The 57671-nt window shown below is 62.6% G+C and carries 53 protein-coding genes (1 of these 53 only partly in view); 30 read left to right on the top strand and 23 right to left on the bottom strand.

The window, feature by feature from the left end; all coding sequences use genetic code 11:
- Positions 1–237 precede the first annotated feature (237 nt).
- The 5 genes from argE to HK439_RS19880 all read left to right on the top strand — a co-directional run bounded on the left by argE (position 238) and on the right by HK439_RS19880 (position 4908).
- Positions 238–1389 (top strand): acetylornithine deacetylase, encoded by a 1152-nt coding sequence (argE, locus tag HK439_RS19900; RefSeq protein WP_190293224.1) that lies wholly within the window; start codon positions 238–240, stop codon positions 1387–1389.
- A gap of 110 nt (positions 1390–1499) precedes the next feature.
- A complete protein-coding gene (locus tag HK439_RS19895; RefSeq protein WP_190293223.1) occupies positions 1500–2771 on the top strand; it encodes a flavin-containing monooxygenase in 1272 nt (423 codons plus the stop codon).
- A 14-nt stretch (positions 2772–2785) separates the two neighbouring features.
- Positions 2786–3202, top strand: a complete 417-nt coding sequence (locus HK439_RS19890; protein WP_190293236.1) for a RidA family protein — start codon at positions 2786–2788, stop codon at positions 3200–3202.
- Between the two features lie 15 nt (positions 3203–3217).
- A complete protein-coding gene (locus HK439_RS19885) occupies positions 3218–3892 on the top strand; it encodes a DUF1028 domain-containing protein (RefSeq protein WP_190293222.1) in 675 nt (224 codons plus the stop codon).
- Between the two features lie 77 nt (positions 3893–3969).
- On the top strand, positions 3970–4908 hold the full coding sequence (locus tag HK439_RS19880) for a LysR family transcriptional regulator (protein ID WP_190293221.1): 939 nt from the start codon (positions 3970–3972) through the stop codon (positions 4906–4908).
- Positions 4909–5691: 783 nt separating this feature from the next.
- Here HK439_RS19880 and HK439_RS19875 read toward each other — a convergent pair.
- Positions 5692–5928, bottom strand: a complete 237-nt coding sequence (locus tag HK439_RS19875; protein WP_190293238.1) for a hypothetical protein — start codon at positions 5926–5928, stop codon at positions 5692–5694.
- Between the two features lie 320 nt (positions 5929–6248).
- Between HK439_RS19875 and HK439_RS19870 the strand changes: the two genes are divergently transcribed.
- On the top strand, positions 6249–6416 hold the full coding sequence (locus HK439_RS19870) for a hypothetical protein (RefSeq protein WP_190293220.1): 168 nt from the start codon (positions 6249–6251) through the stop codon (positions 6414–6416).
- 11 nt (positions 6417–6427) lie between these two features.
- Here the strand turns inward: HK439_RS19870 and HK439_RS19865 are convergent, their stop codons facing one another.
- The 4 genes from HK439_RS19865 to HK439_RS19850 all read right to left on the bottom strand — a co-directional run bounded on the left by HK439_RS19865 (position 6428) and on the right by HK439_RS19850 (position 8941).
- Entirely contained in the window at positions 6428–7267 is an 840-nt protein-coding gene (locus HK439_RS19865; RefSeq protein ID WP_190293219.1) for a hypothetical protein, read from the bottom strand.
- Between the two features lie 9 nt (positions 7268–7276).
- Positions 7277–7597 (bottom strand): DNA-binding protein, encoded by a 321-nt coding sequence (locus HK439_RS19860; RefSeq protein WP_190293218.1) that lies wholly within the window; start codon positions 7595–7597, stop codon positions 7277–7279.
- 2 nt (positions 7598–7599) lie between these two features.
- Positions 7600–7923 carry a type II toxin-antitoxin system RelE/ParE family toxin gene (locus HK439_RS19855; protein WP_190293217.1) on the bottom strand — a complete coding sequence of 108 codons (324 nt, stop codon included), beginning with the start codon at positions 7921–7923 and terminating at the stop codon, positions 7600–7602.
- A gap of 124 nt (positions 7924–8047) precedes the next feature.
- Complete coding sequence (locus tag HK439_RS19850; protein WP_190293216.1) at positions 8048–8941, bottom strand: LysR family transcriptional regulator; 894 nt, start codon at positions 8939–8941, stop codon at positions 8048–8050.
- 212 nt (positions 8942–9153) lie between these two features.
- Between HK439_RS19850 and HK439_RS19845 the strand changes: the two genes are divergently transcribed.
- From HK439_RS19845 to HK439_RS19820, 6 genes are all read left to right on the top strand, one after another.
- A complete protein-coding gene (locus HK439_RS19845) occupies positions 9154–9942 on the top strand; it encodes an HAD-IIA family hydrolase (RefSeq protein ID WP_190293215.1) in 789 nt (262 codons plus the stop codon).
- Positions 9936–10862, top strand: a complete 927-nt coding sequence (locus HK439_RS19840; RefSeq protein ID WP_190293214.1) for an ABC transporter permease — start codon at positions 9936–9938, stop codon at positions 10860–10862. Before HK439_RS19845 ends, HK439_RS19840 begins: the two co-directional genes overlap by 7 nt.
- 3 nt (positions 10863–10865) lie before the next feature.
- On the top strand, positions 10866–11780 hold the full coding sequence (locus HK439_RS19835; RefSeq protein ID WP_190293213.1) for an ABC transporter permease: 915 nt from the start codon (positions 10866–10868) through the stop codon (positions 11778–11780).
- Positions 11781–11845: 65 nt separating this feature from the next.
- Positions 11846–13405: an ABC transporter substrate-binding protein gene (locus tag HK439_RS19830; RefSeq protein WP_190293212.1), complete on the top strand. Its 1560-nt coding sequence runs from the start codon at positions 11846–11848 to the stop codon at positions 13403–13405.
- 87 nt (positions 13406–13492) lie between these two features.
- A complete protein-coding gene (locus tag HK439_RS19825; RefSeq protein ID WP_190293211.1) occupies positions 13493–14365 on the top strand; it encodes a metallophosphoesterase family protein in 873 nt (290 codons plus the stop codon).
- Positions 14362–15993 carry an ABC transporter ATP-binding protein gene (locus tag HK439_RS19820; RefSeq protein WP_190293210.1) on the top strand — a complete coding sequence of 544 codons (1632 nt, stop codon included), beginning with the start codon at positions 14362–14364 and terminating at the stop codon, positions 15991–15993. The genes HK439_RS19825 and HK439_RS19820 overlap by 4 nt, the downstream gene beginning before the upstream one ends.
- On the opposite strand, the gene HK439_RS19815 is transcribed toward HK439_RS19820, so the two are convergent.
- Genes HK439_RS19815 through HK439_RS19785 form a run of 7 tightly spaced genes read right to left on the bottom strand, consistent with a single transcriptional unit; the run spans position 15977 to position 21935 of the window.
- A complete protein-coding gene (locus HK439_RS19815; RefSeq protein ID WP_190293209.1) occupies positions 15977–16501 on the bottom strand; it encodes an NADPH-dependent FMN reductase in 525 nt (174 codons plus the stop codon). The genes HK439_RS19820 and HK439_RS19815 overlap by 17 nt on opposite strands.
- A gap of 21 nt (positions 16502–16522) precedes the next feature.
- Positions 16523–17836 carry a TRAP transporter large permease gene (locus tag HK439_RS19810; protein ID WP_190293208.1) on the bottom strand — a complete coding sequence of 438 codons (1314 nt, stop codon included), beginning with the start codon at positions 17834–17836 and terminating at the stop codon, positions 16523–16525.
- The gene (locus HK439_RS19805; protein WP_328804203.1) at positions 17833–18396 is read right to left on the bottom strand and encodes a TRAP transporter small permease subunit; all 564 of its coding nucleotides are present in this window, start codon (positions 18394–18396) and stop codon (positions 17833–17835) included. The genes HK439_RS19810 and HK439_RS19805 overlap by 4 nt, the downstream gene beginning before the upstream one ends.
- A gap of 15 nt (positions 18397–18411) precedes the next feature.
- Positions 18412–19491, bottom strand: coding sequence for a C4-dicarboxylate TRAP transporter substrate-binding protein (locus tag HK439_RS19800; RefSeq protein ID WP_190293207.1), 1080 nt, complete (start codon positions 19489–19491; stop codon positions 18412–18414).
- Between the two features lie 20 nt (positions 19492–19511).
- Complete coding sequence (locus HK439_RS19795; RefSeq protein WP_190293206.1) at positions 19512–19916, bottom strand: YciI family protein; 405 nt, start codon at positions 19914–19916, stop codon at positions 19512–19514.
- A gap of 48 nt (positions 19917–19964) precedes the next feature.
- Positions 19965–21110 carry a CaiB/BaiF CoA transferase family protein gene (locus tag HK439_RS19790; RefSeq protein WP_190293205.1) on the bottom strand — a complete coding sequence of 382 codons (1146 nt, stop codon included), beginning with the start codon at positions 21108–21110 and terminating at the stop codon, positions 19965–19967.
- A 3-nt stretch (positions 21111–21113) separates the two neighbouring features.
- A complete protein-coding gene (locus tag HK439_RS19785) occupies positions 21114–21935 on the bottom strand; it encodes a citryl-CoA lyase (RefSeq protein WP_190293204.1) in 822 nt (273 codons plus the stop codon).
- A 147-nt stretch (positions 21936–22082) separates the two neighbouring features.
- Between HK439_RS19785 and HK439_RS19780 the strand changes: the two genes are divergently transcribed.
- From HK439_RS19780 to HK439_RS19770, 3 genes are all read left to right on the top strand, one after another.
- Positions 22083–22940 carry a dioxygenase gene (locus HK439_RS19780; RefSeq protein WP_190293203.1) on the top strand — a complete coding sequence of 286 codons (858 nt, stop codon included), beginning with the start codon at positions 22083–22085 and terminating at the stop codon, positions 22938–22940.
- A gap of 23 nt (positions 22941–22963) precedes the next feature.
- Positions 22964–23764 (top strand): IclR family transcriptional regulator domain-containing protein, encoded by an 801-nt coding sequence (locus HK439_RS19775; RefSeq protein ID WP_235988026.1) that lies wholly within the window; start codon positions 22964–22966, stop codon positions 23762–23764.
- Between the two features lie 87 nt (positions 23765–23851).
- The gene (locus HK439_RS19770; RefSeq protein ID WP_190293202.1) at positions 23852–25363 is read left to right on the top strand and encodes an amidohydrolase family protein; all 1512 of its coding nucleotides are present in this window, start codon (positions 23852–23854) and stop codon (positions 25361–25363) included.
- Between the two features lie 83 nt (positions 25364–25446).
- On the opposite strand, the gene HK439_RS19765 is transcribed toward HK439_RS19770, so the two are convergent.
- Entirely contained in the window at positions 25447–25950 is a 504-nt protein-coding gene (locus tag HK439_RS19765) for a FadR/GntR family transcriptional regulator (protein ID WP_190293201.1), read from the bottom strand.
- A gap of 24 nt (positions 25951–25974) precedes the next feature.
- Positions 25975–26625 carry a FadR/GntR family transcriptional regulator gene (locus HK439_RS19760; protein ID WP_190293200.1) on the bottom strand — a complete coding sequence of 217 codons (651 nt, stop codon included), beginning with the start codon at positions 26623–26625 and terminating at the stop codon, positions 25975–25977.
- 217 nt (positions 26626–26842) lie between these two features.
- Between HK439_RS19760 and HK439_RS19755 the strand changes: the two genes are divergently transcribed.
- The 15 genes from HK439_RS19755 to HK439_RS19685 all read left to right on the top strand — a co-directional run bounded on the left by HK439_RS19755 (position 26843) and on the right by HK439_RS19685 (position 46926).
- Complete coding sequence (locus HK439_RS19755; protein ID WP_235988024.1) at positions 26843–27703, top strand: fumarylacetoacetate hydrolase family protein; 861 nt, start codon at positions 26843–26845, stop codon at positions 27701–27703.
- The gene (locus tag HK439_RS19750) at positions 27700–28473 is read left to right on the top strand and encodes an alpha/beta fold hydrolase (protein ID WP_190293198.1); all 774 of its coding nucleotides are present in this window, start codon (positions 27700–27702) and stop codon (positions 28471–28473) included. Before HK439_RS19755 ends, HK439_RS19750 begins: the two co-directional genes overlap by 4 nt.
- 60 nt (positions 28474–28533) lie before the next feature.
- A complete protein-coding gene (locus HK439_RS19745) occupies positions 28534–29856 on the top strand; it encodes a metal-dependent hydrolase family protein (protein WP_190293197.1) in 1323 nt (440 codons plus the stop codon).
- Between the two features lie 6 nt (positions 29857–29862).
- The gene (locus tag HK439_RS19740; RefSeq protein ID WP_419247598.1) at positions 29863–30915 is read left to right on the top strand and encodes a branched-chain amino acid ABC transporter permease; all 1053 of its coding nucleotides are present in this window, start codon (positions 29863–29865) and stop codon (positions 30913–30915) included.
- On the top strand, positions 30912–31985 hold the full coding sequence (locus tag HK439_RS19735) for a branched-chain amino acid ABC transporter permease (RefSeq protein WP_328804202.1): 1074 nt from the start codon (positions 30912–30914) through the stop codon (positions 31983–31985). Before HK439_RS19740 ends, HK439_RS19735 begins: the two co-directional genes overlap by 4 nt.
- Positions 31982–33229, top strand: coding sequence for an ABC transporter substrate-binding protein (locus tag HK439_RS19730; RefSeq protein ID WP_190293196.1), 1248 nt, complete (start codon positions 31982–31984; stop codon positions 33227–33229). The genes HK439_RS19735 and HK439_RS19730 overlap by 4 nt, the downstream gene beginning before the upstream one ends.
- A gap of 27 nt (positions 33230–33256) precedes the next feature.
- Positions 33257–34042 (top strand): ABC transporter ATP-binding protein, encoded by a 786-nt coding sequence (locus tag HK439_RS19725; protein ID WP_190293195.1) that lies wholly within the window; start codon positions 33257–33259, stop codon positions 34040–34042.
- The gene (locus tag HK439_RS19720) at positions 34035–36263 is read left to right on the top strand and encodes an ABC transporter permease (protein WP_190293194.1); all 2229 of its coding nucleotides are present in this window, start codon (positions 34035–34037) and stop codon (positions 36261–36263) included. Before HK439_RS19725 ends, HK439_RS19720 begins: the two co-directional genes overlap by 8 nt.
- A complete protein-coding gene (locus tag HK439_RS19715; RefSeq protein WP_190293193.1) occupies positions 36263–37093 on the top strand; it encodes a phosphoenolpyruvate hydrolase family protein in 831 nt (276 codons plus the stop codon). Before HK439_RS19720 ends, HK439_RS19715 begins: the two co-directional genes overlap by 1 nt.
- A 40-nt stretch (positions 37094–37133) precedes the next feature.
- The gene (locus tag HK439_RS19710) at positions 37134–39347 is read left to right on the top strand and encodes a flotillin family protein (RefSeq protein WP_190293192.1); all 2214 of its coding nucleotides are present in this window, start codon (positions 37134–37136) and stop codon (positions 39345–39347) included.
- 36 nt (positions 39348–39383) lie between these two features.
- Positions 39384–39824, top strand: a complete 441-nt coding sequence (locus HK439_RS19705; RefSeq protein WP_190293191.1) for an SRPBCC family protein — start codon at positions 39384–39386, stop codon at positions 39822–39824.
- A 45-nt stretch (positions 39825–39869) separates the two neighbouring features.
- Positions 39870–41423 carry a zinc-binding dehydrogenase gene (locus HK439_RS19700; RefSeq protein WP_190293190.1) on the top strand — a complete coding sequence of 518 codons (1554 nt, stop codon included), beginning with the start codon at positions 39870–39872 and terminating at the stop codon, positions 41421–41423.
- 402 nt (positions 41424–41825) lie between these two features.
- Positions 41826–42785, top strand: coding sequence for a helix-turn-helix domain-containing protein (locus tag HK439_RS19695; protein WP_190293189.1), 960 nt, complete (start codon positions 41826–41828; stop codon positions 42783–42785).
- A 148-nt stretch (positions 42786–42933) separates the two neighbouring features.
- Positions 42934–44961, top strand: coding sequence for a hydantoinase/oxoprolinase family protein (locus tag HK439_RS19690; RefSeq protein WP_190293188.1), 2028 nt, complete (start codon positions 42934–42936; stop codon positions 44959–44961).
- A gap of 3 nt (positions 44962–44964) precedes the next feature.
- Positions 44965–46926: a hydantoinase B/oxoprolinase family protein gene (locus tag HK439_RS19685; protein ID WP_190293187.1), complete on the top strand. Its 1962-nt coding sequence runs from the start codon at positions 44965–44967 to the stop codon at positions 46924–46926.
- Between the two features lie 96 nt (positions 46927–47022).
- Here HK439_RS19685 and HK439_RS19680 read toward each other — a convergent pair whose 3' ends face one another.
- From HK439_RS19680 to HK439_RS19640, 9 genes are all read right to left on the bottom strand, one after another.
- Positions 47023–48795: a hydantoinase B/oxoprolinase family protein gene (locus tag HK439_RS19680; RefSeq protein WP_190293186.1), complete on the bottom strand. Its 1773-nt coding sequence runs from the start codon at positions 48793–48795 to the stop codon at positions 47023–47025.
- Between the two features lie 18 nt (positions 48796–48813).
- Complete coding sequence (locus HK439_RS19675; RefSeq protein ID WP_190293185.1) at positions 48814–50904, bottom strand: hydantoinase/oxoprolinase family protein; 2091 nt, start codon at positions 50902–50904, stop codon at positions 48814–48816.
- A 39-nt stretch (positions 50905–50943) separates the two neighbouring features.
- Complete coding sequence (locus tag HK439_RS19670) at positions 50944–52314, bottom strand: amidase (protein WP_190293184.1); 1371 nt, start codon at positions 52312–52314, stop codon at positions 50944–50946.
- A 6-nt stretch (positions 52315–52320) separates the two neighbouring features.
- A complete protein-coding gene (locus HK439_RS19665; RefSeq protein WP_190293183.1) occupies positions 52321–53430 on the bottom strand; it encodes an ABC transporter ATP-binding protein in 1110 nt (369 codons plus the stop codon).
- An 84-nt stretch (positions 53431–53514) separates the two neighbouring features.
- On the bottom strand, positions 53515–54726 hold the full coding sequence (locus tag HK439_RS19660; protein WP_190293182.1) for an ABC transporter substrate-binding protein: 1212 nt from the start codon (positions 54724–54726) through the stop codon (positions 53515–53517).
- Between the two features lie 51 nt (positions 54727–54777).
- On the bottom strand, positions 54778–55530 hold the full coding sequence (locus HK439_RS19655) for an SDR family NAD(P)-dependent oxidoreductase (RefSeq protein WP_190293181.1): 753 nt from the start codon (positions 55528–55530) through the stop codon (positions 54778–54780).
- A gap of 14 nt (positions 55531–55544) precedes the next feature.
- Entirely contained in the window at positions 55545–56291 is a 747-nt protein-coding gene (locus tag HK439_RS19650; RefSeq protein ID WP_190293180.1) for an SDR family NAD(P)-dependent oxidoreductase, read from the bottom strand.
- The gene (locus tag HK439_RS19645) at positions 56288–57145 is read right to left on the bottom strand and encodes an ABC transporter permease (RefSeq protein WP_190293179.1); all 858 of its coding nucleotides are present in this window, start codon (positions 57143–57145) and stop codon (positions 56288–56290) included. Before HK439_RS19645 ends, HK439_RS19650 begins: the two co-directional genes overlap by 4 nt.
- Before the next feature lie 16 nt (positions 57146–57161).
- Positions 57162–57671, bottom strand: partial view of an ABC transporter permease gene (locus HK439_RS19640; RefSeq protein WP_190293178.1) — the 3' portion only. It continues 402 nt past the right edge of the window; only the last 510 of its 912 coding nucleotides appear in the window; its start codon lies off the right edge, out of view; its stop codon occupies positions 57162–57164.

Genomic DNA, 57671 nt, shown 5'->3' with positions numbered 1-57671 from the left:
CCTCTCCCCCCTTGAGGGGGAGATGTCTCCGTCAGGAGACAGAGGGGGGTATAAGCCTCTCGGAAAATACGGATTTTCAGAAAACGCGGTGCCGTTTCACCCCCCTCTGTCGGCTCGCGCCGACATCTCCCCCTCAAGGGGGGAGACGGGTGTAGGCAGGACTGTTTTTCGTATCCACTCTATCGTGGAGCCCGGAGAAAACTGGCCAAATCGCCGGAAATGTCGACAATTGGGTCCATGAGCACCGCATTCGACATCCTCGACCGCCTGATTGCCTTTCCCTCGGTAAGCCGGGACGGCAACATCGACCTGATCCGCTACGTTGCGGACTTCCTTGAGAAGAACGGCATTCAAAGCCGGATTTACCCGTCGGAGACGGGCGACCGGGCCAACCTGTTCGCCACCGTTGGTCCTGAGGGACCCGGCGGGATCGTGCTGTCCGGGCATACGGATGTGGTTCCGGTGGACGGCCAGGACTGGACCCGCGATCCGTTCCGCATGAGCGAGGCGGACGGCCGCCTCTACGGCCGGGGCACGACCGACATGAAGGGTTTCGTCGCCTGCGCCATGGAGGCGATGGTGGCGGCAAAGAACCGGACCCTGTCGCGGCCCCTGCATATCGCGCTTTCCTATGATGAGGAGATCGGCTGTGTCGGTGTGCGCCCGATGCTGGCAGAACTCTCCAAGGCGGGCCTGAAACCGGACTGGGTGCTTATCGGCGAGCCGACCTCCATGCAGGTGGCCGCCGGGCACAAGGGCAAGACCGGCGCCCATGCGACGTGTTGCGGGGTTGCCGCCCATTCGGCGCTGGCGCCGACCGGGCTCAACGCCATCCACCTTGCCGCGGACTTTTTAAAGTACATCCGCGCCCTGCAGGGGGAACTCGAGGAAACCGGCACCCGGGACGATGACTACGACATCCCCTACACCACCGTTCATGCGGGCATCATCCATGGCGGCACGGCGCTGAACATCGTGCCGGATCATTGCACGCTATCCTTCGAGATCCGCAATATCGCCTCCGACGATCCGAAGGTCCTGATGGACCGGCTTTTTGCGTCCGCCGGCCGGATTTCCGCCAAGGCCAGGGAACGGTTCCCCAAGGCCGGCATCGATATCGAGATCTTCAACGAATACCCGGGCCTCGACACCTCCTCCGGCGGCACCGCCGTTTCAAACGCGCTTTCGCTGTCCCGGACCAACCGGGCGATCAAGGTCGCCTTCGGGACGGAGGGCGGGCTGTTCACCTCGACGCTCGGTGTACCGGCGGTGGTCTGCGGACCGGGCAGCATGGAACAGGGCCACAAACCGGACGAATTCGTGACCCGCGACCAGATCGAAGCCTGCCGCGCCATGCTCGGCCGGGTCAGCGATCAACTCGCTGCTTAGGCTTATCGCTTAGATTTTATTGAAGCAAAATATAGAAAAGAAAGAATTTATCTAATCAGCCGATCCGGTCATCATCCAAGGCAATCAGAATGCCAGGACGGGGCTCGGACATGACGGTTGAAAAGACAGAAGCGCTTGTTGTCGGTGGCGGTCAGGCGGGCCTTGCCATGAGCGAGCACCTGAGCCGATGCGGTATCTCCCATCTCGTCCTGGAACGGAACCGGATCGCCGAGCGCTGGCGCTCGGAGCGGTGGGATTCGCTGGTCGCCAACGGCCCGGCCTGGCACGACCGGTTCCCGAACATGGAATTTCCCGATTGCGACCCGGATGCCTTCGTTGCGAAGGAAGCGGTCGCCGACTATTTCGTCGCCTATGCGGACAAGATCGCAGCCCCCATCCGCTGCGGCGTGGAGGTGACCGAGGTCAGGCGGAACACCGGCCGGCGCGGGTTCCACATCGAAACCTCGGACGGCCCGATCGAGGCCAATTACGTGATTGCGGCGACCGGCGCGTTCCAGCACCCGGTCATGCCGGATCTCGTTCCCGCGGACGCGGGGATTGCCCAGATGCATTCCGCCGCCTACCGCAATCCCGGCCAGTTGCCGGAAGGTGCGGTTCTGGTCGTCGGTGCCGGGTCTTCGGGCGCGCAGATCGCGGCCGAACTTCTTGAGGCGGGCAAGCAGGTTTATCTTTCCGTCGGCCCGCACGACCGTCCGCCGCGCAGCTATCGCGGCCGCGACTTCGTCTGGTGGCTGGGCGTCCTGAACAAGTGGGATGCGGAAGCAACGCCGGGCGTGGAACACACGACGATCGCGGTCAGCGGCGTCGACGGCGGCCATACGGTCGATTTCCGCCGACTGGCGGCGAAAGGCATGACGCTCCTGGGCCGGACCGAGGCCTACGAGGACGGCACGCTGCGCTTCGCGCCGGATCTCAAGGCCAATATCGAAGGCGGGGATACCAATTACCTGTCGCTGTTGGACGAGGCCGACGCCTTTATCGAGCGCAACGGTCTCGACCTGCCGCAAGAACCCGAGGCGCGCCGGATCGATCCGGACCCGGAGTGTGTCGCAAACCCGATTCTTGAGCTGAACCTGACGGATGCGGGGATCACCACGATCATCTGGGCGACGGGCTTTTCCGTCGACTACGACTGGCTGAAGGTCGACACGTTCGACGACCAGGGCCGGCCGATCCACAAGCGCGGCGTCTCGAAGGAGCCGGGTGTCTATTTCCTCGGCCTGCCCTGGCAGACCCGGCGCGGCTCCTCCTTTATCTGGGGTGTCTGGTACGACGCCGGATATGTGGCCGATCATATCGCCAAGCAGCGCGGCTACATGACCTACACCCGGTCCCCGCAGCGGGAGACGGAAGACGCATGACTGACGGAAAGCCCATGGCCCATAAACGCATCCGCTGCTTCAACACCAGGGACACCTATCCGGAGCAGAAGCTCGACAACGACCTGTGCCAGGTCGTGGTCGCCAGAGGCACAATGGTGTTCGTGCGCGGCCAGATCGGCCAGAACCTCGACACCTCGGAAAATGTCGGCATCGGCGATGTGACCGCCCAGGCGGAACAGGCCATGACCAACATCGACATGCTGTTGAAGGAAGCCGGTTCCGAACTGGCGCATATCACCAAGATCGTCATCTACATCGTCGATCCGCGCTACCGGGAAGCCGTCTACCGGGTGGTCGGCAAATGGCTGAAGGGCGTCTATCCGGTCTCGACCGGGATCGTCGTTTCCGCTTTGGCGCGTCCGGAATGGCTGGTCGAGATCGACGTGACCGCCGTCATTCCAGATGAATAATCCAGGGGCTCCTTCATGACATTTTCGATTTCCGCCTGCTGCCCCAGAACCGGAATGATGGGGATCGCCATTTCATCGTCCTCGCCCGCCGTGGCGGCCCGCTGCGCCCATGCCCGTGCCGGGGCCGGCGTCGTCGCCTCGCAGAACATCACCGATCCGTCCCTCGGACCGAAGGCGCTCGACCTCCTGCAAAGCGGCATAGCGGCGGCAAAGGCACTGGAAATCCTGCTCTCCGATTATCCGACCAAGGACTGGCGGCAGGTGGTGGTTCTGGACCGGACCGGGCAGACGGCAACTTTTTCCGGCGAGCACACCCTTGGCATCAACGCGACCGCGCAGGGCCCCTATTGTGCCGCTGCCGGCAATCTCCTTGCCAATGACACGGTTCCGTCGGCCATGGTCGCGGCGTATTCAGAGGCAGAGGGCGACCTCGGCGACCGGCTGATCAAGGCCATGAAGGCCGGCCTTGCCGCCGGCGGCGAAGCCGGGCCGGTTCATTCCGCCGGCCTCTACATGGTCCGCAACGTGAGTTGGCCGGTGGCGGATCTGAGGGTCGACTGGGCGGAGGAAGACCCGATCGGGGCCTTGTCGAACCTCTGGGATCTCTACAAGCCGCAGCTTGAAGACTATGTCACCCGCGCCATCGATCCGACCGCGGCTCCGAGCTACGGCGTGCCCGGAGACGAATAAGCTGCTGAAGTGATTCACTCCGAACCCGGCTTGCTCTAGGGTCTGCTGAGAAAAATATCCGTTCAGGCCATGACCTAATGCGCTTCACGCTCAGACAGCTTGAGTATTTCATCGCCGCCGGCGAGACCGGCAGCATCACCCAGGCGGCGGAGCGGGTCAGCATTTCCCAGCCGTCAGTGTCGACGGCGATTTCCCAGCTGGAAAAAGAGCTCAACGTCCAGCTGTTCATCCGCCACCACGCCCAGGGACTGTCGCTGACCCCGGTCGGGCGGACGCTGCTGGCGGAAGCCAAGCAACTGCTGGAACAGGCGGAAACCCTTTACAGCGTCGCGACGGAAGCAAGCGACGACATAAGGGGCCAGCTCAATGTCGGCTGCCTGACCACCCTGGCGCCGATGGTGCTGCCGGAACTTGCCCTTGCCTTCACCTCCGCCTTTCCCGGCACCACCATCCGCCCGCATGTGGACCATCAGGAGACCATCCTGAACGGTCTCAGAAGCGCGGCCATCGACGTGGCCGTGACCTATGACCTGTCGATCCCGGAGGATATCAAGTTCCAGCCGCTGGTCGAGCTTCCCGCCCATGCGCTCTTCGGCGAAAACCATCCGCTGGCGCGGCGCTCCTCGGTCGGCCTGGAGGAGCTTTCAGAGCTGCCGCTGGTGTTCCTCGACCTGCCGCTCTCAAGCGAATATTTCCAGGCGCTGTTCATGGCGGAAGGCCTGACGCCCAACATCGGCTACCGCTTCGCCCATCCGGACGTGATCCGCACCATGGTCGCCAACGGCTTCGGCTACACGCTTGCCAATGTGACACCCCGCTCGGACGCCGCCCTCGACGGGCGCAAGGTGGTCCGCGTGCGCCTGTCCGGCAACCACCGGCCGATGACGCTCGGGGTGGCAAGCCTGAAATCCCTGCGCCAATCCCGGCTGGCGGAAGCCTTCAAGGCCCACGCCCGCTCCTTCATTTCCAGCGCCTATGTCCCCGGCATGGTCGCCCCGGCCACGGCACCGAAATAGGGTCGGTCCAGAACCTTAGCCGTTGCGCCTCTCCGGCTTATTTCGACCGGGAAAGCGATGCCGTCTGTATAAGACTTGGTTGGCCGGTCCCATTCGGCACATGCTAACTTGCATCCATCGGCCTTTGGGGCAGTATGCTACCGGTCCAAGTTTTGCTGCTTGGTTCTGACGCAAGCATATCCAATTTTCTGCAACGGACTTTTGCATGCCCTAAGCGTTTGGTTTCAAAAGAGGTGAGGGGTGATTCAAAAATTATAACTTATGCAGCACAGAGCTATATTTAGTATTTATATTATACGTTCGAAGTTTATAACTAACTCTATCTCGCGGTCACCATATGAAAAGGCTGGTCTTTGAAATCTGATTTCAATTCCTTCATTTAATAACTTTTTAATTGCTTCTCTCACTATCTTTTCTTTCTGATGACGATGGGCTAAACAAAAAATATATACTGCCGTTCTCTCATGCTCGTCATCGTCGAATAGGTCATCAAAACCCAAATACTTGTGTATTAAAGTGTCTATTTTAATCCATATATCTTTATCAAGATCTTCTGATTTACTTACATAGTTGTAAATCAACTTTTTTAACAAACCCACATTTAGTAAATTGTCTATTTGGCTTAACTCGTCTTTTTTCGTTGCTTTTCTGCCGATAATTTTTCCATTTTTGCTCGATTTGAAGCCTTTTTCTTTGTCTTAAAAATATCGCCTATTTCTTTGTCCTTCATCAGCACCTCCTTTATACTTCAACCCGGCAATTAGCGTGACTTTTGAAGAAACCTCAACGCCACAGCTTTTTCGCTTCAGCGACCTGTTCCTCGACATGTCCAAGAAATCCATCGTGGCTAACCTTCTGATAGCAGTACCAAAGAATTTCTTTTTCAAAGTCTTCGAACGAAGCCCCTGCGGTCTTTGCCGCTTTGATGGCTTCCTTAGCGCGTTTCTCGTCTGTTGCATGAAGTGCAAATCGGGCGTCGGCTGCACCGAAGCACCCGGGAACTAAATTTTCCCAACCCATATTTTTTCCTCAAAGCTCGAACTCTAAGCCCAACTTAATGGCAACTAACAGTTAATTGATTTTAACCAGTATGGCGCAAGATACCTTTCGGACGCGATGAAAAATCGGGGGCATTATCCCACGGGCGCACTTAACCCCCTGAAGCGTTGTTCCGGCATTTTGTGAAATGGCGAGAATCCGCCAATCTTGGCGAAATTTCCGCCTTTCGCACTTAACGCCTCTCAAATGGGGGCAGATTCACCCGCGCGGATACGCGGGTGATGGTGCAAACCATCATTTGTTATCGGATTCCTCGATGCAGATGATCTGGAGATATGGAGATGTGGGCAACGATTGTAGAGCAAGTAAGGGCGCTCTTGGCCGCTTGTCGGCTGGTGCCCACAGCTTCGTTCAAAACCAAGAACCTTGAAATCAAGGGAGCCACGGCGGCCGAGGTTAATAAGATGATGAAGGAGCATTACCGGCTTTCGGAAAAACAAAAGCCGTAACAGTGGCATCGTTATTCACCCTTATTGACGGCTTGGTTCAGCCGCCACATGACGTGGTTGGTTTCACCGCACTCTTGGCAAATGAATCGCGCTTGCCGGTTTAGTCCAAGGTCAAGCATCGCCTTTTCGGGAAAAGCCGTTTCTACCGAGCATGAGCGACACGGCACATTAATTTTCTTTCGAACGAATTCTATATCTTCCCCATCGAACTCAACCACCCAACGCTCTATGCAATCCGGGCTGATGCAGTTGATGGTCTGACCTTCTTTTAAAAGTGAAGAGCGTCGCTTGTTCTCGGTGCCGCATATGCAATCGAAGCGTACGGTTTTACCGAATCCGCTCCCGATCAGCGTGCCTTGTGACAGACGCTCTAGCTCGACCAAAACCTCATCAATCTTCTTTTCCAGCGCGGCCGGATCACCATATTCGGTGACCTTATCGCTTTTCAATTTCGGGACTTTCACATGCAGGAATGAGGAAATCGCATTCCAGAGCTTGCCCATTTTCTTCGGGTCAAAACCGACCTGGGAACCTACCGGCACAAATTCCATTGCCTCGTAGTCTTCCTGGGTAAGGTCACCCTCTGTTTTGATAGGTTCCTTGCCCACCGAAAACGTATAGGAGGCGGCAATTTTGCTATCCACCTCCTGTATCAGCGTGTTTACAACGTCTTTCGGCTGCCACTTCCTAATGTCGTCTTGGGATATGTAGTCGTGCGCGATGCGGAGCCGGTCATAACAGACGCGCTCTATCGCTAACCGGCATTCTAGGGCTGCATAGGTGAGGCTTTCCGGAGAGCCTTGCGCTTTCAGGTTGGAAATCTTCTCAATGTTTGATTTCAACCATCTCATTTGTCTTTGCTATCCACCTGTGCCAACCGCCAGATGCACCCCGGTTGTCTTCTGCAGCTGACTGATAACCGCAAACAGTTTTGAAGCAGTCGGATTGCCCTTTTCGCTCAGCATCCGCATGAGACTTTTTGAGGGAGTACCTACTTTTTCGGCCAGTTCCTCAAAGCCCACTGTCGCGTTAATGTAGTCGCGCAACACGGCCTTGCCGGTTTCAACGTCTCCGGAAATCAGCAGGTCTACAGCTTCGGAAAACAGGGCAGCACGAAACGCCTGGTCGCGCTCGGCGCGTGCCTTTACGGTCTCCTTGAATTCGCGTGTCAGTCCAGCCATCGCTAGCCCTTCTTCTTTCGCTTCTTGTAATCCTGCCAACGGGCCTGGGCTGCCTCGATGTCTTTCTGCTGGCGCTTCTTGGTGCCGCCGGCAAGCAGGATAACGAGACGGTCGCCGTCCTTACCGAAATACACCCGGTAGCCCGGTCCGAAGTCGATGCGGAACTCCTGGACCCCGCTTCCGACTCCCTTGGCATTGGAAAAGTTGCCTTGCTCCATACGCACCATGGCAACCGTCACTTTGGCCGCCGCTCTTGCGTCGAGGTTGTTGTACCATTCCGCGAATGGGCTTTTGCCGTCACTGGTTTGGTACTCGACTAATTGCATTGGTGAATTAGTAACATATAGGTTACTTTCCAAGCAAGAATAGAATCATTTCTGACAGGGTACCGGAATCAGCCCGTCAATGAAAAACCAGGCGGTGAAATTGCCTTAGAGCCAGTGGCCACATCTATTGCTGCAGGATGGTATCCGCATCCTTGCGGAAGGCCTCGACGGCGGTGAAGAAGGCGTTCAGCAGGACGCTGCTTTCGTCGGCCAGGGAAAAGACCACCTCGTCATATTCGCGCTGCATATCGCTGACCGGGACCCGGTGGACCACGTCGGTCCGCCCGGTGCCGAAGCGCCACAGGAAGCCGACGCCGAGGCCGTTGACCACGGCCTCGTAGACCGCATCGCGGGTGTCGAGGGTCAGGAACGGGACCGGCTCGAACCCGGCGGCGCGAAAGGCGCGGTCCACCACCCGCTGGGTCGACGAGCCGCGGGTGCGGAAGATGAGCGGCTCGGCCATCAGACGCTCGCAGGTGACAGAGGCCTCCCGCGACAGGGCGCTGTCCGGATGGACGATGGCGACCACGTTCTGGCGGGTCAGCAGGGCCTGACGGAAGCGGCCGTCGGCGGGCACGTCGGGTAACACGGCAACATCGACCTCGCGCCGCAGCACCGCCTTGGTGATCTGCTCGTGGGACCCGGTTTCCACCGCGATCTCGATGCTCGGATGGCGTTTCAGGAACCGGGCGACAAGCGCCATGCCGGGCATGGAATTGCCCAGCCCTATGGTCAGCCGCCCGTTCAGCAGCGTGTTATGGCGGGAGAGAATCCGCCGGGCCTCGCGCTCGGCCTCCGCCATGCGTTCGGCGATGTCACATAGCTCGTTGCAGAGCGGCGTGGGATAGAGAATACCGTTCTTGCGGTCGAACAGGCGAACGCCGAATTCGGCCTCCAGTTCCTTGACGTGACGGGCCACGGCCGGTTGGGAAACCTTGAGTGCCCGGGCGCCTTCCGCATAGGAGCCGCCGGCCGCGACCGCATTGATCGCGCGGATACGAGACAGTGTCACCGACATGAAAAGCCAGCCGTTCCTTTTGGAAGCAACGCAAATGTTTTGCTGGCCCATACCATAGGTTTTCTTTGTTACGGCGCCGTCACACTTAGACGACAGTTTCGTATCCATCCCGAGACCGGGACCACGTTCCGGTTTTCTTGAAACAAAACGAACCGCATTCCGCAGCCGGCAGCCATGCCGGAGCGATCAATTGCGGCCGATCGGATGGTTTTATGCTGGAATTGAGAAACAGGCAGGTTGCGGAACTGACCCCGGAGATGGTCGCCGGCTACGATGCCGTCCTGTGCGACCTCGATGGCTGCCTGGTTGCCGGAGGACAGCCTCTTTCCGGTGCGCTGGAGTTCGCACACTCCGTTGCGAACCGGCTCTGGATCGTTTCCAACAATTCCGCCGATACCGGGGAAACGCTTTCCGACCGTCTGGCCGTGATCGGCTTCAACATTCCGGCAGAGCGGATCTGTCTGGCCGGTGAGGTCGCTGTCAACCGGATCGCCCGGGAGTATCCGGGCGCCACGGTCCAGGTGTTTGCGGAAGATCCGATCTGCGACCTTGCCCAAAGCCTCGGTCTCCGGCCGGTCGAGCATGGGCCCGAAGTCGTGCTTCTCGCCCGCGATCCGAAATTCGCCATCGCCGACCTGCAACGGCTCCTGAAGGCGCTGCATCAGGGTGCCGACCTCATCGTCGCCAATCTGGACGCCACCCATCCGGATCCGGACGGATTGCCGGTTCCAGAGACCGGGGCGCTCGCCGCCGCCGTGCGCCTGTGCAAGCCGGATGTGGTTCTGCGCTCCTTCGGCAAGCCGGAACCGGCCCTGATCGACCTTGCCCTCGACCGGTCCGGCGCCACGGCGGAAACCTCCGTCTTCGTCGGTGACAATCCGGCAACCGACGGCGAGGCCGCCGCACGCGCTGGTCTGGCCTTCATTCACGTGGCCCGGCCGCCGGCCGCAGCCCTTCACAAAGACCCCGTTTCGCCTCGTCAGGGAGCGCTGTCATGCTGACTTATGTGCTGCGGACGCTGCTGAAGATGGCCGTCACGCTGTTCATCATCATCACGCTGGTCTTCTTCGCCACCCGGCTCTCCGGCAATCCGATCGATTTCGTCATCGGCGAGGGCATCACCCAGGAAGACCGCCAGCTGCTGATCGCCTATTACGGGCTCGACGGGTCCGTCGCGACCCAGTACTGGAAATTCATCGCCTCGATCTTTACCGGCGAGTTCGGCCTGTCGTTCCTGGAGCGGCGCCCGGTCGCGGAGATCGCCGCCGAGCGGATCTGGCCGTCGCTGAAGCTCCTGTTCAGCACCGCGATTTTCACCTTCGCCCTTTCCATCCCGCTCGGCATTGCGGCGGCGGTCTACCGGACCCGGTTCGTCGGCAGCGCCATCATGGTGATCGCCTTCATGGGCTATGCGGTGCCGCCCTTCGTCATCGCCACCCTTTTGGTGCTGATCTTCGCCTATACGCTCAACTGGCTGCCCGTGGTCGGTGACGGCACTGCGCTGCATTTCATCATGCCGACCCTTGCCATGTCCGGCATGTTCGTCGCCGCCCTGACCCGCTTTACCCGCAACGCCATGCTGGACGTGCTTGGCCAGGATTACATGCGCACGGCCCGGGCAAAGGGCCTGCCGGAACGCACCGTGATCCTGAAGCACGGCCTGCGGAACGCCTCGATCACGATCCTGTCCGTCGTCGGCCTGCAGATCGCCGGCTGGATCGCCGCCGGCAGCGTGGTCATCGAATCCATCTTCTCCTGGCCGGGCATCGGCGACCTTTTGGTGCGCTCCGCGATCATGCGCGACTACCCGGTCCTCCAGTTCGGCGTGCTGATGGTCGCCGTCGCCGTCATCTGCATCAACGCCGCGGTCGACATTGCCTACGCCTACGCCGATCCGCGCATCCGTCTTGCAAAGGGATAAGCCATGAGCGACCTCACCTCTTCCCTGCCCCAGACCGTCCGGCGGCCGATCCTGTCGCCGCACCGGATCCCGGGCTACGCCCTTTGGTGCAAGGCGGACTGGGTTCTCAGGATCGCGCTGATCGTCGGGCTGATCCTGGTGCTGCTGACGATCGCAGCACCACTGATTGCGCCGTTCGACCCCAACCACCAGAGCCTGATTTCGCGCCTGCGCCCGCCGCTCGGCTTCGAGCGCTACAAGGCCGGGTTCTTCCTCGGTACGGACGAGCTCGGCCGGGACATTCTCTCGCGCTGCATCTACGGCCTGCGGCTGACTTTTACACTTGCTCTCGCCGGCGCCGTCATCGGGCTTCTGATCGGCGGCACGCTCGGGCTGCTGGCCGGTCTTGTCGGCGGCGTGTTCGAGGATTTCGTCATGGGCGCGGTCGATGCCCAGATCGCCATTCCCTTCACCCTGATCGCGCTATTGATCCTGGCGATCTTCGGCAGTTCGCTGGAAGTGATGGTGCTGGTGCTCGGCGTCTACGGCTGGGAGCAGCACGCCCGCATCGTTCGCGGCGAAGTGCGCAAGCTGACCGGAATGCCGTTCATCGAGGCGGCGCGCGCGGCCGGCGCCGGACCGCTGCGCATCGCCCTGCGTCACATCCTGCCCAATGTGGTGTCGCCGCTGGTGGTCCAGTTCACTCTGAACTTTTCCAACATCGTCATCCTGGAATCGACGCTCTCGTTCCTCGGCCTCGGCGTGCAGCCGCCGACGGCGACGCTCGGCTCCATGGTCGGCGTCGGCCGCGACTACCTGCCGACCGCCCCGTGGATCGTGGTCGCCCCGGCGATGATGATCCTGCTCCTCACCTTCGCCGTGCAGATCCTTGGTGACTGGCTGCGCGACCACGCCGACGTGCGCCTGCGCAGCCGCTGACCCTTTCAAAAACCAGAAGCCGGAACGGCCACTGCCTGCAACCCTTGAAGCCCTGGAGGCTTATGATGAAGAAACTTCTGGCAACCACCGCCGCAACAACCATTCTGGCATCGATGCTCGCATCGGGCGCCTTCGCAGCAGAGCTCACCGTTGGCGCCGCCAACGTTTCCAGCTACCTCGATCCGGGCCGCGACCATTCCAACGTCGGCTCCCAGTTCTACTACAACGCCTTCGACACGCTGATCGACAAGAACCACGACACCACGGACACCGAATGGGTTCCGGCACTTGCGACCGAATGGAAGCTGATCGAGCCGACGATCATGGAACTGAAACTGCGCCACGGCGTGAAGTTCCACAACGGCGAAGACATGACCGCCGATGACGTGGTCTTCTCCCTGAACCGCATGTACCAGGCGACCTTCACCCCCTACCAGGTGCGCGCCCGCGACCGTCTCGGCAACTTCGAAAAGGCGGAAAAGGTGGACGACTACACCGTCCGCGTCTACGCCAAGCGTCCCGAACCGCTTTGGGAAACGCTTTTGAACCTGCAGCAGGTCATGATCATTCCGGAAGAGTACACCAAGGCGCTCGCCGGTGATCCGAATGTCGCCGAAGACGACGACTACGAAGCCTTCTCCCTGAAGCCCGTCGGCACCGGCCCGTACAAGGTCGCCGAATTCGTTCCGGGCGAACGGGTCGTCTGGGAAAAGTTCGAGGACTTCTGGGGTGAAAAGGCGCCGCTCGACAAGGTCACCGTCAAGCACATGCCGGAAACCGCATCGCGCATCACCGCCCTGAAGACCGGCGAAGCCGACATCATCACCAACATCGCCCCGGATCAGCTCTCCCTGATCGAAAGCGATCCTGACATGAAGGCCGAAGGCAGCGCGACCGCCCTGTTCCACGTCATGATCATGAACGTGAACCATCCGGTGCTGAAGGATCCGCGCATCCGCCAGGCGCTGTCGCTTGCCATCGACCGGGACGCGCTCAACGAAGCCCTGTGGCTCGGCAAGGCCGTGGTGCCGTCGACCCACACGCTGAAGGAATTCGGCGAACTTTACCAGCCGGAGCTGAAGACCTTCGAATACAACCCGGAAAAGGCGAAGGAACTCCTCAAGGAAGCCGGCTATGACGGCACCGAGATCACCTTCGACACCGCACCGAGCTACTACACCAACGGCCTGCTCGCCGCTCAGGCGATCATGGAAATGTGGGCCGAGGTCGGCATCAAGGGCAAGGTGAATGTCGGCGACAAGTGGACCGGCAACTCCCCGGACATGATGGTGCGCAACTGGTCCAACCCGATGTATTTCGCCGATCCGTTCGGCTGCTTTGGCGTGATGTGGGCCCCGAACGGTCCGTCTGAATCCGAAGGCCGGTTCAACACCGACGAAGAGTACGCCAAGACCTGGGAGAAATTCCGCTTCTCCGGCGACGTCGAACTGCGCCGCGCGGCCTATGCGGAACTGATGGAACGCATCAAGCAGGATCCGCCGGTTCTGCCGCTCTATCGTCCTTACGAAAGCTGGGCGATGAAGACCAACGTCAACTGGGCACCGAAGCCGGGTCACATTCCTTACGTGCTCGACTTCCGCGCCGGCTCGATCTCCTTCAACTGAGTTCGGCCGTCCCCTGACGCTCTCAGCATCGCCGGTTCCGGCCGGCGGTGCCTCCTTCCCTGAAAACACAAATAAAGGCATCCCCCCGTGTCCGTCCGCATCTGCATCGTTTCCGACATTCATCATGGCACTCCGACAACCACCAAGCGCGGCGATACGGCGCTTACGCTGATGGACGAGTTCGTGCGCTTTGCCAACGACGCAAAGCCGGATTTCGTCGTCGATCTCGGCGACCGGATCTCCGACATGGACCGGGACACGGATCTTCGGCTCGAACGCGAAGTCGCCGAGGCGTTCAAGCCGATCACGAGCCCCATCCATCACATCAACGGCAACCACGACCGGGACTATCTCGAAGTCTCCGACAACGAGGAAATCCTCGGTCAGTCGCTGGAAAACACCACATTCGACATCGGCGACTGGCGGATCGTGCTGTGGCGCGCAGATAGCAAGATTATGCGTTCGCCGGAACATGCCGGTTTCGTCCTGCGCGAGACCGATCTGGTCTGGCTGTCCCGTGTCGCCCAGACTGCCGACCGGCCCCTGCTGGTCATGAGCCATGTGCCGATTTCCGGCCATGCCCAGACCGGCAACTACTATTTCGAACGCAACCCGGACGCCTCGACCTATCCGATGGCGGACCGCGCCCGTGCGGCCCTCGCCCAGGCCAGGGTGCCGGTCACCTGCATTGCCGGCCACGTGCACTGGAACACGATCACCACCGTCGACGGCATCACCCACCTGACCCAGCAGTCGCTGACGGAAAGCTTCACCACCAACGGAGAACCGGCCGGCGCCTATGGCATGCTTGAACTCGGCGACACGGTGAACTGGCAGGTTCATGGCGACGATCCGATCGCCTTTTCGTTCAAGCCGGGCCTGGCCCGCTGGACCCCGCCGCTTCCCGGTTTCGACAGCCATCCGGAATTCGCCGCCCGCCGCAGAGGCCAACTCAAATGACCGATCCCGTCGTCGAGGTTCAGGACCTGCGCATCGCCTTCGGCAGCCATGAGGCGGTCAAGGGGCTGTCGTTTGCGATCCGGCCTCAGGAAACGCTGGCGCTCGTCGGCGAATCCGGATCAGGGAAATCGGCGACGGCGCTTTCGATCCTGCGCCTGATCGAACGCGAAGGCGGTCGGATCGCCGGCGGCAACATCCGCCTGCGCGACGGGGATGAGGTTATCGACCTGACGGCGCTGCCCGATGCGGCGCTGAGCAATGTCCGCGGCAACCGGATCTCCATGGTATTCCAGGAGCCGATGACCTCGCTCAATCCGGTGCTGACCGTGGGCAACCAGCTTGCGGAGGTGTTCATCCGCCACCGCAAGATGTCCATGCGCGAGGCACTCTCCGCCTCAGTAGAGGCCCTGGACCAGGTGCGCATTCCCGAACCTGCGCGCCGCCTGAAGCAATATCCGCACGAGCTTTCCGGCGGCCTGCGCCAGCGGGTGATGATCGCCATGGCGCTCGCCTGCCGGCCGCAGCTTCTCATCGCCGACGAACCGACGACCGCGCTCGACGTGACGACCCAGGCGGAAATCCTCGACCTGATCCGTTCGCTCCAGGCGGAAATCGGCATGGGCGTCCTGTTCATCACCCACGACATGGGCGTGGTCGCCGAAATCGCCGACCGGGTCGTGGTGCTGAAAAACGGCATCAAGCAGGAGGAAGCCACGGTCCGGGAGCTGTTTGAGGCCCCCAAGGCCGCCTATTCCAGACAGCTCATGGCGGCGACGCCGAAACTGGGCGACGGCAGCAAGGCCGGCGCGGCGGCAAGCGATATCGTGCTCCAGGTCGACCGGCTGTCGACCAGGTTTTCCTCCAAGTCCGGGCTCTTCTCCAGAAAGTCCGACAAGGTCACCGCCGTCAACCAGGTCTCCCTCCAGGTCGCGCGCGGCGAGACGCTCGGGCTCGTCGGCGAATCCGGCTGCGGCAAGTCCACGCTCGCCCGGTCGATCCTGCGGCTGATCGAACCGGAGGAAGGCACCGTTCTTCTGAACGGAAAGCCGATGACCGGTGTCTCGAAGGACGTGCTGCGCGAAACCCGCAAAGATGCGCAGATCGTGTTTCAGGACCCGTTCGCGAGCCTGAACCCACGCCTGGCCGTCCATGAACTCATCACCGAACCGGCCCGGATCCACGGCCTTGTCTCGTCGAAAAACCAGAAGGACCTGGCGGCGCAGCTTGTCGAACGGGTCGGTCTGGAACGGGACGGGATCTTCCGGTTTCCGCACCAGTTTTCCGGCGGGCAGCGGCAGAGGCTGTGCATTGCCCGGGCCCTGTCGGTTTCGCCGAAGCTGATCATCGCCGACGAGGCGGTGTCCGCCCTCGACGTCTCGATTGCCCGGCAGGTGACCGACCTGATGCTCGACCTCCAGGCCCGCGAAGGCGTGTCCTTCCTGTTCATTTCCCACGACATCGCCGTGGTGGAACGGGTCAGTCACCGGATCGCGGTCATGTATAGGGGCGAGATCGTCGAAACCGGCCCTACGACTAAGCTGTTGTCAGCCCCGGAACACGCCTACACCCAACGTCTGCTGGCCGCCGTGCCCAGCGCGACACCGGCATCGCTCAGAGCTCTGCAATAAAGGCGGTCAGGGCCGTGGTCGCGAAGCTGATGATCGCTTCATCGGCAAGCACACCGTCCTTCATCTTGTCATTGGCGGTCGGGACGACAATTTCCTGATAGGGAAACACCCGGGCCAGCATGGCGCTCAGGGCGTATTTCAGCTGAAATTGCGCGCGGGCACCGCCGAGCGCGCCGCCGGAAACGGTGATGACGAAGGCCGGCTTGTCCTTGAAGACGGAGGCATAGCCCGGCCGGGACGCCCAGTCGATGGCGTTCTTGAGGACGCCGGGAATGCCGTAATTGTATTCCGGCGTGACGAACACCACGCCGTCGGCCTCCGCCACCTGACGCTTGAACGCTTCGACCTCCGGGTTGTCGGTTATGTCGGCGTTGTAATGGGGCAGCACGCCGATGTCGGCCTCGTCAAACGCGCAAGCCCCGGCAAGGGCTGCCTGCAGCGCCCGCTGGGTGCCGCGCGCGGAAGAGGCGGCCCGCAGGCTGCCGCAGATGAAGAGGAGCGTCCTCATGGGTCTGGTCTCCGAAGTTTTTCAAAGCCGCGCGAGATAGGTCGCGATCGGCGGGAAGGCGACAATGATCGCGATGCAGAGGATCATGGTGAGGACGAAGGGCATTGCGCCGCGGAAGACGTCGCCCAACGTCAGATCCGGATCGTCCATGGATGACTTGATCGTATAGACGGACAGGCCGAAGGGCGGCGTGAGCAACCCGACCTCCACCCCGATCACGGTGAGCACCCCGAACCAGATCAGGTCGAACCCGGCGGCGTCCGCGACGGGTAAGGCGATCGGCAGCAGGATCAGCATGATCGAGATGGAATCGATCAGGCAACCGAGCATGATCACCAGCACCAGGTAGAGCAGCAGGAATCCGTAGGCGCCGAGCGAACTGCTCAGGAGCAGATCGGCCAGCGCGTTCGGCAGGCCGGAAAGCGCCAGCATGCGGCTGAAGAAGCTCGCCGCCATGATCAGGAACAGGACGGACACGGTGATCTGCCCGGTTTCCACCAGCAGCCGCCAGAAGCTTCGGCCGGTCAGCGACCTGCGGATCAGCGCGACCACCAAGGCGCCGAACGCGCCCGCCGCGCCGGCCTCGGTCGGATTGAGAAAGCCGCCGTAGAGCCCGCCAAGGACAAGCAGCATCAGGCACAGGATCGGGATCGCCTTGAAGACGATGTCGAGCAGGTTCAGATTGCCGATGTCGCCGGTGTCCTGCGCCGCGGAGAAGACGAAGTCCTTGCGGAACGTGGCCATCAGCCAGATCGCCAGGCAGAACATCAGCGACAGCAGAATTCCCGGCCCGATCCCTGCGAGGAACATGCGGCCGACGGATTCCTCGGCAATGACCGCATAGACGATCATCAGGAGCGACGGCGGGATCAGCATGCCCAGCACCGAACTGCCGGCAACCACCCCGGTCGAGAACCGCCGGGAATAGCCGTGGCGGGTCATTTCGGGAACCGCGACCCGACTGAACACCGAGGCCGACGCGATCGAAATACCGGTGATCGACGCGAAAATGGCATTGGAGAACACGGTCGCCATGCCCAGGCCGGCGCGGATCCGTTTCATCGCGCGCTCGAAGACGTCGAACGTGTCCTTGCCGACGCCGGAAACGGTGACGAGCAGTCCCATCAGAACGAACAGCGGGACCACGGCGAACAGGTATTCGCGCAGGGAATCATTGGCGACGGCGCCGATCATGCGAACGGCGACGATGTCGCTGCGGATGGCCGCGACACCGAAGAAGGAAACGGTTAGCATGGAGACGCCGATGGGCATGCCGAGATAGATCAGGACCATCAGGCCCGCGATGGCCGCGATGCCGATTTCGACCGGGCTCATTTGGCACCTCCAGACGCCGCAAAGCGCAGGGCGGCGGCCACGCGCATGAGGAATTCAATCGCGGCCACGGTCACGCCCAGCAGGATGAGCACCCGGAACGGCCAGGTCGGCAGGGTCGCGATGCCGGTCACGCCGATATATTCGCCCGACTTCCAGTCCTTTTCCAGGATCCGGACCGTCGACCAGGCGATGCCGCCGATCGTGGCGGCGCCGACCGCATCGAAAACGGCGGACAGCAGGGAGCCCGCTCGCGGATGGCTTTCGCGGAAGCCGGTGAAGAAGATTTCCGTGCGGGCGAGCCGGTCGGCGCGCACGGTGGTGGCAAGCTGGAGATAGACGATCATCACCAGCATCAGGGCGCCCAGTTCAGAGACGAGCGGCAGAGACGCGCCCATGGTGTTGCGGGCCACCGCATCGGCGCAAATGACAAGCATCAGCACCCCGATCAGGAGCGTGCCGAGCGCCGCCAGCGCATCGACGAGAAAGGCCCAGGAGCGGCGCAGGAGTGGAAGCCGGCGTTCCGCTTCAGAAACGCCGGCTCTTTCAGTATGTCCCGTCACGTTGCCGGACCGCGATCAGAGATCGTTGTCCCAGGCACGCACGGGCGTCTCGCCGCGCTTGCGGAGACCGGTCATGTAGGCCTTGAGGAAGTCGCGCGCCGGAATATTCCGCTCTTCAAGGGAATCGGCCCATTCCTTGGCGAGATTGGGCATCGCGTTCACCCACGCACCCCGGTCGCTCTGGCTCATCGGCGTCATGGTGACCGGCGGGTTCTGGTCGGCTCCGACCTCGAGCATCTTGTTGAGCGCGAATTCGTGGCGCTTCAGCAGGTCCTCACCGTGGGAGACCGTGTAGTACTTGCCCGCCTCGACCATGGCGTTCTGCACTTCCTCGGGCAGACCGTCCCAGGTGTCCCGGTTGATGGCGACCGCGCCGGAGAAGGCGACACCCATGTCGACACGGGTGATATAAGGCGCCACCTCGTAGATCTTGGCCGGCAGGACGCCGAGGGCAAGCGAGAGCACGCCATCCGAAACGCCGGTCTGGATGTCGGTGTAGAAGGTGGTCAGCGCCCCGTCGACCGCGTTGGCCCCGGTGCCGCGCAGCCAGTTGCCGAGCACGCCGGGTGCGGACAGTTTCATGCCGTTGAGCGAAGCGAAGCTGTCCAGCGGCTGCTTGGTGTAGAGGTCATAGCCGTCGGTTCCGGTGAACCCGAGCACCTTCAGATTGTGCTGCTCCCACTCGTTGCGGAAGGCGTCGTTGGTCTCAAAAAGCTCCTCCATCACCGACAGCTGGATCGCCGGGTTGTTGGTGGAAAACGGCGCATAGCTGGACGCCTGGCTGAGCGGCAGCTTGGCCGCCTCCAGGAAGGAGAAAACCCAGCCGATATCGGTGATGCCTTCCTCCACCGAGGTCAGCGTGGCGTTCGCCTTGTAGAGCTGGCCGCCGAAGGCCTCGTTCCAGTCGATCTTGTAGTTGCCGGTCTTGGCCAGGATCTCGTCGGTCCGGGCCATGAAGTGGGTCTTGATCATGCCGACCCACGGGATCGCGGTCGGATGGCTCGACGCCACGGTGAGATTGATCGTTTCCTGGGCCATGGCCGGCACGGATAGTGTCAGCATGCCCGCAGTCAGCAGTCCGAACAGGGTTTTCATTGGTTCCTCCCTCCCTCTGTTCACAGCAATTCGAATGTCTGGCTCGAGTAGTCGAGCCGGACGGTGACGCTGCCTTCGTTGATCATCCAGGGGCGGACCCGGAAGGTCCGGGCGCCGCTCCGGTGCATCGGATCACGTTCGGCAATGGCAATGGCCTCCGCGCGCGAGGCGGCGCGCACGACGACGAGACCTTCGCCCTCCCAGCGCTCCTCATCGTCGGTCCACATGGGTCCGGCCGCATACATGATGCCGTCTTTTTCAAGCTGGACCTGGAAGGCCAGGTGGTCGGCCATCTGTTCCAGTACGGGTCCGATGCCGTTGGCCGGTTCGGTGAAGATGGCGTAGAGCTGCTTCTGCAGCATCTCGCGGCTGGCTTCCATGACGTCCGGCACCGGCAGTGCCGTCAGGTCTCCATTCCCGGTCATTGTTCCCCCCTGTGGTTCATTGCGTTCAAGGCCCTCCCGCCCGAACGCCTATCCGGTCTTCTTCCGCTTGAGTTCCTCGCGGATTTCCGCGCCGTGCTCGTCCAGCACCGGCGGCGGCACGATGTCGAGATCCGGTTCGCTGTCGAACGAATAAGGCGCACGCACGGTGGTGAACGGGCCCATTACCGGATGGTCGGCGTGAACGGCGATCTGCAGGTGCTTTGCCTGCGGGTCTTCCAGCGCCTCATTGGAATCGTAGGCCGGTGAATGGGGCACTTCCGCCGCCAGCAGCCTGTCACACCAGCTTGCGCGGGTGTCGGTTTTGAAAACCGGGGTGAAATGAGCGATCAGGTCGTCCTGATGCTGGATGCGCTCCAACCGCTCGTTAAACCGCGGGTCGTCGTTGAGCTGCTCCTGTCCGGTTGCCTGCAGCAGGCCGTTCCAAAACTTGGCAGGTGAGGACAGGTGGATCGCGATCCATTTTCCATCGCTGCACTCGAACGTATAGGACTGGGACACCACTGGACGCGACAGCGGCCCCATCACCTCGCCCTCGGAAAAATAATGGGTGAAGCTGTCCAGGTTGAAATGGGTCATGGCCTCCAGCATGGAAATGTCCAGCCGTCGACCCTCGCCGGTCTGTGTCCGTTCCAGCAAAGCCGCGAGAATGCCGAGCGCTGCATACTGGCCGGTGACCGCATCGGCAATCGCCGGGCCGATCACGCGCGGGTTCACCGGCGGGGTCAGCAGGCGCAGATAGCCGCTGGCCGCTTGGGCGACCGTGTCATAGGCCGGGCGGTCTTTCGACGGACCGGTGCGGCCGAAGCCTGAAATCGCGCAATAGATGAGCCCCGGATTGACCTTGCGAAGATCTGCCTCCCCGGCTCGGAGCTTTTCGGCGACACCGGGGCGGAAGTTCTGGATGAAGACATCCGCGGAGGCGACCAGGTCATGCAGGACCTCAAGATCCTCCGGCTTCTTGGTGTCGAGCGCGATGGAACGTTTGTTGCGGTTGTAGGTCTGGAAGTGAGGCGAATAGAGGCCGCCCTTGAAGGCGCGGAACGGGTCGCCCTCGCCCGGGCGTTCGACCTTGATGACATCGGCGCCGAGGTCGGCAAGATGCATGCCGGCGGCAGGGCCGGTGATATAGGTGCCCAGTTCGATGACACGGATGTTTCTGAGGATCTTGACCATGGCTCAGTCCCGCGCCGCCTTTGTTTCTCTTGTCTTTTTTGAAGGTTCACCGTCGTAGGCGATCGCGAGATCCGCCTCATTCGACATGATGAAGCCAATCGAGCGCTGCGCCTCCTCGTAGAGATGCGCGGCCAGACCCGCCGTGCGGGCGAGCAGGGGAACCGCCTTCAGCGCATCGAGCGGCCAGCCGGCATCGAGAATGGCGGCCGGAATGGCGCCGGACACGTTGATCGGCAGCGGCCGGTTGATGATGCCCGGCGCATGTTTCGCCAGCACGCGCAGGGTCTCGATGTAGACACCGGAAACACCGTTCTTGTCGGCGATCTCAAGCAGCCGGTCCACGCGCGGATCGCCGGCGCTGTGCTGGGGATGACCGAGACCGGGCACCTTCTTGCGCGCTTCCTTCAGCGCCTGAAGGCTTTCGATCGCGGCGGTCTCGATGTCCTTGCCTTCGTTCTTCGCCCTGGCGATCACCTCGGCCAGATACCGGCCGGCAATCTCCGAACTTCCGGCAACCACAGAGCCCATGCCGAGAAGACCGGCGGACATCGCCCCCTGCCAGGCTTCGGGTGCGGCGGCGAGCGTCATGCGCGCCGCCTGCACGCTCGGCACCAGCCCGTGTTCGGCGATGGAGACGAGACAGGCATTCATCATGCGGCGCTGCTTGTCGGTCGGCCTTTCGCCCAGGACCAGCAGCCAGAAATAGTCGGTGAAATCGATCTCGCCGATCAGCTCGTCGACAAGGTCGTAGCCCCGCACAGTGATGCTGTCCGCGTCCGAGGTCGCGATTGCCGTGAAAGCCTGATCCTGCTTTCCGATACGCATGTCCGCTCCTTATGTTTTTTCGGTATGCGAAAACTTTTACGCTTGTAGAAAATTATTATCTGTTTTACGGTTTCGTCAAGGGTGCAAGGCCGATTGCGAATCTAATGGCGCGAAATCAACGGCTTGTCAGACGTACGGGAGGAGACGATGAAAGACGTGAACGAGTTCACGATCACCCAGGCGGTCAAGGAGTCCTTCAGGACCGAGGACGGCAGCCGCATTCAGCTTTTGCTCAACAAGCTGATCGAACACCTGCACGACTACACGCGCGAAGTGAACCTCACCCATGAGGAATGGATGGGTGTGCTCACCTTCCTTTACGACTGCGGCAAGATCTCAACGCCGGACCGGCACGAGTTCATCCTGCTGTCCGACGTGCTCGGCTTTTCCGCCCTGGTCGACATGATCAACACGCGCGGCGGAGCCACGGAAGGTTCCAACCTCGGCCCGTTCTATCTGGACAACGCTCCGGACATGCAGCTTGGCGACCACCTCGCAGACGGCCGCGACGGTGTCACCGTGCTTGTCCACGGCAAGGTGACCGACACGCTGCGCAATCCGCTTCCCGGCGCGATCGTCGACACCTGGCAGGCCGATTCCAGCGGCACCTATCCGATCCAGGAGGAAGGCCAGGACAAATACGACCTGCGCGGCAAGTTCGTGGCCAACGACAAGGGCGAGTATTACTACACCACCGTTCTGCCCAAGCCCTATACGGTGCCCTATGACGGTCCGGTCGGCGACCTCCTGCGCGCCGGCAACCGGCACGCCTGGCGCGCGGCCCATCTGCATTACATCATCCGGGCCGCGGGCATGAACGCGATTACCACCGAAGTCTTCTTCGAAAACACCGAATATCTGGACAATGACGCGGTGTTCGGCGTACGCAGGTCGCTGATTGCCAAGCTGGAGCCGGTGAAGCCGACCGATACGTTCGACTTCGATTTGAAGATCAAGCCTGACGCCAAGTTCAAGTTCGATTTCGTTCTCGCTCCGCAAGGCTGAGCGGGAACGGAAAGGATGCCGACTTGGAACAGACGACCCGACCACCGGAATTCGTGGAGGCGCTCGCAAAGGGCCTTGCGATCATCGAATGTTTCGACAGCGGGCACGCGGAAATGAGCCTCAGCGAAATCGCCCGCCGGACCGGCCTTACGCCGGCCGCGGCCCGGCGCAGTCTGATCACGCTCGTTGAACTCGGCTATGCCGGGCACGCCAACAAGCGGTTCTTCCTGCGCCCGAAGGTGATGGGACTGGGCTCGGCGTTCTATTTCTCCGCGCGGATCGACGAGATGCTGCTGCCCGAGCTGCGCAATGTGGTCGAGGATTTCGGCGATGCCGCTTCGGTGGGAACGCTTGACGCCGAGGATGTCATCTATATCGCCCACTACTCGGTGCAGCGCGCCCGCCGCGCTACTGCTGTCGTCGGCGCACGCTATCCGGCCCATGCCACCTCGCTCGGCCGGGTGCTTCTGGCCGGTCTCCCGGACGATAAGCTCTGTGCCTATTTTCACGACCTTCGGCCGAAGGCGCTCACCAACAAGACGGTGACCGACAAGGATGCGCTGCGGCGCGAGGTGGAGCTCGCCCGCGAACGGAATTACGCCACCACGGTCGACCAGCTCGACTACGGCATTACCGCCATCGCGGTTCCGATCCGCGGCAGCAACGGCCGGACCATCGCGGCCCTGAATTCCTCCGGCTACACCGGGCTGGTGACGCCGGAACAGCTCGTAACCGAACGCCTGCCGAAACTGCAGGCGACCGCGTCGCGCATCGCCCATGCGATCGCGCGCTATCCTATGGCGGAATCGATCATCGGCAGCTGAACCGGCGACAGGGCATCTGTCTCCCCTTCGTCTGCTGCCATGGTCACTCACACGTTGAAGACCAGGACGGACCAGGGAGGACATCCTATGTGCAGACTTTGCGGGAGCGGCGCGCCGCTTTCTTCATGCCCGACGCGGCGCGACTATCTGGGCCTTGCCGGCACGGCGAGTGCCGAGGCGGCGGCGGCAACCCTCAACGGCTCGACGGCCGCCCAGGACGCCGCGGCGGCGACCCTGCCCAAGGGCATCGGCGAAGCGGGCCGGAAGGTGCTGATCAAGGGCGGAGCGGTTCTTTCGGTCGACGACAGCGTCGGCAATTTTCCGGTCGGCGACGTCCTGATCGACGGCAGCCTCATCGCGGAAGTCGGCGCCAATATCGACGCGCCGGACGCCGTCGTGATCGATGCTTCGGGCAAGATCGTCATGCCCGGCTTCATCGATACCCACCATCACCAGTTCGAGACCGCGCTGCGCGGGGTGCTTGCCGACGCGATCCTGATCAACGACGGCCGTCCGGAAAGCGAATACAATTATTATGAAAAGATGCTGCAGACCTTCTCCATGGTCTACCGGCCGGAGGACGTCTACATCAACGAGCTGTTCGGCTCGATCGCCCAGCTTGACGACGGCGTCACCACGGTGATGGACGTCAGCCAGATCCACCATTCGCCGGAACATTCGGACGCGGCCATCGAGGGCCTGCGCGACGCGGGCCGGCGCTCCGTGTTCGGCTATTTCGAGGGCTGGGGCGACGATGCGAAATATCCGGAAGACGCCAGGCGCATCAAGGCGGAGCATTTTGCTTCCGACGACCAGCTGATCACCATGGTCATGGGCGGCGAGATCTACCTGCCCGGATACGAGAAAAGCTGGGAAATCGGCCGCGAACTGGGCCTTCCGATCGCGCTCCACGTGGTCGGCACCTTCGGCATGCAGGAGACCTTCGATGCTCTTGGCGCGGCGGGCAAGTTCGGCCCGGACAACATCTTCATCCATATGACCGGCATGTCGGACGAGGGCTGGAATTACGCAGCCGACGCGGGCGTGCATATTTCCCTGTCGGTGCCCATCGAAATGCACATGCGCCACGGCGCACCGCCGATCCAGAAGGCGATCGACCACGGCCTCCGGCCGTCGCTTTCCACCGACGTGGAATGCACCATGACGGCGGACGCCTTCACCCAGATGCGCTCCATGGTGACCCTGCAGCGGATGTTCGCCAACGAACTGGCGCTTGCCGGCGAGGACTATCCGACCCTGCTGACGGCCATGGACGCGATCCGGAGCGCCACCATCGAAGGCGCGCGCGGGCTGAAACTGGAGAAGAAGACCGGCTCGCTGACCCCCGGCAAGGAGGCCGACATCATCCTGCTCGATGCCGAGGCCCTGAACGTCGCGCCGCTCAACCATGTGCCGGGCGCCGTGGTCACCCTGATGGAGCGGACCAATGTGGACACCGTCTTCGTCGCGGGCAGGATCAAGAAATGGCGCGGGGCTCTGATGGGCTTCGACCTTGCCCGCCTGCGCCGGGAACTCGAGACAAGCCGCGACTACGTGTTCCAAGCCGCCGGCATCGACCAGGACCTGTTCCGGTACTGACTTGCTTTTTACAAGCAGATAAAGCCCCGCAATCGGCGGGGTTTTAAAATTCGAACAATTGCGCCGTTCGCTTCGGCCAGCCTCTACCTGGGAAAAAGATCCTCGATGATGATCGTGATGTGACGGGTCATGGCCTCCGAGGCGCCTTCGGAATCGCGCCGGGCGATCGCCTCGACGATTTCCTCGTGATGGCCGCAGTATTCCCGGCGTTTGGCCTCGGTAATCACCTTCTTCTTCAATCTGATCCAGGGCGCGCGGTTGCGGATGTCCCCGAGCAGATCGTTCAGGCTGATCAGCAGTTCGTTTCGCGTGGCGGCATAGATGCGGCTGTGCAGTTCCGCATCCCAGCGCTCGAAGCTGGCGAGGTCGTCCGCATTCACGGCCTGTTCGTGCGCTTCGCGGATCAGCTTGATGTCGGCGCCGGTTGCACTTGAGACGACCGCGGCGGCCGCCTGGGGCTCGATGATCAGCCGCACGGCCAGAATATCGGCCGGGCTGGCTCCGGTCAGCCGCTTCAGAATGTCGATGAAATCCCGCGTCGTGCCGGCGGTCGAGACGATCTTGCGAAGTTTTGCCTGGGTGGCCATGGGGACAGACTTCCTGAAACCGGCCTATTGGCCGAAATAATTGCGGCGCCGGGATATGAGGTGGTCACGCATGGCGCGCGCCGCTGCCTTGCCGTCCCAGTTTTTCAGTGCGGTGAGGATTTCCTCGTGTTCGCGTCCATTGGCAAGCCGGCGCTCTTCGGTAAAGGTCCGGCGGCGCAACTCCATCATCGGCGCCTGGCAGCGGATTATCGACAGGAGGTCGAACAGATCGGTGAGGAAGGCATTGTTCGCCGCCTGGTGGATCCGCTTGTGAAACTGGCTGTCCCAGTATTCATGCCGGTCTAGATCAATGGCCTCCGCGCATTTCGCGTTCGCCTCGATGATGGCCTCCAGTTCGGCAGACGAGGCGTTGCGCGCTGCGGCCTCCGCGCTGTGGGGCTCTATGAAAATCCGCAGGTTGAGGATGTCCAGGGGGCTGGCGTCGAGGAAGTGATCCAGGATATCGGTGAACTGGTTGTCAGGCCGATCCAGGACGACGGTTCCGCGGCCGACCTGCCGCTCGATCAGCCCGTCCTCCGCCATCTGCGTCAGGACCTTGCGCACCGTGTTGCGCGCCACGCCGTACTCGGTTGCCAGCGCTCTTTCGTTAGGCATCAGGTCACCCGGCTGCCACTCGCCGCTCTCCAGGCGGTGTTGCAGATCGGACCCCAGCATTGGTGCTTTTTTGACGGGCATTTCGCTTCTTTTTATTGATCCAATTATTTATTGGATCACTTAATGCGAACCAATTCACGGGAATTTCTGCATATTGGTGCAAGAAATTCAAGAAAAATACTCTTGCAAGGGCAGAATAGTCCCCATAGGCTAATATCAAAGATAAGCCAATATAAAATTGGCGCATATGGGAGGAGTGAATATGAGGGTAGCCTCGATGAGGCACGCCGGGGAAAGGCGTGTCGGTATCGTGAGCGAGGACGGGCAATCGATTGCCCCGATCGCGCTTTCGGTGGAAGAGGCCGCGCATGGTGTCGCGGCGCTGATCGGCAAGGACCCGGCGGCGCTCGAAACCCTTTCTCCGCTGCCGCTGTCCGAAGTCGAGCTCGAAGCGCCGTTTCCCCGGCCGTTCCGCAACATCTTCTGCGTCGGCAAGAACTACCACGCCCATGCCCGCGAATTCTCGCGCAGCGGCTTCGATTCCTCCGCTGCCCAGGGCGAGGTACCGGCTCACCCGATCATCTTTTCCAAGGTTCCCGAAACCGTGGTCGCCTCGGGCACGCCGATCATCATCGATCCGGCGATTTCCGAGGCGATCGACTACGAGGCCGAACTGGCCGTCATCATCGGCAAGGAAGGTCGCGGCATCCGCGCCGAAGACGCGATGGATTACGTCTGGGGTTACACGATCGTCAACGACGTGACTGCCCGCGATCTGCAGGGCCGGTACAGCCAGTGGCTGATCGGCAAGTCCCAGGACACGTTCTGCCCGATGGGTCCGTTCGCGGTGACGGCCGACGAAATCGACATTTCCGACACGGCCGTGACGACCTGGGTCAACGGCGAGGAGCGCCAGAACGCCAATACGCGGGATCTGATCTTCGACGTGCCGACCATCATCGCGACCATCTCCGCCGGGGTGACGCTCAAGCCCGGCGACATCATCGCCACCGGAACGCCGGAAGGCGTGGGGGTCGGTTTCAAGCCGCCGAAATACCTGCGCGACGGCGACGTGGTGCGCATCGACATCTCCGGCATCGGCACGCTGGAAAACCGGGTCACGGAGCGGCGCCCATGACCACGACGATGACCGCCGGCATGACCATCGAGCAGGAGGGCGAAGGCCCGGCAATCATCCTGCTCCACGGGCTCGGCGCGACGTCGAATTCATTCCAGCCGCTGATGCCCGCGCTCGGCGGTCGGCGCGTGGTACGCCCGGACCTGCCCGGTGCGGGACGGTCGGCCACGCCGCGCGGGCCGATTGATGTGCGCCTGCTTGTCGACACCGTCCTCAGGGCGGCTTCCGATCTCGGCATAGCCGAGGCGGATCTGGTCGGACATTCCTTCGGATCCCTGATTGCCCAGCACGTCGCCCAGGCGCGGCCGGCGCTGGCGCGCACGCTGACCCTGTTTGGTCCGATCCTCGAACCGGCGGACGCCGCGCGCGAACGCCTGAAAGGCCGGGCGCAGCTCGCCCGCGACGAGGGCATGGCCGTGGTCGCCGACCAGGTGGCCTCGGCCGGACTAGCGTCCGGGTCTGACGAAACAAACCCGGCAGCGGTCGCCTTCGTGCGCGAAAGCCATATGCGCCAGGACGCGGAAGGGTTCGCCAAGTCGTGCGAGGCGCTGGCCGGTGCAAACCGCGCCGATGCCACGGCGCTGAAAATGCCGGTACTGGTCGTCACGGGCGAAGAGGATGCGGTCGGTCCGCCCTCCGTCGCCCATCAACTGGCGGACGAAGTCGGCCGCGGCAGGGCGGTGATCCTGCCCGGCTGCGGACATTGGACACCGATCGAGAAGCCGGCCGAGTGCCGGCGGCTGATATCCGAATTCGTCGGGAGTGCATGACCGACGCAAGCTCAAGTTTGCCGGACGCTTGGGAGGGCTGACGGCGCAAGGGAGGACTAGATGGCTGGTTACACGAACGGCTTGAACGGGGACGGCGGTTCCGTCCTGTTCACCAATGTGCGCATTCTGGATGCCACCGGCGAACAGCCCTATTCGGGCGAGGTTCTCGTCCAGGGCAACCGGATCAAGCAGATCACCCGGGGGTCGTCCCGTTTCTCGCAGCCGATGACATCCTCGGGTGCGACGGTGATCGACGGCATGGGCGCAACGCTGATGCCCGGCATGATCGATGCCCACCTGCACCTGTCCTGGAACAACGCACCCGGGATCGACCCGATCCAGATGATGGAACTCGAAGAGCACATGCTGGTCACCATGGAGATGGCGAAGCTGGTGCTCGATGCGGGTTTCACGGCGGGCCGCGGGGCCGCGGCCGCCAAGCCCCGTCTCGATGTGGTCGCCAAACGCTTCATCAACGAAGGCCGCTTTCCCGGGCCGCGCTATCTTGCTGCCGGTCCGGAGATCACCACGGTCGGCGGCCTGGGCGATGCCGCGCCGTCGCACATTCCCCACGAAGGGCTCAATCTCGGGATCGTCGTCTCGGGACCGGAGGAAGTCCGGCGCGTGGTCCGCACGCTGATCAAATACGGCGTGGATTCGATCAAGCTCAATCTCTCCGGCGAAGAGATAACCGGCATGGGCGCGGAAGAAACGCCCATGGCGGAAGAGGAAGTGGCGATGGCCGCCTCCGAGGCTCGCTGCCGCAACCGGGTTCTGTCCGCCCATGCCCGTTCGTCGGGCTCGGTGATGCAGTGCATCCGTCACGGCATCCAGAACATCTACCATGCCTCCTTCGCCAACGAGGAAGCGCTCGATGCGCTGGAAGCGGCCCGCGACCGGCATATTGTGGCCCCGGGAATGGCCTGGCTGATCAATACCGCCCGCCATGCGGAGCAATGGGGCATCAAGCCCGGGTCCGAGGTTTCCATGCTCTACGAGCGGGAACTGGAGATGTGCATCGACACGATGAAGAAGATGCACCGCCGCGGCATTCGCATCTGCATCGGCGGCGATTACGGCTTTGCCTGGACCCCCCAGGGCACCAATGCCAGGGACCTCCAGATCTTTGTCGAAATGCTCGGTTTCTCGCCGATGGAGGCGATCCTGGCCGCGACGAAATACGGCGGCGAGATCATGAACATGGAAAACGAACTGGGCATGATCAAGGAAGGCTACCTCGCCGACCTGCTGCTGGTCGACGGCGATCCGCTGTCCGACGTCCGCATCCTGCAGAACCGGGATCGCCTGCTCGCCATCATGAAGGACGGCAAGTTCCACAAGGCGCCGCGCGCCAGCGAAGCGCGCCGCCGGCTGACCGCCTGATCCGCCATGACCGATACGTCCGGCAACCGCTCCAATCCGCTCGCACAGAGCCAGGGCATGACCCGCCGCCAGGCCCTCGGCGTGGTCGTGCTCGTGGTTGCGGCCGTCTTCGTCTGGATGGTCTTTGCCCAGTGGCCGGACTGGCTCAAAGCCGTCCTGATTTCCAAGAAGGCGTTCCTGTCGGCAATCCTGAACGGGCTGACGTTGGCCGGCCTCTATTTTCTGGTCGCCAGCGGGTTCACCCTGGTGTTCGGGCTGATGCGCAACGTCAATCTCGCGCACGGATCGCTGTATCTGCTCGGCGCCTATATCGGCTACGAATTCGCCGAATGGACCGGCTACTGGCTGATCGGCGTTGCGGCAGGCTTCTTGGTCCTGGCGGTCGTCGGGCTGGTCATGCAGATTACCGTCTTCCGCCGGCTTGAAGGCCAGGATCTGCGCCAGACGCTGGTCACCATCGGCATTTCGGTGGTCGCGGCCGACCTGATGCTCGCCTACTGGGGCGGCACCACCTACCAGATCCTGACGCCGCGCTGGCTGAGCGGTGCGATCAAGCTGCCGGTTGTGACGGCGGTGCGCTCCAACGGCACGGAAGTCTTTCTCGTTTATCCGTTCTACCGGCTGATCGTCCTGTTTTCGGCAATCGTGATCGGCATCGGGCTGTGGCTGCTCATCAACCGTACGCGGATCGGATCGATGATCCGGGCCGGGGTCGATGACCGGGACATGCTGGCGGCCTCCGGCGTCAACGTGCACTTCGTCTTCGCCATCGTCTTCGCGCTCGGGGCCGGGCTTGCGGGCCTTGCCGGCGTCGTCGGCGGATCGGCGCTCTCCGTGGCGCCGGGCGAGGACATCCGCTACCTGCTCGCCTCCCTTGTCGTGGTGATCGTCGGCGGCATGGGATCGATCGTGGGCGCCGCGATCGGAGCCCTGATCATCGGTCTCGCCGAGCAGATCGGGCTCGTCTATTTCCCGACCTACGGCGTGGTGCTGACCTTCGTCATCATGGTGATCACGCTGGCGATCCGGCCCCAGGGCATCATGGGGAGGTCACTGTGACGGATCTCACCCTCACCCCGGCGGCAAGCCGCACCGCTTCCCAGGGCTGGATCGAGAAGGTCGGCATCGGCCACATCCTGCTGGCCTTCTTCCTGCTGATCTATCCGGTGATGGCGAGCGACTTCTTCCTGACCCAGATCGGCGGCTATTCGCTGGTTCTGGGCATGATCGCGCTGTCGCTGATGCTGCTTGCCGGTTACGGGGGCATGGTGTCGCTCGCCCAGATCACGGTCGCGGGCGCGGCCGGCTACGTGGTCGCGATCTTCGGCGAGAACAATTCCGGCGTCTACGGTTTCGGCTGGCCCTGGTGGATCTACGGCCCGCTCGCCATCATGATCGCATCGCTGATGTCGGCGCTGATCGGCTGGATCGCGGTCCGGACCGAGGGCATCTACACCATCATGATCACGCTGGCGGTGGCGACCGCGTGTTTCTATTTCGCCCAGCAGAACTACGCGCTGTTCAACGGCTTCCCCGGTTACAACGGTCTGAGGGCGCCGGACGTCTTCGGCCTCTACTGGCGCGATCCGGTGCCGTTCTACTATCTGTGTCTGGCCAATGCGGTCGTCGCCTATATCGCGGTCCTTTACGGCGCGCGTTCGACCTTCGGCCTGACGCTGCAGGCGATCCGGGACAATCCGCGCCGCATGCGCGCCATCGGCTTCAACGTCACCGCCCACAAGGTCTTCGCCTGGTGGCTGGCGGGCCTGATCGCCGGGGCCGCGGGCATCCTGCTCGTCTGGTTCAACGGCCGGATCTCGCCGGGAACGATCGCGGTCGGGCCGTCGATCAACATCCTGGTCATCGCCATCATCGGCGGGCTGCGCCACCCGATCGGGCCGTTCATCGGCGCCGTCATCGTTACCCTGATGCAGACCTTCGCGATCGATATCATCGGTGCGGAGCGTTTCAACACGCTCATCGGTCTCGTGTTTCTGCTGATTGTCTTCGTTTCGCCGGATGGAATTCTCGGCCTGTGGGAGCGGCTCAAGCCGCAGGCAGGCCGGGACGATTGGCGGTCGTTCAAAAAGGCCGCGAATAAAGCTGAAAAGAAAGGGAGGAATGCATGAATATCAACAGACGTACATTGCTGGCACTTGCGCTGGCGACCGGTCTGACTGCGCCGACGCTTTCGGTGGCTCAGGCAGACTCAATCAAGATCGGCGTGCTTGCCACGTTCGAAGGTGCCTTCGCCGTCCTCGGTGAGGACAGCGAGCGCGGCGCCCTGACCGCCATCGACGAGTTCGGCGGCAAGGTCGCCGGCAAGGACATCGAACTCATCAAGGGCTCGTCGGACGCATCTCCGGACAGCGCCGTGCGTGCCGCGCGCAAGCTGGTCGAGCAGGACGGGGTGAAGGTTCTCATCGGCCCGCTTTCGGGCGACGAGGGTATCGCCGTCAAGGACTACGCCAAGACCCAGCCCGACGTGACCTTCCTCAATGGCAGCTCCGCCGCACAGGACACCACGCTTCGCAATCCGGCGGAAAACTTCTTCCGCTTCTCGACAGACGGTGCGCAGTGGATGGCGGGCCTCGGCAACTATGCCTTCAACGAGAAGGGCTATCATAAGGTCGCGACCGTGGCGGAAGACTATTCCTTCCCCTACACGCAGGTCTTCGGCTTCATGGCGGAGTTCTGCAAGGCCGGCGGCACCGTGCCGTCAAAGTCGTGGGTGCCGATCGGCAACAAGGACTATTCCTCGGTGATCGCCGCCATTCCGGATGACGTCGATGCGATCTATGTCGCTCTCGGCGGTGCGGATGCCGTCAACTTCCTGTCCCAGTACAACGATGCCGGCGGCCAGGCTCCGCTCATCGGCGGCTCGATCACCGTCGACCAGACCGTGCTGACCGCCAAGGGACGCCTGCATGACGTGCTCGTCGGCACGCCGGCGGCCGGCCCGACCGCCGACACCAACGACTCCCAGGCCTGGAAGGACTTCTCGGCCGCCTACAAGAAGCAGGATGGCGCATTCCCGTCGCCGTCGCTGTTCGCCCATGCCTACTACATCAACATGAAGGCAGCGCTCCTGGCCCTCCAGGAGGTCAACGGCGATCTCTCCGACGGCGGCAAGAAGTTCCGCGAGGTTCTCTCGAAGCTCGAGTTCGAAACCCCGACGGGCAAGGTGTCTCTTGACGAGAACCGCAACGCGATCGCCGACATGTTCCTTACGGAAGTGTCTGAGGCCGACGACGGAACACTCGTCAACAAGCTCATCAAGGTGACGCCGCAGGTCAACCAGACCCTCGGCATTCCGAAGGATGAGTTCCTGGCACTCGGTGCGGTCAGCCGCGAAAACCCGAGCTGCCCGTAAGCGAAACCAACCGGAGAGGACCCGACCATGGCAACGAATGTCGCCGCATCACGTCTGCAGGGAACCGGCGCCAATGCGCTGGAGCTCGATGACGTCGGCCGGCAGTTCGGCGCCCTGACGGCCCTCTCCGGCATATCGATGAGGATCGCGGCCGGGGAACGGCGCGCGGTCCTCGGCTCGAACGGCGCGGGCAAGACCACGCTGTTCAACACGATCACCGGCGACTTCAACCCGACGAGCGGCACCATCCGCTTCTTCGGCGAGGACATCACCACACTCGCCGCCTACGAACGGATCCGGCGCGGGCTGCGCCGCACCTATCAGATCTCGCAGCTTTTTACCAATCTCACCGTGCTGGAGTCGGTCTATCTCGCCTGCCGCGGCGTTTCGCGCCGCCGGTTTTCCCTGCTCCGGCCGAGCCCGTCCGACGGAGCGATGGCGCAGGCGGAATCGATCGTGCATGCCGTCCATCTCGATGACGACAGGAACGCCACCGTGGGAATGCTGTCGCACGGCCAGCAGCGGCAGCTCGAAATCGCGCTCGCCCTTGCCGGCGCGCCGCGCTTTATCCTTTTCGACGAACCCGCCGCCGGCCTGTCGCCGACCGAACGCCGGGACCTGATCGAGATCCTCAACGCCCTGCCGAAGCACATCGGCTACATCATCATCGAACACGATCTCGACGTGGCGCTGCGCGTCTCCGAATACGTCTCCATGATGCACAACGGCCGGCTCTTTACAGAAGGCACGCCGGAGGAGATCGAAAACGATCCGACGGTCCAGGAAATCTATCTGGGAGGCGGGCATGGCTAGGTCCTCCGAAGTCAAGCCGCGCGCAGTGCTCCAGATAGACGACCTGCACGTCTATTACGGCGAGGCCCATGTGGTGCAGGGCGTGTCGCTCGCACTGCAGGCGGGCGTCATGAGCGTCGTCGGCCGCAACGGCATGGGCAAGACCACGCTCTGCAACGCGATCACCGGGCTGAAGGAGGTCCGCTCCGGATCGATCCGGCTTCACGGCCGGGAAATCTCCCGTCTCGAACCGCATCAGATCCACAACGCCGGCGTCGCCTATGTGCCGCAGGGCCGCCGGGTGTGGCCGAGCCTGAGCGTCGACGAACATCTGCGGCTCGCCGCGACCGGCGGTGACGAGGCCGCCTGGACGCTCGACCGCGTCTACCAGACCTTCCCGCGGCTCTTCGAACGACGCGGCAACGGCGGCTCCCAGCTTTCCGGCGGCGAACAGCAGATGCTGGCGATCTCGCGCGCGCTGCTTGCCAATCCGAAGCTCCTGGTGATGGACGAACCGACCGAGGGGCTCGCCCCGGTCATCGTCGACCAGGTCGCCGAGATGATGCTGCAGCTCGGCCATGAAGGCGACATGGCGATCCTCGTCATCGAGCAGAACATCGGCGTCGCGACCTCCGTGTCCGACACGGTCGCAATCATGGTCAACGGCCAGATCAACCGGACACTGGAAGCAAGCGTGCTTGCCGCCGACCGGGATCTGCAGCAGCGCCTGCTGGGGGTCGGGCGCCATGCCGAGGATGACGTCGAACCGGCCGACGACACGATGGCAGCCGGCGAAAGCGCGCGCGAAAGGCTGGCCGACGTCTATGTGGTTGAACGGGGGGAAGGCAGCGGCACGCCGTCGGCGTCAGGCGCGATCCGGACCGTCTCGCAGATGCCGAACCGCTGGAACCTGCCGGCGACCAGCCTGCGCGACGAAATGGTCGGCCGTCGCAATCCGGAAGCTGATGAGGTCGGCCAAAAGGTCTTCCAGATCCCCTATTCGGAGCGGATCGGCAAGACCGCCTATATCGCCGGGACCTTCGACACCAAGGGCCAGGAACTGGGCTACCTGCGCGACTGCATCAAGAAGCTCGGGATCCCGGTCCGCACAATCGATGTTTCCACTTCGCAAAAGCCGTCGCGCGCCGATGTCACGCCGCTCCAGGTGGCCGGCTATCATCCGCGCGGATCGACGGCGGTCTTCAGTGACGACCGGGGCGCATCGGTCGCCGCCATGGCAGAAGCGTTTTCTCGCTACATGGCCGCTCAGCGCGGCGTCGGCGGCCTGATTTCGGCAGGCGGGTCCGGCGGCACGTCGATTGCGACCGCCGGCATGCGGGCGCTCCCCATCGGCATTCCGAAGGTCATGGTCTCGACCGTCGCCTCCGGCGATACGCGCGCCTATGTCGGCGCGTCCGACATCAACATGTTCCATTCGGTGACCGACGTTCAGGGGCTCAACCTGATCTCCGAACGGGTACTCGCCAATGCGGCCCATGCGCTCGCCGGCATGGTCGCGCGCCTGCCGAGCGGCGAGGAGATGGCGGCGTCGCGCGCCAAGGCGCGCCCGACGGTCGGCATCACCATGTTCGGCGTGACCACGACCTGCGTCCAGGCCGTGCAGAAATCGCTGGAACACGACTACGACTGTCTGGTCTTCCATGCGACCGGCACCGGCGGCAAGGCGATGGAAACGCTCGGCCATTCCGGTCTGCTGACGGGCTTTCTCGACATCACCACGACCGAGGTCGCGGACATGATCGTCGGCGGGGTGTTCCCGTGCGACCGCGACCGCTTCGGTGCGGCGATTGCGACCGGCCTGCCGTGGGTCGGATCCTGCGGCGCGCTCGACATGGTCAATTTCGGACCGCGCGACACGGTGCCCGAACGGTTCAACAGCCGGAAGTTCGTCATTCACAATCCGTCCGTGACCCTGATGCGCACGACGCCGGAGGAAAACCGCGCCTTCGGCGAATGGATCGGCGAGCGGATCAACCTGATGGAAGGGCCGGTCCGCTTCCTCATTCCCGAGGGCGGGGTGTCGATCCTGGACAAGCCGGGCGGGGCCTTCTTCGATCCGGCCGCCGACAAGGCGCTGTTCGATGCCATCGAAGCAACCGTGCGCCAGACCGCGCGGCGCCAGATCATTCGCGTAAACGCCAATATCAACGATCCGGCATTCTCAGACGCGCTTGTCAGCGCGTTTGCGGCGGTCGCCGGTCCGACGAGGAGGTCCGCCTAGTGCCGAGATTTGAACGCAAGCAGCTGGTCGAGAAATTCCAGCAAATGAAGCGCGACCGGGTGCCGATCGTCGGCGGCGGCGCGGGCACCGGCCTGTCCGCCAAGTGCGAAGAGGCCGGCGGCATCGACCTGATCGTCATCTACAATTCCGGCCGCTACCGGATGGCGGGCCGCGGGTCGCTGTCCGGCCTGCTCGCCTATGGCAATGCCAACGACATCGTGGTCGAGATGGCCCGTGAGATCCTGCCCGTCGTCACGAAGACGCCCGTTCTCGCAGGTGTGAACGGCACCGATCCGTTCTGCATGTTCGAGCCGTTCCTGAGACAACTCAAGGACATGGGCTTTGCCGGCATCCAGAACTTTCCGACCGTCGGCCTGATCGATGGCACCTTCCGGGCCAATCTGGAAGAGACGGGCATGTCCTACGCCCAGGAAGTGGACGTCATCCGCATGGCCCGCGACCTGGACCTGCTGACGACGCCTTACGTCTTCTCGCCGGACGATGCGGCGGAAATGGCGAAGGCGGGCGCCGACATCATCGTCTGCCATCTCGGGCTGACGACCGGCGGATCGATCGGTGCGGAGACGTCCCTCAAACTGGAACAGTGCCCGGCGCTCGTCGACGCATGGTCGGAGGCCGCCCTCAAGGTCAACAAGGATGCGATCATCCTCGTTCACGGCGGTCCGGTGTCCTCGCCCGAGGATGCAGCCTATGTGCTCAACCGGACCACGAACTGTCACGGTTTCTACGGGGCCTCCTCGATGGAGCGGCTGCCGACGGAAACCGCAATGACCGAACAGACCAGGAAATTCAAGGCGGTGACGTTCTGAGACCGGACGGCCCGAACCATCGCATGAAGGGAGGAGACACATGTCAGGCGAAATGATTGGTCAGATGCTGATCTGGCTGGTGGTGGTCGTCATCGCAATCGTGGTGGCCGTCTACATACTCAGATGGCTCTACAGGCGCTCGACCAAGGAAGTGGCGTTCGTTCGGACCGGTTTCCTGGGCGAGAAGGTGGTCGTCAACGGCGGCGCCTTCGTCATCCCGGTGCTGCACGAGATCACGCCGGTGAACATGAACGTCATGCGCATCGAGGTGCCGCGCCGCGACGAACAGGCGCTGATCACCCGTAACCGCATGCGCGTCGACATCGTGGCGGAGTTTTTCGTCCAGGTCGGATCGTCGAAGGCGGCGGTCGCAGCCGCGGCCCAGACGCTCGGCAGCCGGACCATGCAGGAAGACGGGCTGATCTCCCTGCTCGAGGGCAAGTTCGCGGCCGCCATGCGCACCGTCGCCGCTCGCATGACCCTGGAGGAAATGCACGAGCAGCGCGGGGAATATGCGGAAGCGGTGCGGGAAGTGGCTTCCCAGGCGCTCGCGCGCAACGGCCTCGAACTGGACACCGTTGCCATTGCCGACCTGGACCAGACCGGTCTTGAGTTCTTCGATCCCTCCAACGCATTCGACGCCGAAGGTCTGACCCAGATCACCGAGTCGATCGAAGCCCGGCGCAAGATGCGCAACGAGATCGAGCAGCGGACGCTGGTGGAGATCCGGACCCAGAACCTGGCCGCCCAGAAGCAGGTGTTTGACATCGATCGCGACCAGGAATACGCCCGTCTCGAACAGGAGCGCGAGCTTGAAATCCGCCGCGCGGCCCAGCGCGCGGAGCTGGTGCGCGAACGTGCGCTGAAAGAACAGGAAAGCGAGCAGGCGCAGCTGGCTTCCCGCGAGGCGGTCGAAAAGGCGCGCCTGGCCCAGGAGCGGTCGATCACAGACGAGCGCATCAAGTCGGAAGAAGAAACCCAGCGCCGGGAAATCGCGCGCCGCCGGGCGATCGACGAAGCGGAAATCAAGAGCCGCGAACAGACCGAACGCGAGCAGATCACTCTGGAACTCGAACTGGAAAAGGTCCGGATCGCCCGCGATCTGGAACGCCGGGAACGGGAGATCGCCAGCGAAAAGGCGATCGAGATCCATGCGCTCGAACGCCAGATCGCCATTGCGGAAAAGGCGGTCGAAGTCGCCAAGGCCGAAGCCGAGAAGCAGCGCAACGAGATCGTCCAGAACCAGATGACCGAGGCCGAACGGGTCGCTCAGGAGCGGGCTCTTGACGAGGTCCGGATCGAGCGGGAACGCCGCCTCGACGGGCTGCAGATCGCCAAGCGTCAGGCCTTCGAGGAAGCCGAACTCGCCATGTCCGAGGAGGTGGAACGCGCACGCCTTGCCACCGAGCGGGCCGTGGCCGAAGCGCGCATCGTCAACGAGCGCGAAATCTCTACGGCCCGGGTCAATCGCGACCGTACCGTCGAGATCGCCGAGATGGAAAAGGCGGTGGCGCTGGCCCAGAAGTCCCAGGAACGGTCGTCCGCTCTGGCGGCGGCGGCTGCGGTCCGGGCCAAGGCCGTGCAGGCCGAGGAACAGGCGCTTACTGCCCGCGAGAAGGAAGTTGCCGAGCGGCGCAGCCTGACCGAGCGGATCGCCACCGAGCGTGAGGTCGCCCGGGAGACGCTGAAGGTCACCGGCCGCGCCGACGCCGAAATGAAGGCGGCCAAGAGCCTGGCCGAGGCACAGAAGATCGCGGCCCTTGCCAAGGCGGAAGCGGAGAAGATCGCCGCCCTTGCCGCCAGCGAACGCTACAAGGTCGATGCCGACGGTCAGCGCGCCCTCAACGAGAGCGAGAACGCCCTGTCGGAGGATGCCCGCCAGGCCCGCATCCGCGAGAAGCTGCTTGAACGGCTCGAAGGCATCGTTCGCGAGAGCGTCCGTCCGATGGAGAAGATCGAGGGCATCAAGATCCTCCATGTCGACGGCATGAACGGGCATGACGGCAGCCGCAAGAACGTCACCGACGAGGTGATCGACTCCGCGCTGCGCTACCGGGTTCAGGCCCCGATGATCGACAACCTGATGAAGGAAATCGGCATCGAGGGCGGGTCCATGGGACGGATGACGGATGTTCTCCGGGATGCCAAGGACATGGCCTCGCTGGTGGACAAGGCGGAAGGCAAGGCTTCCGGAAAGTCCGGCAAGGGAAAGGACGCATCGAACGATGACGACGACCGTGACCGCGACCGCTAAGTCAGCCCCGGCACGTTGCGGCACGCGGAGGCGGACATGACCCGCGTCTACGTTTCAAGCGTGATCCCCGCGCCGGCGGCAAGCGTCTGGCGGCGTGTCCGGGACTTCAACGGCCTGCCGGAGTGGACGCCCTTTGTCGCCGAAAGCCGGATCGAACAGGGCCTGCCCTCGGACAAGGTGGGCTGCATCCGCAACTTCACCCTGACCGACGGGGGAAAAATCCGCGAGCAGTTGTTGGCCCTGTCGGACTACGACATGAGCTGCACCTATTCGATCCTCGAAAGTCCCATGGGTGTCGAAGACTACATCGCGAAACTGTCGCTCACGCCGGTGACGGACGGCAATGTCACCTTCGCCCAGTGGCAGGCGGATTTCGAGTGTGCGCCGGAGCCGGAACAGGCCCTGATCGAGCAGATCGGCAAGGGTGTGTTCCAGACCGCCTTCAACGCGCTCAAGCAATCCTTCGGCGGACGATGACAATGGCTGGCCCGGCATCTTTCCACCAGCTTTCGGGGGATGGTCGTGGCGCGCGTCTGTGAAAGTGCGATCGTCGATGTGCCGATCGAAGAGGTCTGGCGCTGGCTTCGGGATTTCAACAGTCACTGGGACTGGCATCCGGCGATTGCCGAAAGCGAGATCGAGAATGGCTTGCCTGCCGACAGTGTCGGCGCCGTGCGCGCCTTCACGCTTCAGGACGGCGGCTTTCTGCGCGAACAGCTTCTGAGCCTCGATGACGAAACCCACGAACTCAGCTACTGCCTGATCGAGTCTCCGCTGCCCCTCTACAATTATGTGGCGACCATCCGCCTCAAGCCGGTGACCGATACCGGCGCGACGTTCTGGCAGTGGGAAAGCGAATTCAATCCGCCGGCCGACCGCGCGCGCGAACTCAAGGCCCTGGTCGCGAACGACATCTACCGCGCCGGCATGCGCGCGCTTGAACGGCGATTGCGCGAGGGGCCATCGGGCGGAGGTGATGGTATTCTCCGCGTTGCACGCGCGCGGGAGAGCAAACCGCTCTATGAACCGGCTCCTAAAGAAGCCGATGCGCAACGATCAGAGGCAACGACCGCACCAAACGTTCAAGCGACCGGGAGCCTGCAGGCCCGCGCGGTCGTGATGGACCGCTATGGCGGTCCCGAAGTCCTGTCCCTGCGCGACATGGATGTGCCGCTGCCGGGTCCCGGCGAGGTGCGGATCCGGCAAGCCCATATCGGGGTCAATTTCATCGATATCTATTGCCGCACCGGCTACTTCGACCTGGTCTCACTGCCCGGCGTTCCCGGCATGGAGGCGGCAGGTGTCGTCGAAAGCGTCGGTCCGGGCGTTTCCCATCTCGCTGTGGGCGACCGCGTCGCCTATGCCTGCCCGCCGACCGGGGCGTATGCGTCCGTTCGAACGATGAGCGCCGACCTTGTGGTGCGCATTCCAGACTGGCTCGATACCGCCCATGCGGCCGCCGGTCTGCTCAAGGGCGTGACCGCCGGTTTCCTGCTGCACGACGTTCATACCGTCGAGCGGGGCGAGTGGGTCGTCGTCCATGCGGCGGCGGGCGGCGTCGGCACCCTGATCACCCAATGGGCGGCCGCCCTCGGCGCGCGGGTGATCGGTACCGTGTCGGATCAGGAGAAGGCCAGGGTCGCCGAAGCCAATGGCGCCAGCGAGGTCCTCATCGGACGTCGAACGGAATTCATCGAGCGGGTCAGACAGTTGACCGGCGGCCGCGGCGCCGATGTCATTTATGACGCCATCGGCCGCGACAGTTTCGATGCCTCCGTCGCAGCCCTCGCCATCCGAGGCCATCTCGTTTCCTTCGGCCAGGCCTCCGGCGACATCGGCCCGCGCGAAATCGGGCCGATGGCAAGCAAGTCCATTACCCTGTCGCGCCCCAACTACGGCCACTACATCGCCGACCGGGCAATGATGACCATGCAGGCGGAACGGCTGTTTGAAGCCCTCGACCGGGGGTTCCTGACGATCCCTGAGCCGCAGGTCGCACCGCTGGAAAATGTCGCCGAGGTGCACCTCGAACTCGAGGCTGGCCGCACGACGGGAGCGATCGTTCTTGAGGCGTAAAGGCCTGTTATCAAACGGTTTCAGCTCGACTCCCAATAGCTCGACCTTTTTGACCGATCCCTTGAAACGCAAAAAAATCCGGCTGAGGACCGGGTTATTTTTGTTTGGTTGCGGGAGCCTGATCACACCGAGACTTGAAATTCCAGATGTTTCTCACGCCCGACTATCGCCGGGTGTGGCCAGGTAGCCGACACATTCAACGAATTTCCAGTCGATATCGAACAGGTTCCAGGCGGCACACTGGCGGAATCCATCTCTCCGGATCGCACATTTCGCAAGAAATGGTCCCCCAGACAAAAATTTATGCGCAAATTACCAAGAGCGCACCGGCCGATATGGTATCGTTTTTGCCTGAAATCCGAGTGTCGGACATGCAATGGTAAAGACACGCGAGTAACGAAGATGGCAGCGTTCAGAGAAACGGGCGACGCTCGAAACGGCGGCGACAAATGGCAGAAGGAAGTATCCGAGGCTTATTTCCCTCTGGATATCGAATGCCACGACCGGACCCGGTTCTCCGGTCAGATGCAGCGCTGGTCGCTTGGCATCGTCGGCCTGTCTCGCATCCGTTGCGACGGGCTCATCTACCGCCGCCATAACCGGCATTTCCTGAACGAAAACGATAGTTCCCTGCTGATCGCGATCCCGGAAGACACCGAGATCCAGTTCAACCAGAACCAGAGGCGGACCACCTGCAAGCCGGGTGGCTTTCTCGTGGAACGGAGCGACGCTCCCTATGAATACTGGCACGGGCGCCCGAACCGCCAGTGGGTGCTCAAGGTCCCGTCCGCCAGCGTCCGGGCTCGGGTCGGCGCATCCGAACGGCTCGGCGGCCTTACCTTTGATGCATCCCAGGGCGTTGCAGCCTATTTTCTCAGCAGCCTTCGAAACATCGTCCAGCATGTGGAGATGGTCGATGACGCTGCGAGAGAGGCAGCGGGCAATCATCTGCTGGAACTGCTATGCCTCACGATCCGAAACGACCAGCGGGTTCTGGGCAGCAACACATCGTCGATCCGCGCCGCCCATCTTGCCAGGGCGGAGCAATTCATCCGCGACAATCTGAAAGAGGCGGAGCTTTCGCCACAGATGATCGCCGACGCCTGCGGGATTTCGGTGCGCTATCTGCAGCAGCTTTTTTCCGAAACCGACCAGTCGATCAATGTCTACATCCGCGAACGGAGGCTGAACCGCTGCGACGAGGAACTGCGGGCCACGATGTCGGACCGGACCGTGGCGGAAATCGCCTATCGCTGGGGATTCACGGACCAGTCCCAATTCTCCAAATACTACAAGGCCCGCTACGGCCGGACACCAAGCTCCACCCGCAAGGAGACCGGCCGCTTCCAGAAGCGGGAATAATCCGCATCCGATGAAGGATCCGGCGCAGATCCCGGAACATCCGGGACGCACCTGATCCCCCTTTCATTCCGAACTGATCCATTGCCTCGGCGGAGACGCTCTCCGCCGAACGGCCGAACTTTGCCTGCGTTAATCCCGAGGAACTCAAATGGCCAATACGCGCGTCGCCGTCGATGTGGGCGGCACCTTCACCGATATCTGCATCATGGACGAAACCACCGGCGCGATCCGGATCGAGAAGACGTCCTCGACGCCGGACGATCCGATGCGCGCCGTCATGAACGGCGTCGGACAGGCGAATATCGACCTGACCGACGTGTCCATGTTCTCCCATGGCACGACGGTCGCCACCAATGCGCTCATCACCCGCAATCTGCCACGCACCGCGATGGTGTGCACCGAAGGCTTTCGTGACGTGGTCGAGATCCGCCGCGCCAACAAGGAGGACCTTTGGGACACCTACAAGGACGTTGCCAAACCCTATATCAGGCGCCGCGACCGCCTGACGGTGCGCGAACGCGTCGATGCCGAAGGCCGTGTGCTCACGCCACTGAATGAGGACGATGCGCGCCGTGTCGCGAACGTCCTGAAGAAACGCGGTGTCCGGTCCATCGCGGTCTGCTTCATGAACTCCTATGTGAATCCGGAGAACGAGAAGCGCATGCGGGACATCCTCAAGGAGGTGCTGCCCGATATTCCGGTCTCGATTTCAGCCGAAATCATGCCCGAGATCTTCGAACACGAACGGTTCTCGACAACCATGGCCAATGCGGTCGTCTCTCCGGTGGTGGTCGATTACGTCGCGCGGCTGAGCGACCGACTCGCCGAGGGCGGATATGCCCGCGAGCTGCTTCTGCTGCACACCGGCGGCGGCGTCATGACGCCGAACGCCGTGCGTCATTACGCGGCCCGTCTTGCCGGATCGGGCATCGCGGCAGGGGCTATTGCAAGCCGGTTCATCGGCAATCTGTGCGGCTTCCCGAACACCATCGGCTTTGACATGGGCGGCACCTCGACCGACGTCTCGCTCACCTATCAGGGCGAACCGCGGATCACCAAGGACTGGTACATCGAATACGGCTACCCGATCCGCTTCCCCTCCATCGAGGTGCTCACCATCGGGGCCGGCGGCGGCTCGCTCGCCTGGCAGGACGAGGGCGGATCGCTTCGCAACGGTCCGCAGTCGGCAGGCGCCTATCCGGGGCCGGCCTGCTACAAGAACGGCAACCGGACGGCGACCAACACGGATGCCAATGTGGTGCTGGGGCGTCTTGGAACGTCGCTCGCCGGCGGCAAGATCACCCTGGACCCGGCCCTGGCAACGGAAGCGGTCCGGTCGACGGTTGCCGAACCGTTCGGCATGGAACTGCATGAAGCGGCCGAAGCGATCGTGCGCGTTGCCAACGCCAACATGGCCAATGCCGTGCGTCTGCTCTCGATCTCGCGCGGCTACGACCCGCGTGACTTTGCCCTTTGTGCCTTTGGCGGCGCCGGCGCGCTGCACGGTGCGGCCGTGGCCAGGGAACTGTCGATCCCGACCGTGATCGTCCCGCCCAATCCGGGCGTCACCTCCGCCCTTGGCTGCCTGCTGGTCGATATCCAGCACGACTTCTCCGACAGTTTCATGAAGCGTGCGGACCAGACCGACCCGGCGGAGCTCGAGGCCGCCTACCGGAAAATCGAAGCCGAGGCGCGCGCCCAGCTCGAACGCGAGGGCGTCGGTGAAAAGGACATGGTCATCACGCGCAGCGCCGAGATGATGTATCACGGCCAGTGGCGGTCCCTGGAAGTCCCTGTTCCCGCGGAAATCACGGACGTGCAGGACCTTGTCGACGCCTTCCACGCCGAGCATGAGCGTGAATACAATTATGCCCGCAAGGAGGCCGCGGTTTCCATCTTCCGCGTGGCAGTCAAGGCGATCGGCCTGGTGCCGAAAGCGGAGCTGCAAAAACATGACGTCAGCCCCTACACCCCGGACCCGGTGACCCGGCGCCCGGTCTGGTTCGACGGCACCGAATATCAGGCGGATATCTACGAACGCGAGGCGCTGACCGCCGGCGCCAAAATCACCGGACCGGCGATCATCGAACAATTCGATTCCACGACAGTGATCCCTCCCGCCATGAGCACCGAGGTGGACGCCTACATGAACATTCTCATCGACACGAAGGGCTAAGGCATGACTTCCAACGAAACCAACCCGCTCGATCCGGTCACGTTCGAGGTGCTGAAAAACTCCTTCATCACCGCGGTCGACCAGATGGCGGAGCAGATGCTCCGCACCTGTTATTCCTTCGTGATCTACAACCGCGATTTCTCAAACGGCCTGCACGATGCGGAGGGGAATTCGGTCGCCCAGGGCAACCAGGACATCGCGGTGCATGTCGGCACGCTGCATTTCACCTGCAAGGACGTGATCCGCACCTTCGAAGGCGAAATGAAACCCGGCGACGTCTACGCAATCAACGACCCTTATGCGGGGGGAACGCATTTCAGCGACGTTCGCCTGATCCGGCCGATCTTCGACGACGATACGCTGATCGCCTTTTCCCAGTCGAACGGCCACTGGTCCGATCTCGGCGGCTCCGTCCCGGGTTCCTTCGACGTCTCCGCCCGGGACATGTTCCGCGAGGCTGTACGGATCACCCCGGTGCGCCTTTTCCGCGCCGGAGAATTCTGCCACGACGTGGCGGGCATGATCGCTGCCAACACCCGCGATCCGGCCTCGATCATCGGCGACATCCATTCTCAGGCCCAAGCTACCCAGGTCGCCGAACGCGAGGTCTTGCGCCTTGTGAAAAAATACGGCCGCGGGCAGGTTCTGCAGGGCATGAACGAGGTGCAGGACTATGTGGAACGCGCTGCCCGCCAGCGCATTGCCGCCCTGCCCGACGGCACCTGGGAAACCGTCGACTATATCGACCGAGACCCGGGCAGCGGCGAGGGCATGATCCCGATCCGGGTGAAGATGACGATCAAAGGGGACCGGATCCACTATGACTTCACCGGGAGCCATCCGACGATATCGTCGATCTACAATTCGGCGCCTGGCGCGACCTTCTCGGCCGTCGTGGCGGGAATGAAAACCTTCTTCCCGGATCTGCCGCTCAACAGCGGATTTTACCGGATGATCAGCATCACGGCTCCCGAAAACAGCGTTGTCAGCGCCGAATGGCCGGTCGCCGTGACCGGCTTCCTGATGCCGTTCGAGAAGATCATGAACGCGATCTTCGAGATGTGGTCCAAGATCATGCCCGAACGCGCCATTGCCTGCGCCTTCAACCTGGAATACCTGCTTGCCGGCGGACGGGATCTGCGGTCCCCGGAAAAGCCGATCTTCATGTTCTACGAATGGCTGCCGGGCGGCTGGGGCGGCCGCAACGGCAAGGACGGCTCCGATGTGACCACCGCCTGTTTCGGGACCGGGCTGATGTCGCAGCCCAACGAAGGCAACGAACGGGTCAATCCGACACGCACGACCGAGTTCCAGATTCTGCGCGACAGCGCCGGACCGGGCAAGTGGCGCGGCGGAACCGGCGTGCAGAAAACCTCTGTCCTGCTCGACAGCGAAAACGCCGTCATGTCCTATATCTGCGACCGGGAACGGGCCGTGGTCTGGGGCGTTGAGGGGGGGCTGCCTTCCATGCCGCACGGGCTATCGATCCGCCGGAACGGGGAAGACGCCTCCAAATGGCTGGGGTCGGTCTTTTCCGATTACCCCGTCTACACCGGCGATGAATTCGCCCGGCCGACGGCCGGCGGCGGCGGGTTCGGCGATCCGCTGGAACGGGATCCGGAAGCCGTGCGCGAGGACGTGATCGACGACTACGTTTCCATCGAACGCGCCGCCAGGGATTACGGTGTGGTCATCCGGGAAGTCGACGCCGACCTGTGCGAGTACGAGATCGACCTGCCCGCGACCGAGACGCTGCGCGCCGACCTGCGGTCCAAGCGCGTCGGATGGGCGCGGATGGCTCCGGAGGAGGTCTCGGACCTCTACAAGAAGGGCGAGATCGATGTGCTGGACGTGGTGCGCCGCCATGCCGTGATCCTGGACTGGGAAACGGGAGACGTCCTGCCCAAGACGACGGAGCAGTTCCGGGACTCGTTTGAAAAGCGCACCGTCGCCCACTGGACCTGATCTGCTTTCCACCCAGGTCCGGTCCCGGCGTGGCCCGGAAAAGAAAAAGGGAAGCGGGCGTCCTGCCCGCTTCCCTCTTCTTTTTTCAAGCTGCGCTCAGGCTGCTGCTTGAGCCCGCAACGCTTCGGTGGCAGCCAGATCGAGATCCCAGCCGTAGCCGTTATCGACTTCCTTCAGCACGACGCCATAGGCTTCCCTGGCGTGGTCGACGCCGATGAAGCCGTCGAGCACATCGTCGAGAACCTTGTGCGGATCGCGCTCCAGCGGATTGCCGTAGCCGCCGCCGGACGGCGAGAAGTAGCTGACGACGTCACCTGCTTCCGTGCGCAGGCCGGAGAATTTCGAATACTCCTGCCGAATATCGTCAGGGCGTTCGGCGTTGTAGATTTCCATCTTGCCGACAGCGCCTTCCTTGCCGCCGAACACGCCCCACGGCACGTCGAGATGACGGTCGGATTCATGGGTCATGTAGCCCGGCGTCAGGTAACGCTGGGATTTCACCACGCCGGAACCGCCGCGGAACTTGCCAGCGCCCGGAGGCACGTCGTCGCGCACTTCGTAACGGTCGCAAATCAGCGGCAGGTGCATGCCGAGGTCTTCCAGGGGATTGTTGCGCGTGTTGCGCATCAGTTCCTCGACCGTGTCCGGGCCGTCGGAGGCCGGGCGTCCGCCCATGGCCGCCTCGTTCACTTCCAGGAACACCCAGTATTCGCCATTCGGCCGCACGCCCGAATAGGCGGCGAACGAAAGAGTCGCCGCATTGCCCGCGGTACACTTGTCCGGCAGGACCGGCGACAGCGCCTTGATCACCAGATCGGACATGCGCTGGATCTGACAGAAGCGTGCCTCGGCCGCAGCCGGCATGATCGGGTTGAAGATACAGCCCTTCGGGGCGGTTACCTTGATCGGACGGAACGAGCCTTCGTTCTGGGGCACGTATTCCGTGGTCGTGTAGGTATCGAGCAACATCGCCCGGAAGACGAAAAACGCCGCCACCATGGTCGAGCCGTCAAAGGGCACGTTGAAGGCGGTCGGCACCTGCGGAGAGGAACCGGTCAGATCGATCTCGACACTGTCGCCGGTCACCCGGACGCAGACCTTGATCGGCAGGGTCTTGTCCCGGTTGCGGCCGTCGTCATCGAGGAAGCCTTCGGCGAAATATTCGCCGTCCGGAATCTTCGCGATTTCCCGGCGCATCATGCGCTCGGTATAGTCCATCAGCTGGCGAGTCGCCTGAAGGACGGTGTCCTTGCCGTAGGTCTTGAGCAATTCCTCAAACCGGCGCACGCCGAGTTCGGCCGAGGCGATCTGGGCTTCCAGGTCGCCCATCACAAGTCCAGGCACGCGGGTGTTGTCCCGGATGTATTTCCACAGATGCTCGTTGCGCTTGCCTTCCTCGTAGAGCTTGACGCCGTCGAGCAGCATGCCCTCCGCCCACACGTCAGGCACATCGATGATCAGGCCGGGCGTCGCCGCGCCGATATCGACGTGGTGCGCCGTGTTGGCGGAAAAGCCCACCAGCTCGCCCTCGAAGAACACAGGCATGACGATAGCGATGTCCGGCGAGTGGCTGGCGCCCTTGTAGGGGTGATTGTGGATCACACAGTCGCCGGGCTTCCAGGCATCGAGCGGCACGGTCTGTTCGATACCGCGCAGGTAGCCCGGCAGCGAACCGATATGCATCGGCGTGGAATCGGATTCGCACAGCGTGTTGTACTCCGTGTCGAAAAGGCCCGCGCCGAGATCCTGGCTTTCGCGGATAATCGACGAATAGCTCATGCGATAAAGCACATTGCCCATCTGCTCGGCGATGGAATGCAGGGCGCCGCCGACGACCTGTAGCGTGATCGGATCGAGTTCGGTTGTCATTGTTCGATCTCCTGAGTGTCAGTTGCGCGCGATGCGAAGGTCACCGTGACCGAGGACGGTCGCGGTATGGCCGGGAGGCACCAGCGTCGTGGAATTGTGCTGCGTGATCAAAGCCGGTCCGGTGATCGTGTCGTCGGCTTCGAGCTTCATCCGGTCGTAGCGCGGGGTGTCGACCGCAACGTCGTCGTCGAAGACGGTTTTGCGGGTGTAAAGCAGGGCAGCCTCGGGATTCGACCGGCCGCCTTTCGGCAGGTCGGGCAGGCGCAGTTGCTCGACGGCTGCATTGGCGACTACGCGGATTGTTACCGCCTCGGTCGTCTGATCGCGGAAGGCATGGCCGTATTGCTGTTTGTGGACATCGTAGAAATTGTCGATCACCACTTTCACGTTGTCGGCGGTCAGCGGACCGTCCGGCATGTCGGCGCGCAGCTCGAAGCCCTGTCCGACATAGCGGCATTCCATGACCTTCCGGAAGCGGCGCGCCTCCTTGGGAATACCGTCGGATTCAAGCTGGGCATCGGCTTCCGCGAGCAAGGCATCGGCAATGCTGTTGATACGCGCAAAGGTATCCGCGTCGGCGGTATTCAGGAACGCCAGGAGCGAACGGGTGTATTCGTACTGCAGGTCGGTCACCAGCAGGCCCATCGCCGCCGTGATGCCCGGCTGCAACGGTGAAATGACGTCCTTGGCGCCTATGATCTCGCCCAGCGCCACCGAATGGAGCGGCCCGGCACCGCCGAAGCCCATCAGGGTGAAGCTGCGGGGATCGATCCCCTTCGCGACCGAGTTGGCGTTGATGGCCAGCGCCATGTTGTTGTTGATCACCTTCAGAATGCCAAGCGCGGCCTCGGTAACCGAGAACCCCAGCGGCTTGGCGATGTTTTCCTCGATTGCCTTGTTCGCCAGCTCGGGATCGATGCTGATGTCGCCGCCCAGGAAATGCTCGGGATCGAGGCGTCCGAGCGCGACCTGCGCGTCGGTGACCGTCGGTTCCGTGCCGCCATTGCCATAGCAGGCCGGCCCCGGCGTCGCGCCGGCCGACCGCGGCCCCACACGGAACGCACCGCCTGCATCGATATAGGCGATGGAGCCGCCCCCCGCGCCGATGGCGTCGATGTCGATCATGGGAACCAGCACCGGCAGGCTTGCGACCTCCGTGTCGCGCGGGTTCTTGATCCGCAGTTCGCCGTCCTGGATCACGGAGATATCGGCGGAGGTTCCGCCAATGTCGATGGTGATCACGTTGCCGGTATAGCAGTGTCCGCCGGTCCAGCGCCCGCCGATCACACCGCCCGCCGGACCGGACAGCAACAGGCCGATCGGCCGCTCCGACGAATTCTCCACGGTCGAGATGCCGCCGTTCGACTGCATGATGCGAACGATGGCATTGACGCCGTTTTCCTTCAGCCGGTTTTCCAGGTTGGAGAGATAACGCGCCGTCTTGGGGCCGATATAGGCGTTCATCGCCGTCGAACTGAACCGCTCGTATTCGCGGATCACGTTGACCACTTCCGAGGACGCGCAAACATAGGCGTCCGGCATGACTTCCCGGACGATTTCCTTGGCCCGCTGTTCATGGGAGTCGTTGAGGAACGAGAACAGGAACGAAATGATGACGGCATCCAGCCCGCGCTTGGCGAAGAGTTTCGCGGCCTCGCGCACCTCGTCCTCGTCCAGGCCGACCTCCACCGATCCGTCCGGCGGCAGGATCCGCTCGGTGATCGGAATCCGGTTCCGGCGCTTGACCAGCGGCTTCGACTGCCAGGGAACGTCGAACTGGAGACTGAAATTGTGCGGCCGCTTGTGCCGGCCCATGTGCAGGATGTCGCGGAAGCCCCTGGTGGTCAGCATACCGACTTCGGCGCCGTTGCGTTCGATGACCATGTTGGTGGCAACCGTCGTGCCGTGAAACAGCATGTCGATATCGCCGGGCTCGACACCGGCGAGGCGGCATACCTGCAGCACGCCCTTGACCACGCCTTCGGACTGATCGTGAAGGGTGCTCGGCACCTTGGTGACGAAAACCTGCTGCTCGCCCGTATTTGCCAGGGACCGTTCCAGAACAATGTCCGTGAATGTCCCCCCGACGTCCACACCTACTCGTATCATCCTGTTATCCTTTGCAGTTCTTGTTCAGTGATTTCGTTGTCAGTTGGCTGCCATGAGTACGCGCTCGACTTCGAGCGCGGCTCCCAGCAGCCGCTCGTCGTCGTTGCCGATGGCGCACAGCAGGAAACTGGTCGGCATGCTGCCGGCATCCGTTCCGTTGGGGAGTGCAACACCGGGCAGATTGAAGAAGTTTCCAAGCATGGTGTTGCGCAGGGTTTTCAGGTTGATCCTGTGAAACAGCGCATCGTCCGCCTCCAGCGGCGCGATGGCCGGAGCGACATGAGGGGTCGTCGGCATGACCATGAATGCGCCGTCAAGACGGTCGCCGATGGCGGCCATTCCAGCGGCACGCACCCTGTTCAGCCTGATCAGGTCGGCGGCCGACATGGCCTTGCCGCGCTCGATGCGGGCCACGACACGCCGATCGATACGCCCCGCCTGCGGCCCGTCGACCAGGTCGCGGTGTTCCACATAGGCTTCCGCAGCGGTGATCGATCCGGCTTCTTCGGCAAGGCGCGCCGCTTCTGTGAATTCCGGCAAGGGGCCTCTGGTGAGGCGCGCTCCCGCGCGCTCCAGACGCGACAGACTGTTTTCGAAATTTTCGGCAACGGCAGGCTCGAGATCGTCGAGGACAACGGTCTCCGGAACGAAGATCCTGAGAGTCTCCGCCGGAATCCGCCTTACCGGCGTCGTCACCGCACCGCGAAGAACCATGTCGAGCAGGACGCAATCCTCAACGGAACGGGCCAGCGGCCCGACCGTGTCGAGTGTCTTCGACAGTGCGAAAACGCCTTTCGTGGGAATCCGGCCTTCGGAGGACTTGCAGCCGACCACTCCGTTGAATGCGGCCGGAATACGGATCGATCCGCCGGTATCCGTTCCGATTGCGCAGGGCGCGAGCCCGGAGGCGACCGCAACAGCTGACGCCGACGAAGACCCGCCCGGCGCTCGTGGTGTGACCGGATCGTGCGGGTTCAACGGCGTGCCGAAATGCGGATTCAGTCCGAGGCCCGAATAAGCGAACTCCGAAAGATTGACCTTGCCGAGGGCAATCATGCCCGCATTTGTCGCATTGGCCAGGACCGGGGCATCGTCGCTGGCAGGCGCCGCGTTGCGATAGATATCGGAGGCTGCCGTCGTGGTTTCACCCTTGAAGTCGACAAGGTCCTTCCACGCCATGGGGACACCGTCGAGCGGCGATGCCGGATTGCCGGCTTTCAGCCGCTTGAAAGCGGCCTCCGCCTCCCGAAGTGCCCGGTCCGCCGTCACATTCAGGAATACGGGAGATGTCTGCTGCCCGATCTTCTCCAGGCAGTGCTCGGTCAATCGGACCGGGTCGGCTTGTCCGGCCGCCAGCGCCCGGGCAATCGAAGCCGCTGATTGGCGCGCCAGGTGGTCAACGTCCTGCATCTCAAATCACGCAGCTTCCAGGACGACAGTCGCCCGCTCGGACTGCCAGCGCAGGTCGACCTGACCGCCAATTTCGATACCGCGTTGGCCGATCTTTTCCCGGTGGGTCTCTATGCGGATGCTCAGATCTTCATCGAGGCGGACCGTGACATAGACGAACTGGCCGACAGCATCGATCGCGCTCACCTGGCCGGACACGGTGTCGGTCTGCCCACCGTCCTGCGGCGCTCCGGCCGGCAGGATATCGACATATTCGGAAGGAGCCACAAGCAGAACCCTCGCATCGGTCGAGGCCGTCGACGTATCGAAGGACGGCACGCCGGAAAGCGTTCCGAAGCGGGTCCTGACCACCGCCCGGCCGTTTGCCGCCTCCGAGAGCTGGCCTTCGATGATCTTGTTGCGTCCGATGAAACGGGCGACGAAGGGCGATTTCGGCCGGGTGTAGAGATCGAACGGTGCTGATATCTGCTCCACCTTGCCGGAATTCATGACGACGACCCGGTCGCCCATGCTCAAGGCCTCCGACTGGGCATGGGTGACGAAAACGAAGGTGATGTTCAGCTCGCGCTGGAGAATCTTGAGTTCTTCCTGGATCGATTTGCGCAGGTTCGCGTCCAGGGCGCCCAGCGGTTCGTCGAGCAGGAGGATCTCCGGTTCCGTAACCAGGCCACGCGCAAGAGCCAGGCGCTGTTTCTGGCCGCCGGACAGGGAGCCTTCCTTGGCGTTGGCGATATCGCCGAGCTGCAGCTTGTCGATGATGGAATCCACACGCTTCTTCACGTCGGCTGAAGCGACCTTGCGGACGTGCAGCCCGAACTCGATGTTCTGGCGCACGGTCATATGCGGAAAGATCGCGTAATTCTGGAAAATCGTTGAGGTCGGACGCCGTTCCGTCGGTACCTGGGTGAAGTTCTGGCCGCGGATCAGGAGATCGCCGCCACTGATGCTTTCGAGCCCGGCAATCATCCGCAGGGTCGTCGTCTTGCCGCAACCCGACGGCCCGACGAAGGAGATGAACTCTCCCCGCTCGACCCTCAGATCGAAGCCTTCGACGGCAACAGTACCGCCGGGATAAACCTTGCGAAGCTTGACAAGCTCCAGGTCGTAATCGGCCATGACGAACCAATCCTCGAGAAAACAAAAATTACCGGAAGGAGCCCGGGAGGAAGACTTTCCTCCCGGGACAGGGGTCGTTTCAGGTCAGGCGCTCAGGAACTCGTCCCAACGCGCGATCAGGTGATCGTATTCGTCCGGCCACTGGTGCCAGTACGCCACGTGAGACGCACGCTCTTCGAGAGACCCGCCGTCGCGCAGGTCGCCTTCCTTGATGCCGCGTTCTTCCGGACCGACCCACGGCTTGCCCTCGTACCAGAAGGCATATTTGTCGGGATCCATGACGTCCTTGATCTTGGTGGTCGGCGAGTAGTAGCCCTGCTCGGACACGGTGATGGCCGGGGGACCGGAGAGCCAGTAGTCGGCATAGGCCTTGACCGCTTCCTCGTTCGGCGTGTTCGCGATCTCGGAAATACCGATGGCCCAGCCCCGGTAGCCTTCCTTCGGAACGGCATAGGAACACTGGATGCCCTGCGCCTTCACCGCCATCACGGCCGGCTGCCAGGCGTCGGCAAGGATCATTTCGCCGGAAGCCAGCAGGTTGACGAGTTCACCAAAGTCACCCCAAAGGGCGCGGAACTGACCATCCTTCTTCTTGGACACAAGGAACTTGGCCGCTTCATCGATTTCCTCGGCATTCGGATTGCCCGGGTTCTTGACGTCAAGCAGACCCAGCGAATTCATCGCCAGGATCGCCTGACCAAAGGCAATCAGGGGATCGACGTTGAGGCCGGTCTTGCCCTTGAATTTCTCGTCGAAGAGAGACGTCCAGGTGTTGGCTTCCTCGGCGCTGACCAGGTCCGGACGATAGCCGATGGAGTCGAAGTTGAAGACGGTCGGAACCATCCAGAGTTTCGTCTTGGCTTCGTCCGCCCAGATCTGTCCGGATATCTGGGCAGATGCCGGCAGCTTGGGATCCGTCTCGGTAAAGATCGGACGGATGCTGTCCCAGTTCTTCAGGTCGGCCGTATCGATCGGTTTGATCGTCTTCGTGACGGTCATCGCCGGCAGACGCTCGCCGATGGTTTCCCAGCAGTCGTAGGCGTCGGATCCGGACAGAAGTTCCGTCTGCGTGTTCGGGAAAATATCCGCCTTGCCGGAGACGGCGCCTACGCCGGATTTTGCCTTGAAGTCGTTCAGAATGCGTTCCTGCACCGTCACGGACAGGCCGACCGTGCGCAGTTCCTGGCTGGCCAGTTCCTGTGCCCGCAGCATGCCCGGACGCATGAAGGTCGCGGTTCCGGCGAGAGCGCCGGCCGATGCAAGGAAACGGCGGCGGTTTATGCTAAGTTGTCCCATGTCTGTTACCCTCTGTTTGGTATTTTCGAGACCACCTCCAGGCCGGCGCCTTCAGTAGCGTCCGACCAGCAATCCTCCATCAACGGTCACAACCTGACCGGTCAGGTACCGGGCTGCGTCCGAAGCGAGGAAAAGGATGACGTCGGCGATGTCTTCGGCTTCACCGACACGGCCCATCGGAATGAAGTCGGCGGCCTGCGCCAGACCTTCCGGGCCGAGAGAATGTTTTTCGGAAAGAGCTTGAGCGGTGCGGATATAGCCGGGCGCGACACCGTTGACCCTGAGGCCGGACGGCGCCAGTTCGACCGCAAGACCCCGAACCATACCTACAACGCCGGATTTCGCGGACGAGTACTGAACATGCTCGTCCCAGCCGTAGGCAACGCCCATGATCGACGACAGACAGACGACGGAACCGGTTCCCGCTGCGCGCATCTTGGGCGCGGCCGCGCGAATGACCCGGAACATTCCCTTGAGATCGACGTCGAACGTATGGTCCCATTTTTCGTCGCTCAGTTCATCGAGCGGCACCTTGTGAGCGATGCCGGCATTACAGACCACCGTATCGATCGCGCCGTAATTGGCTTCCACCATGGCAACGACCGCATTGGCGGCCTCCGTCGACGTCACATCGAGCGGATGGAACTCGGCCGTCCCGCCGGCCGCGGAGATTTCTTCGACGACCGACGCGCCTTCGTCCGGCAGGACGTCCGTCACGATCACGCGATAACCCGCCGCACCAAAGGCCTTTGCCGTCGCCCGACCGATCCCGATACCGGCTCCCGTGATCAAAACCGTCTTCATGCCGTTCTTCTCCTTCAAAGCATCACGTCGCCGGAATTCGGCCCAAGCGTCTGGCCGACGTAGATTTTCGCGTCATCGGAGGCGAGGAACGCGACCGTGGCGGCGACATCCTCAGGTTCTCCAAAACGTCCGAGTGGCAGCTCCGCCGCCTTCGCGGCCTGCCAGTCTTTCGAAAGGGCGCGCACCAGTTCGGTATTGATCGGACCAGGAGCGACGGCGTTAACGCGCACACCCTGCGCGCTGACTTCGCGCGCGAGCGACTTGGTCAGACCGATGATCCCGGCCTTCGCCGCGCTGTAATGGGTGAGTTCGATGCCGCCGATCTGGCCGAGCTGGGACGCGATATTGACGATCACGCCGTCACCGGCCTCCAGCATCGGACCGATGGCCCGCCGGCAGCCGATGAAACACCCGCGCAGGTGGACGGCGATCATGCGGTCCCAGTCGGCGAGGTCCAGTTCCGCCAGTCGGGCCTGGTGCACGATACCGGCGTTGTTCACCGCGAGCGTGCAGTGGCCCCAGGTGTCCTCGCAGAGCCGATAGGCCTGATCCACGTCCTGCGGGTTGCTGACGTCTCCGGGAGAAGCGATGGCTGTACCGCCTGCCTTTGAAATCAGGGCAACCGTTGCCTCGGCGCTTTCGGCCAGGAGATCATTGACGACAACTTTCGCGCCCTCTTCGGCCAGCCTCTGGGCAATTGCCCGTCCGATACCGGCCCCGGCACCCGTGACGACTGCCCGATGATGCTTGAGCCGGCTCATGCCACATCCTCCTGCAGGCCGGTCGCCCGCAGACGGGCCCGACGCACGGACATGCTCATCAGCACGCCGTAGATCGTGAGAAGCGCGAAGGAGAACAGCGTCGTCAGCACCCCGAAGGCAAAGAGGTTCGGGTGGATTTCGACCGCGAAGGTGCCGTAGATCGCAATCGGCATGGTCACCTCCCGGCCACCCGTGAAGAGGGTCCTGGGAAACTCGTCATAGCTGAGCGTGAACGCGAACAGCATGGCGGAGAGAACACCCGGGAAAATCATCGGGAACGTCACTTTCCGGAAGGTTCTTCCCGGAGGCACGCCAAGCGTCCAGGCGGCCTCCTCGATCGACTTGTCGAAGCGGTTGAAGATCGCGAGCATGACGAGGAAGGCGAAGGGATAGGTGTAGACCACGTGCAGGACGAAGGCGGTGCTCCACCAGTTGCGGTCGATACCGAACTGGTCGGCCACCAGGGCCATGCCGAGCCCCAGCAGAACCCCTGGTACCATCATGCCGAGGACCACCAGGTAAAAGACGAAGCCGGAGCCCTTGAACTGGCTGCGGAACGCCTGCGCCGTCAGAGTGCCGAGCACCGTGGAGACGACCATGGTCGCAAAGGCCAGCGTCAGCGAACGGGTCAGCGCCTCGCCGATCGGCAGGGGCGCCACGCGGGACGGCGGCGCGAAACCAAGCACGTGCTTGTACCAGAAGGTCGACCACTCGATGATCGGGAACTGCGGGCCGCCTTCCGGTCCCTGCTGGAAGCTGATGATCGCCATGACGACGAAGGGACCGTAGAGAAAGGCGAGGAACAGGGCCGTGTAGAGTGCGAGCAAAGTCCGGATGGCAGCATTCTGATTCATGGTTCCAGGATCTCCCTCACAGCTCGCGGCGCAGGTTCACAACCCGCAGCAGCGCGGTGATCACGGTCGCCATGACAACCGTCAGGACAACGCCGATCACGGCGGCGAACGCCCATTTGAGTGAACCGACCTGAGTGACGATGATATTGCCGAGCAGGTTGACCTTCCGGCCCGACAGAGCCGAAGCGGTGGCGAACTCGCCGAGCACCATGACCGAAACGAAAATGGCTCCAACGACGACCCCCGGCAGGCTCAGGGGAAAGGTAATCTTGCGGAAGATCGTCATCGGAGAGGCCCCGAGGTCGCGCGCGGCCTCGAACAGGCTGTCATCGATCCGCGCGAGCATGAAAGCGACCGGGCCGACCATGAACACGACATAGATCTGGACCATGCCGATGATCACCGACAGCTCGGTGAACAGAAGAACCTCGATCGGGTGATCGATAATGCCCAGGCCCTGCAGGACGATGTTGATCGCCCCTTCCTTGCCGAGCATCGGCCGCCAGGCCAGGACGCGGATCAGGAA

The sequence above is a fragment of the Roseibium aggregatum genome, assembly GCF_014692675.1.
Taxonomy (GTDB): Bacteria; Pseudomonadota; Alphaproteobacteria; order Rhizobiales; family Stappiaceae; genus Roseibium; species Roseibium aggregatum_C.
The sequence above is the reverse complement of the archived record's forward strand: the minus strand, read 5'-3'. Positions and strand labels throughout refer to the sequence as shown.

What these genes read in the sequence shown, in the direction of transcription:
- argE (WP_190293224.1), top strand. Translation starts at nt 238, where the DNA reads ATGAGCACCGCATTCGACATCCTCGACCGCCTGATTGCCTTTCCCTCG.
- HK439_RS19895 (WP_190293223.1), top strand. Translation starts at nt 1,500, where the DNA reads ATGACGGTTGAAAAGACAGAAGCGCTTGTTGTCGGTGGCGGTCAGGCG.
- HK439_RS19890 (WP_190293236.1), top strand. Translation starts at nt 2,786, where the DNA reads ATGGCCCATAAACGCATCCGCTGCTTCAACACCAGGGACACCTATCCG.
- HK439_RS19885 (WP_190293222.1), top strand. Translation starts at nt 3,218, where the DNA reads ATGACATTTTCGATTTCCGCCTGCTGCCCCAGAACCGGAATGATGGGG.
- HK439_RS19880 (WP_190293221.1), top strand. Translation starts at nt 3,970, where the DNA reads ATGCGCTTCACGCTCAGACAGCTTGAGTATTTCATCGCCGCCGGCGAG.
- HK439_RS19875 (WP_190293238.1), bottom strand. Translation starts at nt 5,928, where the DNA reads ATGGGTTGGGAAAATTTAGTTCCCGGGTGCTTCGGTGCAGCCGACGCC.
- HK439_RS19870 (WP_190293220.1), top strand. Translation starts at nt 6,249, where the DNA reads ATGTGGGCAACGATTGTAGAGCAAGTAAGGGCGCTCTTGGCCGCTTGT.
- HK439_RS19865 (WP_190293219.1), bottom strand. Translation starts at nt 7,267, where the DNA reads ATGAGATGGTTGAAATCAAACATTGAGAAGATTTCCAACCTGAAAGCG.
- HK439_RS19860 (WP_190293218.1), bottom strand. Translation starts at nt 7,597, where the DNA reads ATGGCTGGACTGACACGCGAATTCAAGGAGACCGTAAAGGCACGCGCC.
- HK439_RS19855 (WP_190293217.1), bottom strand. Translation starts at nt 7,923, where the DNA reads ATGCAATTAGTCGAGTACCAAACCAGTGACGGCAAAAGCCCATTCGCG.
- HK439_RS19850 (WP_190293216.1), bottom strand. Translation starts at nt 8,941, where the DNA reads ATGTCGGTGACACTGTCTCGTATCCGCGCGATCAATGCGGTCGCGGCC.
- HK439_RS19845 (WP_190293215.1), top strand. Translation starts at nt 9,154, where the DNA reads ATGCTGGAATTGAGAAACAGGCAGGTTGCGGAACTGACCCCGGAGATG.
- HK439_RS19840 (WP_190293214.1), top strand. Translation starts at nt 9,936, where the DNA reads ATGCTGACTTATGTGCTGCGGACGCTGCTGAAGATGGCCGTCACGCTG.
- HK439_RS19835 (WP_190293213.1), top strand. Translation starts at nt 10,866, where the DNA reads ATGAGCGACCTCACCTCTTCCCTGCCCCAGACCGTCCGGCGGCCGATC.
- HK439_RS19830 (WP_190293212.1), top strand. Translation starts at nt 11,846, where the DNA reads ATGAAGAAACTTCTGGCAACCACCGCCGCAACAACCATTCTGGCATCG.
- HK439_RS19820 (WP_190293210.1), top strand. Translation starts at nt 14,362, where the DNA reads ATGACCGATCCCGTCGTCGAGGTTCAGGACCTGCGCATCGCCTTCGGC.
- HK439_RS19815 (WP_190293209.1), bottom strand. Translation starts at nt 16,501, where the DNA reads ATGAGGACGCTCCTCTTCATCTGCGGCAGCCTGCGGGCCGCCTCTTCC.
- HK439_RS19810 (WP_190293208.1), bottom strand. Translation starts at nt 17,836, where the DNA reads ATGAGCCCGGTCGAAATCGGCATCGCGGCCATCGCGGGCCTGATGGTC.
- HK439_RS19800 (WP_190293207.1), bottom strand. Translation starts at nt 19,491, where the DNA reads ATGAAAACCCTGTTCGGACTGCTGACTGCGGGCATGCTGACACTATCC.
- HK439_RS19795 (WP_190293206.1), bottom strand. Translation starts at nt 19,916, where the DNA reads ATGACCGGGAATGGAGACCTGACGGCACTGCCGGTGCCGGACGTCATG.
- HK439_RS19790 (WP_190293205.1), bottom strand. Translation starts at nt 21,110, where the DNA reads ATGGTCAAGATCCTCAGAAACATCCGTGTCATCGAACTGGGCACCTAT.
- HK439_RS19785 (WP_190293204.1), bottom strand. Translation starts at nt 21,935, where the DNA reads ATGCGTATCGGAAAGCAGGATCAGGCTTTCACGGCAATCGCGACCTCG.
- HK439_RS19780 (WP_190293203.1), top strand. Translation starts at nt 22,083, where the DNA reads ATGAAAGACGTGAACGAGTTCACGATCACCCAGGCGGTCAAGGAGTCC.
- HK439_RS19770 (WP_190293202.1), top strand. Translation starts at nt 23,852, where the DNA reads ATGTGCAGACTTTGCGGGAGCGGCGCGCCGCTTTCTTCATGCCCGACG.
- HK439_RS19765 (WP_190293201.1), bottom strand. Translation starts at nt 25,950, where the DNA reads ATGGCCACCCAGGCAAAACTTCGCAAGATCGTCTCGACCGCCGGCACG.
- HK439_RS19760 (WP_190293200.1), bottom strand. Translation starts at nt 26,625, where the DNA reads ATGCTGGGGTCCGATCTGCAACACCGCCTGGAGAGCGGCGAGTGGCAG.
- HK439_RS19755 (WP_235988024.1), top strand. Translation starts at nt 26,843, where the DNA reads ATGAGGCACGCCGGGGAAAGGCGTGTCGGTATCGTGAGCGAGGACGGG.
- HK439_RS19750 (WP_190293198.1), top strand. Translation starts at nt 27,700, where the DNA reads ATGACCACGACGATGACCGCCGGCATGACCATCGAGCAGGAGGGCGAA.
- HK439_RS19745 (WP_190293197.1), top strand. Translation starts at nt 28,534, where the DNA reads ATGGCTGGTTACACGAACGGCTTGAACGGGGACGGCGGTTCCGTCCTG.
- HK439_RS19740 (WP_419247598.1), top strand. Translation starts at nt 29,863, where the DNA reads ATGACCGATACGTCCGGCAACCGCTCCAATCCGCTCGCACAGAGCCAG.
- HK439_RS19730 (WP_190293196.1), top strand. Translation starts at nt 31,982, where the DNA reads ATGAATATCAACAGACGTACATTGCTGGCACTTGCGCTGGCGACCGGT.
- HK439_RS19725 (WP_190293195.1), top strand. Translation starts at nt 33,257, where the DNA reads ATGGCAACGAATGTCGCCGCATCACGTCTGCAGGGAACCGGCGCCAAT.
- HK439_RS19720 (WP_190293194.1), top strand. Translation starts at nt 34,035, where the DNA reads ATGGCTAGGTCCTCCGAAGTCAAGCCGCGCGCAGTGCTCCAGATAGAC.
- HK439_RS19710 (WP_190293192.1), top strand. Translation starts at nt 37,134, where the DNA reads ATGTCAGGCGAAATGATTGGTCAGATGCTGATCTGGCTGGTGGTGGTC.
- HK439_RS19705 (WP_190293191.1), top strand. Translation starts at nt 39,384, where the DNA reads ATGACCCGCGTCTACGTTTCAAGCGTGATCCCCGCGCCGGCGGCAAGC.
- HK439_RS19695 (WP_190293189.1), top strand. Translation starts at nt 41,826, where the DNA reads ATGGCAGCGTTCAGAGAAACGGGCGACGCTCGAAACGGCGGCGACAAA.
- HK439_RS19690 (WP_190293188.1), top strand. Translation starts at nt 42,934, where the DNA reads ATGGCCAATACGCGCGTCGCCGTCGATGTGGGCGGCACCTTCACCGAT.
- HK439_RS19685 (WP_190293187.1), top strand. Translation starts at nt 44,965, where the DNA reads ATGACTTCCAACGAAACCAACCCGCTCGATCCGGTCACGTTCGAGGTG.
- HK439_RS19680 (WP_190293186.1), bottom strand. Translation starts at nt 48,795, where the DNA reads ATGACAACCGAACTCGATCCGATCACGCTACAGGTCGTCGGCGGCGCC.
- HK439_RS19675 (WP_190293185.1), bottom strand. Translation starts at nt 50,904, where the DNA reads ATGATACGAGTAGGTGTGGACGTCGGGGGGACATTCACGGACATTGTT.
- HK439_RS19670 (WP_190293184.1), bottom strand. Translation starts at nt 52,314, where the DNA reads ATGCAGGACGTTGACCACCTGGCGCGCCAATCAGCGGCTTCGATTGCC.
- HK439_RS19665 (WP_190293183.1), bottom strand. Translation starts at nt 53,430, where the DNA reads ATGGCCGATTACGACCTGGAGCTTGTCAAGCTTCGCAAGGTTTATCCC.
- HK439_RS19660 (WP_190293182.1), bottom strand. Translation starts at nt 54,726, where the DNA reads ATGGGACAACTTAGCATAAACCGCCGCCGTTTCCTTGCATCGGCCGGC.
- HK439_RS19655 (WP_190293181.1), bottom strand. Translation starts at nt 55,530, where the DNA reads ATGAAGACGGTTTTGATCACGGGAGCCGGTATCGGGATCGGTCGGGCG.
- HK439_RS19650 (WP_190293180.1), bottom strand. Translation starts at nt 56,291, where the DNA reads ATGAGCCGGCTCAAGCATCATCGGGCAGTCGTCACGGGTGCCGGGGCC.
- HK439_RS19645 (WP_190293179.1), bottom strand. Translation starts at nt 57,145, where the DNA reads ATGAATCAGAATGCTGCCATCCGGACTTTGCTCGCACTCTACACGGCC.